The organism is Kitasatospora sp. NPDC001159, assembly GCF_053598235.1.
Map to the genome: position 1 here is coordinate 1 of NZ_JBSFJV010000043.1, position 57,671 is coordinate 57,671.

A 57,671-nucleotide genomic window follows, 5' to 3' on the forward strand; every position below is an offset into this window, starting at 1 on the left:
CGCTGGTCATACTGGCGACGGCGCAGCCAGACCCGCGCCCGCCGCAGCCACTACAAACGCCGAGGCCACACCCCATAACTGCGGTTGCAGTACTAGGCGGTCGTGAACATCACCACCAGCCAGGCCGTCGCGGTCAACACCGCCGCCGGGCCTACCCCGGCCGCACCCGCGTCGCTGGAGGCCACTCAAGTCCCCGCCGTGCTGCACCTGTTCCACCCGCTGTGGCACGCCGCGACCGGGGGAGCCGTGTCGCTCCCGGCCCTGCGACGGCCCCGTGCTCGGCGCGTATATGAGATGTAGATGGAGCCCTGCGATAGTCGGTCGCAGAACAACTCGCAAGCCAGGTGTCACCCACGGGCTCCTGGACGAACAGACAGGGGTCTCCCGTGCAGCGCATCCAGAAGTCCGTCACGCGCCGTCTGGCCTTCCTCGTTCCCGCCGCCCTGGCCGCGGTCCTGGCCGTGCTGGGAACCGTGGCCGGCACGGCCGCCCACCCCGGTGACGCGCGGCTGGCGTCCGCGGCCGACCACCAGGGCAAGCCCGGCCAAGGGACCTCGGAGTTCAACACCAAGGCCTGACGGCGCCCGGGCGCGGGCGGACGGTGGGGCCGGGGCGTTACTTCCGGTGGCACCGCCTCGCCGACTGGAGCCACGACCCGGCCTCCGTCCCGCAGGAGCGCCGACGTGATCCTCGAAGGGCGCCGCCCGCTGCGATCTCCGGCTCAGGCCGCCGGAAGCGGGGCAGCGGCGGTGTCCACGATCAGGCGCGCCTGCGCGGCCTCGGGCAGTCCGGCCCGGGTGAAGACCTCCAGCGCCTCGCGGGAATGTGCCAGCGCGTCGTCACGGTGGCCGGCGTCGAGCGAGATGCGGGCGTGGACCAGCAGGGCGTAGCCCTGGTCCCGGTAGCGGTCGGGCACGGTGCGGAGGTGGGCCACCGCTTTGGCCGCCGCGTCCAGCGCGGGCTCGGTGCGGCCGAGACCGTTCAGGGTGTCCGCGTACCGGTAGCGTGCCTGTGCCTGCTGGCCCGGTATCCGTACGGTTTCGCAGAGGTCGAGGCACTCCTCGTAGCTGGCCAGCGCCTCGTGCAGGCGGCCCAGTTCGTGCAGGGCCTGGCCGCGGACGCACAGCGCGTGTGCGACACCGTGGTAGTCCGCCAGCGCGCGCAGCGCGTCCAGCGCCTCCTCGCAGGCGGGCAGCGCCTCGTCGGCGCGACCGCCGCGGATCCTGGCCAGTGCGGCGTTGAGCGTGATGGTCAGCGCGCCCGAGCGGTGCCCCTGCTCCCGGGCCAGGGCGAGCGCCCGGTCGAAGCACTCGGCCGCGTCGTCGTAGCGCTGCTCGAACTGGGCGATGACGCCCAGGTCGTTGTACGCCTGCTGGAGGATGGCGCGGTCGCCGGCCTGGAGGCACGCCTCCACCGCCATGTGGGAGTCGGCGCGCGCCCGGGTCAACTGGGTGGCCTGGAGGGCCGCGTTGCCGCAGATGAAACGGGCGCGTCCGGCCGCGCGGTGGTTCCCGCTCAGCTCCGCGGCCCGGGCGAGCGCCTCGGCGGTGACGGCTATGCGTGCGTACGGGATGTCCTGGCCGAACGAGCTGAGGGCCACCAGGAGGTCGGCGGCCACCGTCAGCAGCTCCGTTTCGGCGCCGTCCTGCCGTCGGAGCGCGAGCTGGACGGCGTGGAGCGCGAAGTCGAACTCCGCGACGACCCAGGCCCGGGCCTCGGCCAGGTCCCCGAGCCGTGCGTCGCCCGGCTCCGCGGTCGTGGCGGTGATCGTGCTGTGCACCGGGTCCCCGGGCACGATCCGCTGGAAAGCCTCGGCGGCCATTCCCATCAGGTGGTGGAGCAGGCGACGCTGCACCGCGGCGTCCGCCTCGTCCGAGGCATCGGTGTGCGGTCCGGTCAGGTTCAGCGCGAAGTCCCGGCCGAGTTCGTGATGCCGGTACCGGCCCGGTTCCGGCGATTCGAGCAGCGCGGCGTCGACCAGCGCTTCCAGAAGCGTCTCCGCGTCCGCCTCCGCCAGGTCCAGCGCCGCGGCCGCGGTGGCCAGGCCGATGCTCGGCCGGGCCACGGGGGCCAACCGGCGGAACACCGCCGCCTGCTGGTCCGTCAGTTGGCGGTAGCCGAGTTCGAAGACGGCGGCGACTGCCAGGTCGTCGGCCCGCAGCTCGGCCAGCCGTCGCCGTTGGTCGGCCAGCCGGACCACGAGGTGTGCCACCGTCCAGCCCGGCCGGGCCGCCAGCCGTGCGGCCACGATGCGCACCGCGAGCGGCAGCTGGGCGCACGCGCCGACGAGTGCGGCCGCGGCGGACTCCTCCCGGTCGACCCGCTCCGGGCCCACGATCTGCCTCAGCAGGCCCAGGGCTTCCGCCGGGCTGAACTCCGTCAGCTGGACGTGGCTGCCCGACAGCAGGCCGGCGAGGCGGGCCCGGCTGGTCACCACCACCGCGCAACGGGCGGAGCCCGGAAGCAGGGGCTTGACCTGGGCGGTGTCGCGCGCGTCGTCGAGCAGGAGGAGCACCCGGCGTCCGTCGAGGACTGTCCGGAACAGCCGGGCCCGGTCCTCCAACGAGCCGGGTATCTCCCGCCGGGGCACCCCCAGGGCGGACAGGAGACTGGCCAGGACCGTTCCCGGATCGGCCGGGTCCGTGCCGGTGCCGCGCAGGTCGGCGTAGAGCTGGCCGTCGGGGAACGCCTCCTTGACGTGATGCGCCACCCGCAGGGCCAGCGCGCTCTTGCCGATTCCGCCCATCCCGCTGACGGTGGCGACGGCCAGGGCGGTGCGGTCCCGGTCGGCGAGGGCGTCCGACAGGACGGCGAGTTCGGCGGTCCGGCCAGTGAAGTCGGCGATGCCGGCGGGGAGTTGGGCCGGGCGGACGAAGGGGGCCGGACCCGGCTGCCCGGCGTCGCCGGCCTCCGCCCGCGCCGGCACCGCGCCGGTGCCGGCGGGTGCCGGTACCGGGGCGACCAGTTCGGGGTCGCAGGCCAGGATCCGGCCGTGCAGCGCGCGGAGTTCGGGGCCCGGGTCCAGCCCGAGTTGGTCCGCGATCACCTCGCGTGCTTTGGCGAACACGGCCAGGGCGTCGCCCTGACGCCCGGCAGCGTACAGCGCGCGCATCAGGAGTCCGTACGGCCGCTCGCGCAGTGGTTCCTCGTGGATGAAGCCGGTCAGTTCGGGGACCACCTGGGCGTGCCGCCCCAGCAGGACGTCGAGGTCGAAGCGCTCCTCCAGCAGGTGGAGGCGCAGCTCGGACAGGCGGGAGCGCTGGTTCTGCGCGAACGGCCCCGCAACCCCCGCCAGCGGCTCGCCCCGCCACAGCGAAACGGCCTCGGCCAGCGACTCGGCGGACGCGTCGTAGCGGCCCGCCTCGCGGGCGCGCGCCGCGTCGGCGGCCAGCTGTTCGGCCTGGAAGGCGTCGACCGACGCCGGCGGCGCCGCGAGCCGGTAGCCGTCGTTCGCGGACGCCAGCACCTGCGGATCGCGGCCACCGGCCTCCAGGAGCTTGCGCAGCCGCCACACGTACGTCCGCAGGATCATCACCGCGGATTCTGGTGCCGCCTCGCCCCACACGGCGGTGATCAGCTCGTGCAGGGGAACCACGTGGCCGGAGCGGAGCGCCAGCGCGGCCAGGGCCGCCTGCTGCTGCGGCGGACCACCGGACACGACGGACCCGCCGTTGCGAATGCCCACAGGTCCGAGCACGAAGAATTCCACAGTCCCCCCGGGCGCACGGCTCTCACCGGTGGCTGGTCTCCAGTCTCCTGGTGCACGCCGGTGTACGGGACGTCATCCTAAGGGGCAAGATCATGACATCGGCACGTCACCCGTCCAGCGGGTCAGACCCAGCCGAGCCGGGCCGCACGCAGGCCCGCCTCGAAGCGGCTGCGGGCGCCGAGCCGCTCGATGAGCGAGGCCATGATCCGCCGGGCGGTGCGGGCCGAGATGTGCAGTTGGCCCGCGGCGGACTCGTCGGTGTGGCCCTGCGCGAGCAGGGCCAGCAGACAACGCTCCTGCTCGTTCGGCACGTACGAGGCGTCGGACGGGTCGCTGCCGAGTGGTACGGCCGCTCCCCACTCCCGCTCGAACAGGGCGAGCAGCGGGGCGATCATGCCCGGTGCGGAGAGGAAGAGCGCGCCCCTGCGGCTGTCCGCAGGATCGATCGGCACCAGGGCGTACGCCCGGTCGACCACCACCATGCGGGTCGGCAGCGCGGCGGCCGTACGGAACTCACCGCCCCGCCCGACCAGCGCGCGGGTGTAACGCAGGGTCGCGGCGTCGTCGCGGACGGCGTCCAGGCCGATGGTGCGGATCGCCACACCGCGCTGCAGGACGAGGGCGTCGTTGCGCAGGGCGGCCTCCAGCGAGGCGGGGGACTGGGGCCCGCCGGGCATGAAGGTCAGGATCTCGTTCCCGGCCTCCAGGGCCAGACGCTCCAGCCGCCGCTGCACCGCGTCGAGCCCGGCCAGCCGCTCGACACCGTCCGCCTGCTGGGCGCCGCCGCCCGCGCCGGCCAGGATCCTGATCAGGGCCTGCTGGCTGCCTGCCGCCTGGCGGTGGCTCCGGACCAGTTCCTCGTGCTGCTGCTCCAGTAGCCGCTTCATTCCGAGGACCGGGTCCACGACGGTGAACCTGCTGGGGGTCTCGAAGGACGCCTGGACCAACTGCAGCGCGAACAGCCTGTCGAGGCAGTCGCGGATGCGGTCGGGCCCGACGTCCAGCTTGGCCGCGAGCTCGTCCACGCCCAGCGCCGTGTGGCTGAGCATCTCTTCGTACACCGTCTGGTCCAGCGTCTCCAGGCAGAGCGTCACGGACACCGCCTTCCCTCCTGTGGTCACCCGGTGGATCTGCGTCCAGCCTGCACGCCGGGCATCTACGGGCGATACACGCCCGGGTCTACGCAGCTGAGCGGGTGTCACAAAGCGGCCTGGACGGTTTTGCCGGTCCTGAACCCGTTCCCCCGGAGGAATCCGGGCGGCGAGGATGGACACGTCGCTCCGGCCGTGCCGGGCGCCCGCCGGGGGCTCACCCGGCCACCTCTCTCCCACTTCCGATGAGGGCACCGCCATGACTTCTCGCATCCACGTCGTCCGTGCGGCCTGCGCCGCTGCCATCGTCCTGGCGACCGCCGTCGCCGGGCAGTCCGGCGGGCAGTCCGGTGGGCAGGAGCACCCGCAGGTGCGCGCCACGGGGGCGCTCCACGCGGCAGGACCGGCCGTGGCCGCCGACGGCCTCATCTGGGACTGACGCAGCCCGGCGTGGAGCTGACCCTCATCGCCCTCACCCCCGCCGACCCGGTCGCGGTCCGCCCGCCGGACCGCCGCCAGATCATCGACCTGCTCTGGGCCGCGGCAGCCCCCGGGGAACGCCTGGAGCACGTCAGCGTGCAGGTTCGCCCGCACGGCATCCGCCTCGGGATGTTCACCGTGGCGACACCCGGACTGACCGCCAGAGCCGCCGCGCTGGCCATCTGCCGCCGCGCGCTCGCGATCTCACCTCCGCTCAGCGGCTGGCTCATCGCCGGCGAACCATCCCTTCGACAAGACGTCATCCGTCACAAGACGCAACAGGAGCATCCGTGACCAACCCCTTCGAGGACGAGGACGCCACCTACCTCGTCCTGGTCAACGAGGAGAACCAGCACTCCCTGTGGCCCGCCTCCCTCGCGGTTCCCCCGGGCTGGACGGCCACCCACGGCCCGGCCGGACGGCAGGACTGCCTGGACCACATCGAGAACACCTGGACCGACCTGCGCCCGGCGAGCCTGATCGCCGCCCTCAAGGAGGCGTGATCCGATGCCGATCCAGCGCACCGCCCGCCCCCGGCACTACCTGATGTGCCGCCCCTCCCACTTCACCGTCGACTACCGCATCAACCCGTGGATGGATCCAGCCAAGCCGACCGACACGGCGCTGGCCGTCCTGCAGTGGGAGCGGCTGTACGCCCTCCACCAGGAGCTCGGTCACACCGTCGAACTGGTGGAACCCGTACCCGGCCTGCCCGACATGGTCTACTCCGCCAATGGCGCCACGGTCCTGAACGGCCGTGTCCTGGTGGCCAGGTTCCGGCACGCCGAACGCGCCGCCGAGGCGCCCGCCTACCAGGCGTGGTTCGAGCGGCACGGCTACACCGAGGTGCACACCGCCCGCCACGTCAACGAGGGCGAGGGCGACTACCTGGTCGTCGGCGACCGGATCCTGGCCGGCACCGGCTTCCGCACCGACCCGGCCGCGCACGCCGAGGCCGCGCAGGTGCTGGGCGTCCCGGTGGTGAGCCTGACCCTGGTGGACCCGCGCTTCTACCACCTGGACACCGCGCTCGCCGTGCTCGACGACGACGAGATCATGTACTTCCCGGGCGCCTTCTCGCCGGAGTCCCGCGAGATCCTGCGCGAGCTGTACCCCGACGCGCTCCTCGCCACCGAGGCCGACGCCGAGGCCTTCGGGCTGAACGCGATCTCCGACGGGCGCCACGTGCTGCTGTCCCAGACCGCGCGCGACCTCATGGACCGGCTGGCCGAGCGCGGGTTCGAGCCGATCGGCGTCGACCTCTCGGAGCTGTTCAAGGGCGGCGGCAGCGTCAAGTGCTGCACCCTGGAGCTGCGCCACGCCGCACCGGCCCCGGGCGGTGTGCAGTGACCGGCGTACCGACGGACAGCTCACCGGTGAGCGGCGCCCCCCGGGGCAGTGCCCTCGACTGGCGCACGGAACCGGGTGCCCCCGCCACCATCCAGGCACCCGAGCTGGCCGACGCGGCCGAAGCCCGCGCCTGGCTCGCGGACCACCACGACGACCTGCGGGCCGGACTGCACCGTTACGGGGCGGTGTACCTGCGCGGGCTGCCGGTCCGCAGCGTGGAGGACTTCGCGCTGGTCCGCGACGAGCTGATCCCGCGGGCGACCCCGTACCGGGAGAAGGCCACTCCGCGCAGCGACTTCGGCGGCGGGGTCTTCTCCTCCACGGACCTGCCCGCCGGGCAGGCGATCAGGCCGCACAACGAGAACAGCTACACCCTGACCTTCCCGGGGCTGCTGCTCTTCGGCTGCCTGACCGCGCCCGAGGAGGGCGGCGCCACCCCGGTCGCCGACTGCCGCGAGGTGCTGCGCGCCCTTCCGGCCGAGCTGGTCGAGCGGATGCGCGCGTCCGGCTGGATCCTGACCCGCACCTACTCGGAAAGCCTCTCGGTCGCCTGGCAGTCCGCGTTCGGGACGCAGTCCCCCGAGCAGGTCGAGAAGTACTGCGCCGAGAACCACATCTCCTGCGCCTGGGATGCGGACGGCCGTCTGCGCACCAGCCAGGTGCGGCCCGGGATCGTCCGGCACCCGCACACCGGAGAGGACGTGTGGTTCAACCACCTGGCGTTCTGGAGCCAGTTCTCCCTGGATGACGAGATCCGCGAAGTCCTGCTGGACGAACTCGGGCCGGACGGGCTTCCGTTCAACACCGGGCTCGGCGACGGCATCCCGCTCACGGCGGCGGACCTGGAGAGCATCAACACCGCGTACGAGAACGCCACCGTGCGCCGCGCCTGGCAGCCGGGCGACCTCCTGCTGGTCGACAACGTCCTGACCGCGCACGCCCGCGACCCCTTCCGGGGCGAGCGCCGGATCGTGGTCGCCATGGGCGAGCCGGTCTCGGTGTACGACTGCGCACCGACCGTCGCCCCGCGCGCGACCGCCGCCACGGCGGTGTCCCATGGCTGACCCGCAGGCCCTGGTGCGCCGGTTCGTGCAGAGCGCCCGGTCGTTCCCGGACCGGGCCGCGGTGCACGGCGCCGACGGGACCCTCACCTTCGCCGAACTGGGCGCGCGCACGGCCCGGCTGGCGGGGGCGCTGCGCGCGCTCGGTATCGGCCGTGGCGACCGGGTGGGGGTGAGCGTGCCCAGGGGAACGGACTGGGTCGTGGCCCCCCTGGCCGTCTGGCGGGCGGGCGCCGCCTACGTGCCGCTCGATCCTGCGTACCCCGACGACCGGCTCGCCTTCGTCGCCGCCGACGCCGGACTTCGCGCGGTGATCTCGGACACCGGCCGGCCCCCGTGGGCGGACGGCCTGCCGGTGCTGAGCACCCGCCAGCCGGGCCGGCCGGACGAGGAACCGGACGACGTCGGGGGCGACTCGCCCGCCCCGGCGTACGTCATCTACACCTCGGGGTCGACCGGACGCCCCAAGGGGGTGGAGGTCGCGCACGCGAGCGTCGCCGCACTGGTGGCGGGCCTGGAGGAACGCGGCGTCTACCCGGCCGGGCACCGGGTGGTCGGATGGAACGCCAGCCTGTCCTTCGACGCGTCCGTGCAGCAGTGGGTCAGGGTCTGCCGGGGCGACACCCTGGTCGTCCTGACCGACGAGGACCGCACCGACCCCGGCCGGCTGGACGCGCTGCTCGACGAGCACGCCGTGACGGACCTCGACTCCACCCCGTCCCACTGGCAGCTGATCGGTCCGCGGCTGCGGCCCGGCCGGGCCCTGCGGCTGCTGCTCGGCGGCGAGCCGGTGCCCGAGCAGCTGTGGCGGTCGCTGGCCCAGGCGCAGTCGCTGGAGGCGTGGAACCTCTACGGTCCGACCGAATGCACCGTCGACGCCACCGCGACCCGCATCACCGGGGACGCCCCACGCCTCGGCGACGGCCTGGCCCACGTGCGCGCCCATGTGCTCGACAGCGCGCTCAGGCCCGCCACCAGGGGAGAGCTGTACCTGGCGGGTCCGGCCGTGGCCGTCGGGTACGTGGGGCGGCCGGGACTGACCGCCGAGCGGTTCGTCGCGGATCCGTTCGCCGCCGACGGCACCCGGATGTACCGCACCGGGGACGAGGTCCGGCGCCGGCCGGACGGCGCACTGGAGTTCCTCGGCCGCACCGACCGCCAGATCAAGATTCGTGGGTTCCGGGTGGAGCCCGGCGAGCTGGAGGACCGGCTGCGCGCACACCCCCACGTCACCGCCGCCGTTGCCGCGCTGCGCTCGGGCCCGGACGGGGACACCTTCCTCGCGGCCTACTACGTCCCGGTACCGGGAGGGACGGTGAGCGGCGACGAGCTGCGTGCCCACTGTGCCGCCACACTGCCCGGGCACCTCGTACCGTCCGTCCTCGTGCAGATGGACGCGCTGCCCCTGACCCCCAACGGCAAGGTGGACACCGCCGCGCTGCCCGCCGTCACGTCGGTGCCGAACACCGCCGCACAGCCTCTCCGGACCGAGCTCGAACGGCTGATCGCCGACGTCTGGGCCGATGTGCTCGGCCGCGAAACCGTCCACGCGGACGAGAACTTCTTCGCCCTCGGCGGCCACTCGCTGGTGGCGCTGCGGGTGGTCTCCCGCCTCAAGCGGGACGCCGGGATCGTGCTGCGGACCAAGGACGTCTACCGGTTCCCCCGGCTGAGGGACCTGGCCCGCCACGCGGAGTCGGTCCGTGCGGGAGCGGCTTCGTGAGCGCCCCGGACACCACCGTGGTGCGCCTGAAGCACAGCCGTGACCCGGCCCGCACCCTGGTGTGCCTCGGCTTCTGCGGCGGCGGCACCGCGACCTACCACTCCTGGATCCCGGCGCTGCCGCACGACGTCGACCTGGTGGCGATCTGCTACCCGGGGCGTGAAGGGCGCTTCGCCGAGGAGTACGCGCAGACCTGGACCGAGCTCGCTGCGGACGCCGCGCGGGGCGTCGCCTCGGTCGCGGCGCAGGGACCGTACGTCCTGTTCGGCCACAGCATGGGCGGCTGGATGGCCTTCGACGTCACCGCCCGGCTCGCGGCGGCGGGCGTCCCCGCGCCACAGGCGCTGGTCGTCTCCGCCTGCAACGCCCCGGACCGGGGGGTGACCGACCGGGACCGCTTCCTGGCCCAGGGGCAGCGCGACGACGAACTGCTCGACTGGATGCGCACCCACGGCCTGCTGCCCGATCACGTCCTCGGCGAACCCGAACTCACCGAGATGGCAGTGGAGTTGATGCGTGCCGACCTGTGCGCCCGGGACACCTTCCGCTACACCCCGGGGACCCGGATCGACGTTCCGCTCCAGGTGTTCTCCGGCGACCGGGACCCGGTGATCGGGGACGACGTCGCCTCCCGCTGGGCGGGCCTGACCAGCGGCGCGTTCCGCCACGACGTCCTGCCGGGAGGTCACTTCTACACGCCCGAGACCTGGCGCGACCTCCCGGCGCGGATCGCCTCGCTCACGTCTCCCGCCACCGCCGCCCTCTGACGAACGGCCCAACCATGACCTTCTCTCCCGCATTCGGCATCAGCCATGTCGAGTTCCACGTCGCCGACGTCGACTCGGCCGCGGCCGAACTGACCGACCGCTACGGCTTCCGCCCGGTGGCCCGCGCCTCCTCCGCGCAGGCGCAGTCCCTCGCACTGCGCCAGGGCCGCATCGTCCTCGTCCTCACCCAGGCCCGCTCGCCGCACCACCCGGGCGCCGGCTACGTCCTGGCCCACGGCGACGGCGTGGCCGACATCGCGCTGACCGTGGCCGACGTACCCGCCGTCTTCGACGAGGCGGTCTCCCGCGGGGCGGTGCCGCTCGCCGTGCCGCGCCGCCACCCCGACGGCCGGACCACGGCGGTGCTGGCCGGCTTCGGCGACGTGGTGCACACGCTCGTCGATCCCGGGCCCACCGCACTCCCGCCGGGCTTCACCGCGCTGCCGGACGCCGCGCAGGACCGCGGCGACGACCTCCTGGAGGGAATCGACCACTTCGCAGTCTGCCTGCCGTCCGGGGAACTGGAGCGCACGGTGGACTTCTACACGCGGGTGCTCGGCTTCCGCATGATCTTCCAGGAGCTGATCAGGGTCGGTGCCCAGGCCATGGACTCCAAGGTGGTGCAGAGCGCCTCCGGCGAGGTCACCCTGACCCTGATAGAGCCCGACACGAGCGCCGAGCCCGGCCAGATCGACCGCTTCCTGGCCGAACACGGCGGCGCCGGCGTCCAGCACGTGGCCTTCGCCTCCCGCGACATCGTCCGGGCCGTCGGCACGCTGCGCGAGCGCGGCGTCGAGTTCCTGAGCGTCCCCGACGCCTACTACACGATGCTCGCCGACCGCCTCGAACTGACCCGGCACAGCACCTCCGAGCTGCACGGGATCAGCGTGCTGGTCGACGAGGACCACGACGGCCAGCTGTTCCAGATCTTCACCCGCTCCACTCATCCGAGGCGCACGCTGTTCCACGAGGTGATCGAGCGCTTCGGCGCCCGCACCTTCGGCAACGGCAACATCAAGGCGCTGTACGAAGCCGTCGAGGCGGAGCGCCTGAGCGCCGGGGCGGTGCAGCGGTGAGCGCTCACGACACGGGCCGCGATCCCGTACGGCTGGAGGAGTTCGCCGAACTCGCCCGCCGGACACTGCCCCGGGAGGTCTGGGACTTCATCGAGGGCGGCAGCGGCGAGGAACTGACGCTGGCCGCCAACCGCGCCGCACTGGACCGGATCGGGATCGTACCCCGGGTCCTCGTCGGCGGGACGGGGGGCGACACCACGACCGAACTCCTCGGCGCGCGCGCGGCCCTGCCGGTCGCCGTCGCACCGATGGCCTACCAGCGGCTGGTCCACCCCGAGGGCGAACTCGCCACCGCCCGCGCGGCCGCGGCCGCGGGCGTGCCGTTCACCGTGAGCACGCTGAGCAGCCAGCCCGTCGAGGCCGTCACCGCGCTGGGCGGCACCACCTGGTTCCAGCTCTACTGCCAGCAGGACCCGGCGGCCACGACGGAACTGGTCCGGCGCGCCGAGGAGGCCGGCTGCGCGGCGCTGATGGTCACCGTGGACGTGCCCTCGATGGGCCGCCGGCTGCGCGACCTGCGCAACGGCTTCGCGCTGCCCGCCGACGTGGCCGCCGTCCACCTCGACCCGGCCGGCACCGGCCGGGCCCGCGAGCGCCAGCCCGGTGTCTCGGCCGTGGCGCAGCACACGGCCGAGACCTTCGCCCGCTCCCTGGGCTGGGACGACCTCGCCCGGCTCCGCGGCGAGACGCGGCTGCCCCTGATCGTCAAGGGGATCCTCGATCCGGGCGACGCCGCCACCGCCGCCTCCGTCGGCGCCGACGCCATCGTCGTCTCCAACCACGGCGGCCGCCAACTGGACGGCGCGGTGGCCAGCGTGGACATGCTGCCCGCCGTACGCGAAGCCGTCCCCACCCGCTGCCACGTGCTGCTGGACAGCGGGATCCGCAGCGGCACCGACGTCCTCAAGGCCCTGGCACTCGGCGCGAGCGGCGTCCTGCTCGGCCGGCCCGTCCTGTGGGGCCTGGCCGCCGACGGCGAGCAGGGGGTGAACCGGGTCCTGCGCCTGCTGCGCGCCGAGCTGCGATCCGCCCTGGAACTGTCCGGCTGCACCGGCCCGGCCGACGCGCCGTGGCTCTCGGTCCTGGGGGCGGCCCGATGACCGCACCCGTGGTACTGGACCGCGCGGATCTGCACGCCTCGCTCGCCGACCCCGCCCTGCTGTCGATGAACTTCCTCAACGAGGTGGCGGGGCGCTTCCCCGAGGCGGTCTCCTTCGCCCCGGGCCGGCCCACCGAGGACCTCTTCGACCCGGCCGATCTGCACCGCTACCTCGACACCTACCGCCGCCACCTGGCCGAGCAGAAGGGCTACGACGAGGCCCGGGTACGGCGGGAGCTGTTCCAGTACGGCCGCACCAAGGGAATCGTCCACGAACTCATCGCCCGGCAGCTCGAACGGGACGAGGGCATCACCGTGGACCCGGAGGCCATCGTGGTCACCGTGGGCGCCCAGGAGGCACTGTGGCTGGTGCTGCGCGCCCTGCGGGCGACCGAACGTGACGTCGTGCTCGCGGTGGACCCCACCTACGTCGGCCTGACCGGCGCCGCCCGCCTGGTGGACCTGCCCGTGCGGCCGGTCCAGGAAGGCCCCCGGGGTGTCCGCCCCGAGGACGTGCTGGAGCGGATCCGGGAGGTCCGCGCGGCGGGGGAGCGGCCCCGGGCGCTGTACCTGGTGCCCGACTTCTCCAACCCCAGCGGCCACTCCATGGACGTGCGGACCCGTCACCGGCTGCTGGAGATCGCCGCCCAGGAGGACATCCTCCTCCTGGAGGACAACCCCTACGGCTACTTCCAGGCAGCCGAGAGCGGCAGGCCCCCGACGCTGAAGGCGCTCGACACCGGGCAGCGCGTGGTCTACCTCGGGTCGCTGGCGAAGACCTGCTTCCCCGGCGCCCGGGTGGGATTCGCCGTGGCGGACCAGCGCGTCGTGGGCCCGGAGGAGACCCTGCTCGCCGACGAGCTGTCGCGGGCCAAGAGCATGGTCACCGTCAACACCTCACCGGTGAGCCAGGCCCTGGTGGGAGGCATGCTGCTGGAACACGGCGGCAGCCTGCTGCACGCCAACCGGCGCCAGATCGGCATCTACCGGCGCAACCTCGGCTGTCTCCTCCAGGGCCTGCACCGACGCTTCGCCGAACTGCCCGGGGTGCGCTGGAACACCCCCGCGGGCGGCTTCTTCGTGGTGCTCACCGTGCCGTTCCCCGTCACCGACGAACTGCTCGAACACGCCGCCGTACGGCACGGCGTGCTCTTCACCCCGATGCGCCACTTCAGTGACAACGACCGCGCCGGCCGCCAACTACGCCTCTCCTGCAGCTCCTTGACCGCTGACCAGATCGAGACGGGGCTGGACCGGCTGGCCGCCCTGATCGCCGAGTGCGCCTCGACGCCGGGTGTCTGACCCCGCGACGGACACGACCCGAGAAGGGACTTCCATGTACACCGAAGCGAGCGGTTCACGGCGGTCGCTCATCCACCCCCTGCTCGCCGCCGTCCGCCGCCACCACGCCTCGGTGGCGGTCGTCGACCGTGGCGTCCAGCACACCTACGCCGAACTCGACCGGCTGTCCGCCGAGATCGCCGGCGGCCTCGCCGCCCGCGGCCTGGGACCGGGCAACGTCGTCGCCGTCCACGGCCACCGGTCCTGGACACGCTGCGCCGCCGTGCTCGGCGCCTGGCGGGCCGGGGCCGGCGTGGTCTGCGTCGACCCCGGCATGCCCGCGCCCCGGGCCGCGAAGATCACCCGGTTCAGCGACCTCGTGCTGCGCGCCGACGACGCCGGGCCGACCGGCCCGGACGGCAGCGAGCACACCGTCGACCAGGTACGCGGCAACCCGCTGGAGGTACCCCGCGAAGGACCGGTCGGCTACGTCATCCCCACCTCGGGATCCACCGGCGAGCCCAAGTCGGTGGCCGTGCCGCCGGGAGTCCTGGCCGCCCTCGGCGACTGGCACGTCCGGCACTGGTCCTACGACCGTCCGCCGCACACCCTGCAGGCGGCGTCCATCGGCTTCGACGTGGGCTACGAGGAACTCGTCGCCACCTGGCTCGCCGGAGCCCGGCTGGTCGTCGTGGACGACCACCAGCGCCAGGACCCCTTCACGCTGATGGACGTGATCCGCGAGCACCGGGTGGCCCGGCTCTTCCTGCCGGTGGTCGGCCTGCACGCGCTGGCCACGGCCGCCGCGTTCGAACCGGACGCGATGCCCGACCTGCGGGAGATCGCCGTGGCGGGCGAGCGCCTGGTCGTCAACGCCGAGGTGCGCAGCTTCTGCGCGGCGGGCGGCATCACCCTGGTCAACGAGTACGGGCCCAGCGAGACCCACGTCGTCACCCAGCACCGGCTGACGCCCCACCAGGCCGCCGACTGGCCCGACCACCCGCCCATCGGACGCGCCGTCGCCGGAGCGGAACTGCTCCGCCACGCGGACGGCGCGCTGCGGCCCTTCGCCCCGGGCGAGGAGGCCGAACTGATGGTCGCCGGCGACAGCGTCGGCCTCGGCTACCTCGGCGACCAGGAGCTCACCGACGCCAGGTTCCGCACCCTGCCGCACGACGACGGCACGGCGCGCCGCTGCTACGCCACCGGCGACCTGGTCCGCTTCGACGGCACCGACTTCCACTTCGTGGCACGGGCCGACGACCAGCTCAAGGTGAACGGCTACCGCGTCGAGCCCGGCGAGGTCGAAGCGGTCCTCAACGCGCTGCCGGGCGTGCGCCGGGCCGTGGTGGTGGCCGTGGAGGTCGCCGGCTCCCGCCGGCTCGCCGCCGCCTACACCCCGACGGCAACCGACGGCACGCAGCCCGAACTGCTCGCCGCGCACTGCGCCGCGCACCTGCCCGCGTACATGGTGCCCAAACACTTCCACGCGCTGGAGGAACTGCCGGTGACCGCGAACGGAAAGGTCGACCGGGCACGGCTGCGCACGCTGTTCGGCACGGTCCGCACCGCCTGAGAAGCCCGCGACAGAACGAGAACGAGCGAGGACAAGGCAGACAACGATGGAGAACGACGTGACAACGCCGGAGCAGATCCTGTGCGGCGTACTGGCGGACCTGTTCGCGATACCGCAGGTCCGACCGCAGGACGGCTTCGTCCGGCTGGGCGGCGACAGCATCATCGCCGTCCAGGTCGTCGGTGCCGCCCGCCGGGCCGGACTGGCCGTCACCGTCCGCGACGTGCTGACCCAGCCGGACGTGGCGGCCCTGGCCGCCACCGCCCGACCGCTGGCGCCCGCCCGCCGGGCCGGCGAGGACGACGGCATCGGGCCGATCCGGCCGACGCCGATCATGCACTGGCTGCGCGAGCGCGGCGGACCGGCCGACAGCTACTACCAGTTCCTGGTGGTGCGCACCCCGGCGGAACTGACCGAGGAGGCCGCGCACACGGTGCTGCAGGCCGTCCTCGACCGGCACGACATGCTCCGGCTGCACACGGTCGACGGAGTGCCGCACACCCGGGCGGCCGGCACCGTCAGGGCCGAGGACTGTCTCCTCCGGGTCCGAACGGACGGCGCGGAAACCGCCCGCGAGGTGGAACGGGAGGTGCACGCGGCCCGGGACCGCCTGTCGATCGAGGACGGCGTGCTCGTTTGGGCCGTCTGGTTCGACGCGGGCCCGGACCGGCCCGGCCGCCTCGCCCTCGTCGTCAACCACCTGGTCGTCGACGGCATCTCCTGGCGTGTGCTGACCGGCGACCTGGCGCAGGCATGGGCAGCGGTCACGGCCGGCCGCGCGCCACGCCTCGATCCCGTGCCCACCTCCTTCCGCCGCTGGTCCGAACTGCTCACGGCGGAAGCCGCCGACGACCGGAGCGCCGCCGAACTCCCGTACTGGAGCGACGTGCTGAGGCCGGGATCCGACCCCGTCGGCAGCCGTCCGCTCGACCCGGCCCGCGATCACGAGGACCTGGCCGCGCACCTCGCCCTGAGCCTTCCCGCCGCCACGGTCGGACCGCTGCTGACGTCGGTGCCCGACCGGCTGGGCGCGGACACCAACGAGCTGCTGCTGACCGGCCTGGCACTCGCCCTGGCCCGCTGGCCCGCCTGCGGGCCGAGCCTCCTGGTGGACCTGGAGGGGCACGGCCGCGAGGAGATCCCCGCCGAGGCCGATCTCTCCCGCACGGTCGGCTGGTTCACCACCCTCTTCCCCACCCGCTTCGCGCTGGACGGGCTGGACGCACCCGACGCCGCGCACGGCGGCCCCACCGTCGCCCTCGCCCTGCGGCGGGTGAAGGAACAGCTGCGCGCGATCCCCCGCAAGGGGCTCGGCTACGGCCTGCTGCGCCATCTCGACCCGCACGCCCGCCAGGTGCTGGCCACCACGGACCCGGCGCAGCTCGGCTTCAACTACCTCGGCCGTTTCGGCGGGGCAGACGCCGACTGGCAGCTGCTGCCCGAGTACGGTGCCCGGCTGGACGCCCCCGGCCCCGGCATGCCCATGGCGCACCCCGTCGAGGTCAACGCGTTCGTCCTCGACTCGGCGGACGGGCCCGTCCTGCACGCCGACTGGGCCTGGGCGCCGGGCGTCCTCGACGAACCGCAGGTGCGCGCACTCGCCGAAACCTGGTTCCGGATGCTCACCGCCCTCGTCGCGTACGCCGTCCGTCCGGACGCCGGCGCCGCGGTCGCCGCCGACCTCACGCTCTCCACGATCGACCAGGACGAGCTGGACGACCTCGCAGCCGCCCTCGACGTCCTCTGACGCACTCCAGAAAGCGAACCCAGCCCATGAACACCAGCCAGCCGGCGATCGAGGACGTCCTGCCGCTCTCCCCGCTGCAGGAGGGCATGCTCTTCCACTCCGGATACGACCCGGAGTCGAAGCACCTCTACATCGCGCAGTTCACGGTCGACCTGGACGGCGCGCTCGACCCGGCCCGGCTCAAGGAGGCCGCCGACGCCCTGCTGCGCCGCCACGCCAACCTCCGGGTCGCCTTCACGCACCGCAGGAACGGCGACCCCGTCCAGGTGGTCCGCCGGGACATGCCGCTGGCCTGGCAGGAGCACGACCTCGGCGGCCTCGACGCGCCCACCGCCGAGGCCCGCGCCGCCGAACTGACCGAGCAGGACTGGGCCCTGGGCGTGGACAGCAGCCGCCCGCCGCTGCTGCGCTTCACCCTCGTCAGGCTCGGCGCAACCCGGCACCGGCTCCTGGTGACCGCCCATCACCTGCTCCTGGACGGCTGGTCGTTCGGACTGCTCTTCCGCGAACTGTTCGCCCTCTACTGGAACGGCGAACTGCCGCCCGTCCGGCCGTACCGCACCTACCTGACCCACCTGGCGCAGCGCGACCGCCCGGCGGCCGAGCAGGCCTGGCGCACCGTACTGGCCGGTCTCGACCAGCCCACCCGGCTCGCTCCGGGCGGCCAGGTGTCGCCCGGGGCCACACCCGAGGACGTGGTCCTGCACCTGGACGAGCAGCAGACGGCGGCCCTGACCGCCCGGGCCCGGGAGTGCGGCCTGCTGCTCACCAGCGTGATCCAGGGCGCCTGGGCCGTCCTGCTCGCGCGCAGCACCGGCCACGACGACGTCGTGTTCGGCTGCACGGTCAGCGGCCGGCCCGCGGAACTGGCCGGCTCCGACCAGATGATCGGCATGCTCATCAACACCGTGCCGGTCCGCGCCCGGATCGACGGATCCGCCCCGCTGCGCGAGACGTGCCGGGCGCTGCAGCACCAGCGCGCCGACCTGGCCGACCACGACCACCTCGGACTGACCGAGCTCCAGCGCCTGGCCGGCTCCCCGGCCGCCCTCTTCGACACGAACCTGGTCTTCGAGAACTTCCCGATGAGCGACTACGCGCTCGACCTGCCGGGCGTCGACCTGGACGCGCGGATCCGGTTCCGGGACACCACGCACTTCCCGCTCACCCTGGTGGTCGAGCCGGGGGCCTGCCTCGGGCTCAGGCTCAGCCACCACCCCGAACTGCTCGACCGGGAGCGGACGGCGGAACTCGGCGCCCGGCTGGTGCGGCTGCTGGAGCGGTGGGCGGCCGACCCCGACGCCCCGGTCAGTGCCCTCGACGCCCTCACCGCCCAGGAGCGGGGCCGCGTCCTCGTGGACTGGAACGACACCGCCGCCGACTTCCCCGCCCAAGCCCTGCCCGAACTGATCGAGGCCCAGGTCGCCCGCACCCCCGAGGCCACCGCCGTCGTCTTCGAGGGGCAGCACCTGAGCTACCGCGCGCTGGACGAGCGCGCCGGCCGCCTGGCGTCCGTGCTGACCGCCCGCGGCATCGGGCCCGAGAGCCTGGTCGCGGTCGCGCTGCCGCGCTCCCTGGACCTGATCGTCGCCCTGTGCGCCGTGCTCAAGGCCGGCGCCGCGTACCTGCCCGTCGACCCAGGCCAGCCCGATGCCCGCAACCTCGGCATCATGGCGGACGCCGCCCCGGCGCTGCTGATCAGTGCCGGCTGGCAGGCCCCGGGGACGCCGACCCTGCGCCTGGACGCCCCGCTGCCCGCGGCGACTCCCGCGCCCCGGCCCGCCCTCGACCCCCGCCACCCCGCCTACGCCATCTTCACCTCGGGCTCCACCGGCCGCCCCAAGGGCGCCCTCGTCTCCCACGAGGCCATCGTCAACCGGCTGGAGTGGATGCAGCGCACCTACCGGCTCGGCCCCGACGACCGCGTGCTGCAGAAGACGCCGTGCGGCTTCGACGTGTCGGTGTGGGAGTTCTTCTGGCCGCTGCTGACCGGCGCCACCCTGGTGGTGGCCCGGCCCGGCGGCCACCAGGACCCGTCCTACCTGGCCGGGCTGATCGAACGCGAGTCCGTCACCACCGCGCACTTCGTGCCGTCCATGCTGGACGCGTTCCTGAGCGACCCCCACGCGTCGCGGGCCCGCTCGCTGCGCCGGGTCATCAGCAGCGGCGAAGCGCTCTCCCCCCACACCCAGGAGACGTTCTTCCGCACCCTCCCGGACACCGAGCTGCACAACCTCTACGGCCCGACCGAGGCCGCCGTCGACGTCACCCTCTGGGCCTGCCGGCCCGGCCCCGGCCCCGTCCCGATCGGACGCCCCGCCGCCAACACCCGCGCGTACGTGCTCGACGACCGGCTCGAACCGACCGCGCCCGGCACGGCCGGTGAGCTCTACCTGGCCGGCGTCCAGCTGGCACGCGGCTACCTCGGCCGGCCCGGCCTGACCGCCGAGCGGTTCGTGGCCTGCCCCTTCGCGCCGGGCGAGCGCATGTACCGCACCGGCGACCTGGTGCGCTGGAACGCGGACGGCGTCCTGGAATACCTGGGACGCACCGACGACCAGGTGAAGATCCGCGGCTTCCGGATCGAGCTCGGCGAGGTCCAGAACGCCGCCGCGGGCTGCGACGGCGTCGCCCACGCGGCCGTCGTCGTCCGCGAGGACCGGCCGGGCGATCCGCGGCTGGTCGCCTACGTGGTGCCGGCCACGGGCGCCGACCCGACGCCCGCCGCGCTGCGCCGCGCCCTGGCCGCCGTGCTGCCCGAGCACATGGTGCCGGCGGTGGTCGTCCTCGACGCCCTGCCGGTGACGCCGAACGGGAAGCTCGACCGGCGGGCCCTGCCCGCACCCGGCCACCGCGCGGGCGGCCGCACCGGGCGCACCGCCCACGAGGAGGTCCTGGCGGGCCTGTTCGCCGCGGTGCTGGGCCTGCCCGAAGTCGGCGTGGACGACGACTTCTTCGACCTGGGCGGCCACTCCCTGCTGGCCATGCGCCTGGTGACCCAGGTGCGCGGCGCCCTCGGCGTGGAACTGGGGGTCCGCGAGGTCTTCAACACCCCCACGGTCGCGGGCCTCGCCGCCCGCCTCGACGGCGCGGGCGGCGCCCGCCCGGCGCTGCGGCCCGCGCAGCGCCCCGCCCGGCTGCCGCTGTCCGCCGCCCAGCGGCGGCTGTGGTTCCTCGACCGCCTCGACGGGCCGAATCCCGCCTACCACAGCGCGGTGGCCGCCCGGCTCAGCGGCCCGGTCGACGTGAGCGCGCTGCGCGCGGCGCTGGCCGACCTCTCCGAGCGGCACGAGATCCTGCGCACCGTCTACCCGGAGGTGGACGGCGAGCCGTGCCAGCGCGTGCTGCCCGCGGCCCCGTTGGAGCTGGAGATCCTCGACACGGCCCGGGGCGACGTCGCCGAGGTGGCGCGCCGCGCCTTCGACCTGGCCACGGCCGCTCCGGTGCGCGCCGCCCTGCTGGCGGCCGGGCCCGACGAGCACACCCTGGTCCTGGCGATCCACCACATCGCCACCGACGGCGAGTCCTGGGGGCCGCTGCTCGGCGACCTCGCGGCGGCGTACGCGGCCCGGCGCCAGGGCCGGGAGCCGGACCGCGCACCGCTGCCGGTGCAGTACGCCGACTACACGCTCTGGCAGCGGGACCTGCTGGAGGGCGTGGGGGAGGAGCAGCTCGCCCACTGGCGCGAGGCGCTGTCCGGGCTGTCCGAGGAGCTGGCCCTGCCCACCGACCGGCCCCGCCCGGCGGTGGCGAGCCCGGCGGGCGACGCGGTCGCCTTCGACCTGGACGCCGCGCTCACCGGCGAGCTGGAGGCGCTGGCCCGCCGGCACGGCTGCACCCTGTTCATGGTGCTGCAGGCCGGCCTCGCGGTGCTGCTGTCGCGCCTGGGCGCGGGCACCGACATCCCCATCGGCACCGTGGCCGCCGGCCGCTCGGACGAGGCGCTGGACGACCTGGTCGGCTTCTTCGTCAACACCCTGGTCCTGCGCACCGACCTCTCGGGCGACCCCGCCTTCGGCGAGCTGCTGCACCGGGTGCGGGAGACCGACCTGGCCGCGTTCGCCCACCAGGACGTGCCCTTCGAACAGGTCGTCGAGGCGGTCAACCCGCGCCGCTCGCTGGCCCGTCACCCCCTCTTCCAGGTGGCGCTGACCCTGCGGCGCGCGGCGTCCACGGCCGCCGTGGAGCTGGCCGGGCTCACCGCCGACACCACGGAAGTCGACGTCACCGAGGCCGAGTTCGACCTCGCGTTCCAGTTCACCGAGCAGACCGGCCCGGCGGGCGGACTGCGCGCCGTGGCCAAGTACCGCACCGAGCTCTTCGACCGCGACACCGTCCGCACACTCGGCGCACGGCTGCGCACGGTCCTGGAGTCGGTGGTCTCCCGGCCGCGCGCACGGGTGTCGGAGCTGGAGCTGCTGCTGCCCGGGGAGCACACCCGGCTGGTCGGGGAGCGGCCGGCCGCCGCGCCGTCGCGCCCGGATACCCCCGGGGGAGTCCACCTGGCGTTCACCCGCCAGGCGGCCCGCACCCCTGACGACGTCGCGCTCAAGGCCGGACCGGTCGAGCTGACGTACCGCGAGCTCGACGAGCGCGCGAACCGGCTCGCACACCGGCTGACCCGGATCGGTGTCGGCACCGAGACCCCGGTCGGCGTGCTGATGGGGCGTTCCCCCGACGTGGTCGTGGCGATGCTGGCCGTGCTCAAGGCCGGCGGCGCCTACGTACCGCTGCACACCGGCCACCCCGCCGCGCGCATCCAGCGGATCCTCGACGACGCCGGCTGCCCGGTCCTGCTGGTGGACGAGCGGTTCCACGGGCTGGGACTCGGATGCGGGCAGACCGTCCTCGTGAGCGGCGCCGAAGCCGACCACCCGGCGGAAGGCGGCGACAGCGACGCCGCCGCCCCGCCGGCGCGGTGCCGCCCCGACCAGCTGGCCTACCTCATGCACACCTCGGGCTCCACCGGCGAACCCAAGGGCGTCGCCGTCACCCACCGGGACGTCCTGGACCTGGTGGCGGACCGCAGCTGGCACACCGGCGGACCCCAGCGCGTGCTGTTCCACGCCCCGCACGCCTTCGACATCGCCAACTACGAGCTGTGGGTGGCCCTCCTGTCCGGCTGGCAGGTGGTCGTCGCCCCCGAGGGCGAACTCACCGTCGCCGCACTCGCTGCACTCATCCGCGACGAGCGGGTCACGGCCGTCCACCTCACCGCCGGACTGTTCCGGGTGGTCGCCGAGGAGCACCCCGGCATCCTGGCCACCGTGCGCGAGGTGCTGACCGGCGGCGACGTGGTCAGCCCCGCCGCGGTACGGGCGGTGCAGGCCGCCTGCCCGGCCACGGCCGTCCGCCACCTGTACGGCCCGACCGAGGTGACCCTCTGCGCGACCTCCCACCTCGTCACCAGCCACGTCGACGGCCCGGTGCCGATCGGCCGGCCGCTGGACGACACCCGGGTCCACGTGCTCGACGACCGGCTGCGCCCAGTGCCGCCCGGCACCCCCGGCGAGCTGTACGTCGCCGGTGCCGGAGTGGCGCGCGGCTACCACCGGCGGCCGGCGACGACCGCACAGCGCTTCGTCGCCGACCCCTTCGGCGCACCCGGGACCCGGATGTACCGCACCGGCGACCTGGCCCGCCTGCGCACGGACGGCCTGCTGGAATTCCTCGGCCGGGCCGACGAACAGGTGAAGGTCCGCGGCTTCCGGGTCGAGCCGGGCGAGGTCGAGGCCGCGCTCGCCGCCTGCCCGGGCGTGCGCCAGGCCGTGGTCACCGCCAGGGCGGCCGGGGACGGCGAGAAGCGGCTGGTCGGCTACGTGGTCGGCGCACTCTCCCGATCCGACGTGCGCGCCCGGCTCGCCGGCCTGCTGCCGGACTACATGGTCCCCGCGCACATCGTCGTCCTGGACGACCTGCCGCTGACCGCCAACGGCAAGGTGGACTACCGGGCCCTGCCCGAACCCGCGCCGTCCACCGCAGACGGCCGCCCGCCGCGCACCCCCCGGGAGGAGATCCTGGCGGGTCTGTTCGCCGAGCTCCTGGACCTCGACACCGTCGCCGCCGACGCCGGCTTCTTCGACCTGGGCGGCCACTCCCTGCTCGCGACCAGGCTGGTCAGCCGCGTCCGCACGGCCCTGGGCGTCGAACTGTCGCTGCGGGACGTCTTCCGGGCGCAGACCGTCGCCGCGCTGGCCGAGCTGGCGGGCCGCGCCGGGCACGCCCGGCCGCCACTGTGCCGGACACCGTGCGCGCAGGAGCCCCCGCTGTCCTTCGCCCAGCACCGGTTGTGGTTCGCCCAGCAGGCGCAGGAGCAGTCCGCGGACCACAACGTCCCCTTCGCCTACCGGCTGCACGGCCCGCTGGACGTGGCCGCCCTGAACGCGGCACTCGGCGATCTCACCGCCCGCCACGACGTGCTGCGGACCCTGTTCGACGAGATCGACGGGGAACCCCGGATCCGGCTGCGCACCGCGGCACAGGCGCCGGTGACGCTGCAGTGCGAGCGCCTCACCGAGGCGGACCTGCCCGGGGCCGTACGCGAGGCGGCGGGTCACCACTTCGACCTCGCGCAGGACCTGCCCCTGCACGCCCGGCTGTTCGAACTGGGCGGCGACGCATGGGTGCTGGTGCTGGTGGTGCACCACATCGCCACCGACGGCTGGTCCTGGGCGCCCCTGCTGGGCGACCTGGCGACCGCCTACGCGGCCCGGCGGGAAGGCCGCGCGCCCGAGTTCGAGCCGCTCCCGGCGCAGTACACCGACTACACCCTGTGGCAACGCGAGCTGCTCGGGGACGAGCACGACCCGAACAGCCTGATCCGTCGCCAACTGGACTTCTGGAGGAAGGAACTGGCCGACGCCCCGGCCGAGCTGGCCCTGCCCCACGACCGGCCCCGGCCGGCCGTGGCGAGCTTCGCGGGCGGCTCCGTCCCGGTGGAACTCGACGCGGAACTCCACGCCCGCCTGCTGGAACTGGCCCGGCAGCACGGCTGCACCCTGTTCATGGTGCTGCAGGCCGGCCTCGCGGTGCTGCTGTCGCGCCTGGGCGCGGGCACCGACATCCCCGTCGGCACCGTGGTCGCGGGCCGCTCGGACGAAGCACTCGACGACCTCGTCGGCTTCTTCGTCAACACCCTCGTGCTGCGCACCGACGTCTCCGGCGATCCCACCTTCACCGACCTCCTGCACCGGGTGCGCGAGACCGACCTCGCCGCGTACGAGCATCAGGACGTGCCCTTCGAACGGGTCGTGGTCGACCTCAACCCCGAACGCTCCCTGGCCCGCCACCCCCTCTTCCAGGTGCTGCTCCAGGTGCAGAACGAGCCCCCGGCCCTGCCCCGCCTGACAGGCCTCGACGCACAGGCGCACCCGTTCGAGTGGCAGGTGTCGAAGTTCGACCTGGGCGTCGACCTCGGCGAACAGCGCGCGGCGGACGGCAGCCCGCTCGGCCTCGTGGGCGAACTCACCTACGCCACCGAACTGTTCGACCACCGGACCGCCGAGCGGCTGGCGCAGGACCTGGCCACCGTCCTGCGGAACCTCGCGGCCGACCCCGGGCAGCCGGTGGGCACGCTCGCGCGACCGCCGCACCGCGCCCAGGACCGGCCGTCCGAGAACGCGGCCGCTCCGGACACCGGCGACGGGACCGAACAGCGGGTCCGCGAACTGTACGCGCAGGTGCTCGGCAAGGAGTCGGTCGGCCCCGACGACAACTTCTTCGCCCTCGGCGGCCACTCGCTGCTGGTGACCCGTCTCATCAGCCGGATACGGGCGGAGCTGGGCCGCGAGCTGAAGATCCGCGACCTGTTCCAGAACCCCACGCCCGCCATGACCGCCGTCCGGCTGCGCGACGCGCCCCAGGCACGCCCCACGCTCGGCCGCGCCACGCTCTGAACCCGCCCGTCGCAACCCCCGCACGACCAGGAGGTCCCGTGTTTCCCGTTTCGTTCGCCCAGCGGCGGCTGTGGTTCCTCAACCAGATGGGCGAGACCGGCTCGGCGTACAACTGCCCGCTGGCCACCCGCCTGCACGGCCCGCTCGACGTGGCCGCCCTCGGCGCGGCCCTCGGCGATCTCGCCGCCCGGCACGACACGCTGCGCACCGTGTTCCCCGAGGTGGAGGGAGAGCCGGTACAGCAGGTCTCCGACCGCCTCCCGCACCTCACGGTCACCCGGACCACGGAGGCCGGCCTCGCGCCCGCCCTCGCCCGGGAGGCCGGGCACGTTTTCGACCTCACCACCGAACTCCCGCTTCGAGCGGAGCTGTTCGAGCTGGGCGGGGACCAGTGGGTGCTGCTGCTGGTGGTGCACCACATCGCCACGGACGGCTGGTCGTGGGGGCCGCTGCTGGGCGACCTGACGGCCGCTTACGCGGCCCGGCGCGAGGGCCGGGCGCCCGACTTCGAACCGCTGCCGGTGCAGTACACCGACTACACGCTGTGGCAGCGGCAGGTCCTGGGGGAGGAGGACGCCCCCGACAGCCTGATCGCCGGCCAACTTGACTTCTGGAAGCAGGAGTTGGCCGGATCCCCGGAAGAGCTCGCGCTGCCCCACGACCGCCCCCGCCCGGCCGTGGCGAGCTTCACCGGCGGCTCGGTCCCCGTCACCCTGCCCGCCGACCTCCACGCCCGGCTGCTCGACCTGGCCCGGGAAAGCGGCTGCACCCTGTTCATGGTGCTCCAGGCGGGCCTGGCCGTCCTCCTGTCCCGCCTCGGCGCGGGCACCGACATCCCCGTCGGCACCGTGGTCGCGGGCCGCTCGGACGAGGCACTCGACGACCTCGTCGGCTTCTTCGTCAACACCCTCGTGCTGCGCACCGACATATCCGGCGACCCCACCTTCACCGAACTCCTCCACCGCGTACGCGAGGCCGACCTCGCCGCCTACGAGAACCAGGACGTCCCCTTCGAGCGGGTCGTCGGTGCCGTCAACCCCGAACGCTCCCTCGCCCGCCACCCGCTCTTCCAGGTGATGATGACGCTGGAGAGCGGACACGGCCCGGCGTTCACCCTGCCCGGCACGCGCTGCGCCGAGCAACCGGTCGGCTGGGACATCGCCAAGTTCGACCTGACGGTGGACTTCCACGAGCGGACGGGCAGCGACGGCACCCCGGCCGGGGCCACCGGAGCACTGGAGTACGCGACGGACCTCTTCGACCGCGAGACGGCCACGGACCTGGCGGCCGGCATCGCCCGCGCACTGGAGCGCCTGGCCGCCGACCCCGGCGTGCCGCTCTCCCACGTCGACCCCCTCTCCGCCGAACAGCGCGAGAAGGTCCTGATCCACTGGAACGACACCGCGGTCCCCGTCCCGCCGCAGACCCTCCCGGAGCTGTTCGAGGCGCAGGCCGCCCGCACCCCCGACGCAACCGCCCTGGTCTTCCAGGACACGGCCCTGAGCTTCGCCGAACTCGACGCACGCGCCAACACCCTGGCGCACCGCCTCGCCGACCACGGGGTCGGCCCCGAGCACCTCGTCGCCCTGGCCCTGCCCCGCTCCGCCGTCTCGGTGATCGCACTCCTCGCCGTGCTCAAGGCCGGCGCCGCTTTCGTCCCGGTCGACACCGACTACCCGCCCGAGCGCATCGCCCGCCTGCTGCGCACCACGACCACCGTCGTCACGGACCTCGCCACCACGGCGACCCTCCCCGACACCGGCGCCGCCCACGTCCTCGCCGACGCCCCCGGCCACTTCCCGGACACACCCCTCGGTCGCGAGTTCCACCCCCACAGCGCCGCCTACGTCATCCACACCTCCGGATCCACCGGCGAACCCAAGGGCGTGGTGATCGACCACGCCGGACTGCGCAACCTGTACGCCTTCCACCGAGCCGGCGTCATCTCCCGCGCGCAGGAGATCGGCAACGGCCGCAGGATGCGCATGGCACTCACCGCCGCGCTCTCCTTCGACACCTCCTGGGAGGGCCTGCTCTGGATGGTCGCGGGCCACGAACTCCACCTGATCGACGACGACACCCGCCGCGACGCCGCCGCCCTGGTCCGGCACATCGCCCGCTCAGGCATCGACGCCCTCGACGTCACCCCGACCTACGCCGAGCAACTGGTCGAGGAGGGACTGCTGGACGACCCCGCGCACCGACCCCAGGTGCTGCTGCTGGGCGGCGAAGCGGCGGGCGCAGCCCTGTGGACCCGGGTCCGCGAGGCCGACGGGATGCTGTGCCACAACCTCTACGGCCCCACCGAGTGCAGCGTCGACACCCTGTGGTGGGATGCGGCCCACAGCGAGCAGCCGCTGGTGGGACGCCCGATCGCCAACACCCGCGCCTACGTGCTCGACGACCGGCTGCGCCCCGTCGCCCCCGGCGTACCCGGCGAGCTGTACCTGGCCGGCCCGAGCCTGGCCCGCGGCTACCTCAACCGCCCCTCGCTCACCGCGGGGCGCTTCGTCGCCTGCCCCTTCGAGGCCGGCGGCCGCATGTACCGTACGGGTGACCTGGTCCGCTGGGACCGCGAGGGCCGCCTCGAATACCTGGGACGCGCGGACGACCAGGTCAAGATCCGGGGCTTCCGGATCGAACCCGGCGAGGTGGAGGCCGCGCTGCGCGGCTGCCCCGAGGTGGCCCAGGCCGCGGTGATCGCCCGGGACACGGGCCCCGGCGGCAAGCGCCTGGTGGCGTACGTGACCGCGGCCGCGGGCCGCACCGTGGAGGCCGGCGCCCTGCGCAAGCGGCTCGCCGCCGGCCTGCCCGACCACCTGGTCCCCTCGGCCGTCGTGGCCCTGGAGACGCTCCCGATGAACCGCAACGGGAAGCTGGACCGCGCCGCGCTGCCCGCACCGGACTTCACCGCGCAGACCTCCTCCCGGGCGCCGCGCGGCCCCCGCGAGGAGATCCTCGCGGAACTCTTCGCGCAGGTGCTCGGCCTGTCCGCCATCGGCGCCGACGACGGCTTCTTCGACCTCGGCGGACACTCCCTGCTGGCCACCCGCCTGCTCTCCCGCATCCGTGCGACCCTCGGCGGCGACCTCGGTATCCGGGACCTCTTCCAGCACCCCACCGTGGCCGGGCTCGCCGCCCGCCTCGGTGACCTCGACGGCCCGGGCCACGCCCGCCCGGCCCTGACCCCGGCCCCGGACCGCCCGGACACCCTGCCCCTGTCGCCCGCCCAGCGCCGCCTGTGGTTCCTGAGCCGCGCGGGCCAGGGCACCGGCTACCACTGCCCGTTCGCCCTGCGGCTGCGCGGCCGGCTGGACACCGACGCGCTGTCCTGGGCCCTCGCCGACGTCATCGCCCGCCACGAAGGACTGCGGACGGTGTTCCCGGAACAGGACGGCGAGCCCTACCAGCAGGTGCTGCCGGCCGACGTCGCGGTGCCCCTCGACGTCGTGCCGTGCGGCCCCGAGGGCACCGCCGAGGCCCTCGACGCCCTGGTGGCCCGTCCCTTCGACCTGGCCGCGCGCCCGCCCGTGCGCGCGGCGCTCCTGGCCGTCGGCGCGGACGAGTGGGTGCTGGTGCTGGTGGTCCACCACATCGCACTCGACGGCTGGTCCTGGGGGCCGCTCTTCCGCGACGTGGCCGACGCCTACCGGGCCCGGACCGAGGGACACGGCCCCGACTGGGCGCCGCTTCCGGTGCAGTACGCGGACTACACCCTGTGGCAGCGGCAGGTTCTGGGCGAGGAGGACGACCGGGAAAGCCTGATCTCACGCCAGCTCGCCTTCTGGCGCGAGGAGCTGACCGCATCACCGGCGGAACTCGCCCTGCCCTACGACCGGCCCCGTCCGGCGACGGCGACCTTCGCGGGGGGCTCGGTGCCGGTGGAACTGGACGCCGACCTCCACGCCCGCCTGCTGGGCCTGGCCCGGGAACACGGCTGCACCCTGTTCATGGTGTTCCAGGCGGGCCTGGCCGTCCTCCTGTCCCGCCTCGGTGCGGGCACCGACATTCCGATCGGCACTCCGGTCGCCGGCCGCCCGGACGAGGCACTGGACGACCTGGTCGGCTTCTTCGTCAACACCCTGGTCCTGCGCACCGACGTCTCCGGCGATCCCACGTTCGGCGAACTCCTCCACCGCGTACGCGAGGCCGATCTCGCCGCGTACGAGAACCAGGACGTCCCCTTCGAGCGGGTCGTCGAGGCGCTCAACCCCGAACGCTCCCTCGCCCGCCACCCCCTCTTCCAGATCCTGCTCCAGGTGCAGGACGGTGCCGACGCCGCGCTCGAACTCGCCGGACTCGACGTCCGCAGCGAACCCTTCCGCTTCGACGTCGCGCAGTTCGACCTGACCGTCGACGTCCAGGAACGCCGCGCCGCCGACGGCGCCCCCGCCGGGATCGGCGGCTTCCTGGAGTACGCGGCCGAACTGTTCGACCACGCCACGGCCCAGGACATCGCCGCCGCCCTGGAGCGGGTGCTCCGCCTGCTCGCGGCGCAACCCGACCGGCCCGTCGGCGCGGCCGACCCCCTGACGCGGGCCGGCCTGCAGCGCCTGCTGACGGAGTGGAACGACACCGCGCTGCCGGTGCCGCCCGCCACCCTCCCCGAACTGTTCGAGGCCCAGTGCGCCCGCACCCCGCGGGCCACCGCCCTCGTGCACGGCGCCACGAAGATCACCTTCGCCGACCTCGACGCCCGGTCGAACCGCCTGGCCCACCGCCTCGCACGGGCCGGCGCGGGCCCCGAGCAGGTGGTCGCGCTCGCCCTGCCCCGCTCGCCCGCAGCCGTGTGCGCCCTGCTGGCCGTCCTCAGGGCGGGCGCGGCGTTCGTGTTCGTCGACACGGACCACCCCGCCGAGCGGATCGCCCACATCCTGACGGACTGCGCCCCGGCGCTCCTCGTCACCGACCGCGAAACCACCCACCGGCTCCCGCTGGACGCGGTCCCGCACATCCCCCTCCTCCTCACCGACGACCAGAACGCGACCGCGGCCGAGCCCTGCGAGAGCCCCGCCCGCGCGCCCCGTCCCGCCGACGCCGCGTACCTGGTGTACACCTCCGGTTCCACCGGCCGCCCCAAGGGCGTCGTCGTCGACCACGCGGCCCTGCGCAACCTCCATGCCTTCCATCGCACCCACACCATCCCAGTCGCCGAACGAGCCGACGACACAGGGAAGTTGCGCGTGGCACTCACCGCCTCTCTGTCGTTCGACGCCTCCTGGGACGCCCTGATGTGGATGGTCGCCGGGCACGAACTGCACCTCATCGGCGACGACGTCCGACGCGACGCCGCAGCCTTCGTCCGGCACATCGGCGACGCAGCACTCGACGTCGTCGACGTGACCCCCACCCACGCCGCCCAACTGGTGGCGGAAGGCCTGCTCGACGCCCCGCCCCGCATGCTGCTCATCGGCGGCGAAGCAGCCGACGAACAGCTCTGGAGCCGCCTGCGCGCCACGCCGGGAATGCTCTGCCACAACCTCTACGGCCCCACCGAGTGCACGGTCGACGCCCTGTGGTGGGACACCGCCCGCAGCGAACACCCCCTGGTGGGCGGCCCCGTCGCCAACACCCGCGCGTACGTCCTCGACGCGGCGCTTCGCCCGGTGGCGCCGGGCGTGCGGGGCGAGCTGTACCTCGCGGGGGCCGGGCTGGCGCGGGGCTACCACCGCAGGCCGGGGCTGACGGCCCAGCGGTTCGTGGCGTGCCCGTTCGAGGAGGGCGCCCGGATGTACCGCACGGGCGACCTGGTGCGCTGGGACCGTGAAGGGCGGCTGGAGTACCTCGGCCGCACCGACGACCAGGTGAAGATCCGTGGTTTCCGCGTCGAACTCGGTGAGGTCGAGGCGGTGCTCGCAGCAGCCCCGGGCATCGCCCAGGCCGCCGTGACCCTACGGTCCGACGGTCCGGGCGGCGGCAAGCGGCTGGTCGGGTACGTGGTCCCGGGCCAGGACGGTGCCGCGGTGGAGCCCTCCGCGCTGCGCGCCCACGTGGCCGGGGCCCTGCCGGCCCACATGGTCCCGTCCGCGGTCGTCGTGCTCGACGCGTTCCCGCGCACGCCCAACGACAAGCTCGACCGGACGGCGCTGCCCGCACCGGATCCGGCCCACACGGCGGGAGTGGTGCGACGGGCACCCCTGACCCGGCGGGAGGAGGTCCTCGCGGGCCTGTTCGCCGAAGCGCTGGGCCTGCCCCACGACTCCGTCGGCGCCGACGACGGCTTCTTCGACCTCGGCGGCCATTCCCTGCTGGCCGCTCGGCTGATGTCCCGTGTCCGAGAGGCCCTCGGCGAGGACCTGGGTGTCCAGGACCTCTTCGCGGCCCCCACCGTCGCGGGCCTCGCCGCCCGCGTACCGAGCACGGAGCCCGGCGGTACGGACGACGCGCTCGCCCCCCTGGTCACCCTGCGGTCCGGCGCCGACGGCGAGCCCGCCCTGTTCTGCGTCCACCCGGGCGCCGGCACCGGCTGGGTGTACCGGGCCCTCCTCGACCACCTCGACCCGGACCGGCCCGTGCACGCGCTGCAGGCCCGTGGTCTCGGCGAGCCGGGGGCGCGGCCCGCGAGCGTCGCGGAGATGGCCGACGACTACACCACCCTGATCCGCACGGTCCAGCCGAGCGGCCCCTACCACCTCCTGGGCTGGTCGTTCGGCGCGCTGGTCGCCCACGCGGTGGCGGTGCGGCTCCAGGCGGACGGCGAGGACGTGGCGCACCTCGTGCTCCTGGACGGCTACCCGGCCACCGAGACGCAGCCACAGACCGGGACGGCCGCGGCGGACCCCCTGCGGGACCTGCTGGACTCGCTCGGCTACCCGGCACAGGAGCCGTCCTGCGCAACGAGGTTCGCCCCGATGACCCTCGCCGACCTCGTCCGCGCGGCCCGGACGGCGGACGGCCCGCTGGCGGCCTTCGACGAGGGGACCATCGCCGCGCTGGGGGAGGCGTACGTCCATCACGACACGCTGGCCACGGCCCACCGTCCGGGCGTCTTCCGGGGCGACCTCACGCTCGTCGGCGCCGCGCACGAGGCCGACGCACCGGGGCCCGGGACCTGGCAGCCCTACATCTCGGGCCGCGTCGACCACCACGAGGCACCGTGCACGCACGGCGAGATGATGGCCGCGAAACCGGCCTCGCAGATCGCCGCGCTCCTGTGCGAGGGCGTGGTCCGCCGATGAGCACGATGTCCGGCGCCCTGCGCCGGCGCGACTTCCGCCTCCTGTGGGCCGGCGAGTCCGTCAGCCAGTTCGGCAGTGCGACCACCCGCGTGCTCCTGCCGTTGATCGCGGTGAACACACTGGACGCCGGCTCCTTCACCATGGGCCTGCTGGGCGCCGCGGCCTGGGTGCCGTGGCTTCTGCTCGGCCTGCCCGTAGGAGCCTGGACCGACCGGACGAGACGCCGACCGGTGATGATCGTGTGCAACACGGTGTCGGCGGTGCTGATGCTCTCCCTGACGGCGGCGGACTGGCTGGGCCTCCTCACGACCGGTCAACTCCTTCTCGTCGCCCTCCTGTCCGGCACCGCCGACGTGTTCTTCCGTGCGGCCTACAGTGCGTACATCCCCGCCCTCCTGCCGCAGGAGGAACTGGCGGACGGCAACGCCAAGCTGCAGACCAGCGAGTCCGCCGCCGAGGTCGCGGCCCCGGGGGCGGGCGGCGTGCTGGCCCAGACGGCGGACGCGGCCCTGGGTTTCCTCGCCGACGGCCTGAGCTTCCTGATCTCGGCCGTGCTCCTCACCCGGATCCGCGCCCGCGAGAGCCCGCCCGGCCGCGCGGAGCGGGCGGGAGCCGACCGGTCCCTGGCCGCCGAGATCCGGGAGGGCATCGTGTTCCTCGCCCGGGACCCGTTCCTGCGGACGATCCTGGCGTGCGACGCGGCGATGAACCTGTTCCTGGCCGGTGCCCAGTGCCTGGCGATCGTCTTCCTCAGCCGAACGGTCGGCGCCGGCGGCGGCGTCATCGGCGTCCTGATCGCCCTGACCGGCCTCGGCGGCGTCCTGGGCGCAGTGATCTCGCCCCGCCTGGCCCGCCGGTTCGGCACCGCCCGAGCGGTCATCCTCTGCGCCTTCTGCAGCGGCCCGTTCGGACTGCTGATCCCGCTCACCACGGACGGCACGGGCCTGCTGGCCTTCCTGGTCGGAGACTTCTGCCTGATGACCGGGGTCGTCGCCGGAAACGTGATCATCGTGAGCTTCCGCCAGGCCTACTGCCCCCCGGACATGCTCGGCAGGGTCAGCTCCAGCATCCGCTTCGTGATGTACGGGACGATTCCGATCGGCAGCCTCCTCGGTGGAACCCTGGGCACCGTCCTCGGCGACCGGGGCGCCCTGTGGCTCCTGTACACGGGCAACGCGCTCTGCGCCCTGCTCCTTCTCACGGGCCCCCTGCGCACCCGACGGGAGCTGCCGGTGCCGTGAGGTGGAGCGAGGCGCCCTCCGGCCCACGGACCAGGGTCCGACCGGCCCAACAGCCTGAGCCACACGTCAAGCAGGAGAGCCGGATTTCGCCTGTCGGTCCGTTTCCGGATGCTTGACCAGTCCATCACAGCCGCCACCTCGAAGAATGTGCATTCGGCAAACCTGAATGAACTTTGTCACCTCGGGCGCAGAACGACGCCCCCGGTCATCGGATTCGATCACCGGGGGCGCCTCGGCAATCAGCCGACGAACATTTGGGCTTTTCGGGCCGATTCGGCCGCTCAGGCCTTCCTGGCCGCCTTCCGCCGGGCGGCCACCACGATCCCGCCACCGGCCGCGAGCACCACGGCGCCGCCGATCGCCAACGGCATCACCGGGCCGGAACCGGTGTGTGCCAGGCTGCCGTCCGTGCTCGACTGCGCCGACGGGCTGGCCGAGGCGGACGGCGCGGCCGTCGCGGCGGAGGAAGAGGACGACGACGGACTCGGCGACGCACTCGCACTCGCACTCGTGCTCGGCTTGCCGGTGGCCGGAACACTCGGGGTACCGGACGGACTGGTCGGGGAACTCGTCGTCACCGGACCCGTCGGGGTGCCGGTCGGCACCACCGGCGGCACGGTCGACGTACCGGTCGGCGTCGGGACGACAGTGTCCGGCAGGCAGCCGGTGAACGGGTAGTGGTGCGTCTCCGCGCTGCCCTTGCCGGTCAGCGAGGCCGCGATCACCGAGCCGTTGACCGGGCCGCCGCTGCCGAGGTCGAAAGCGGCGTTCGGCGCGAGCACGGTGCCGGCCCAAGCGGCCTGGCTGTTCTTGACCACCTTGGTCGCGGTCGGGAAGTTCCAGAGCAGCTTGGCCCGGATCGCCCCGCCCGCCGCGCTCTGGAGCTTGTCGTCCAGGACGAAGGCCGACTTGCCCTCGTCCCACAGGTGGAAGCTGGTGGTGCCGGCCGCCGCCATGTCGTACGAGCCCCCGGTCACGTTGACCACGGTCACCGCGCCGGCCGGCACCCTGAGGAAGACGTCCTTGGCGCCCTGGAGCGTGGCCGCGTCGATGGTGAAGCTGTTGAACTTCGCGTCGGTGCCGGCCAGCGTCAGCTTGCCGGTGTCGGCCACGACGCTGGTGCCGGCGGTGCGCGGCGCGGCGGCCAGCACGGTCGAGGCGGCGCGCAGCTTGGCGAACTCGGCCTTGAAGTCGATCGGCGAGGCGCCCTGGGTGATGGTGCCGGCGTGGGCCTGGACGACGGCGCCGTCGGCCTTGGAGCCGTAGACGCCGTTGCCCTTCGTCACCTGGGTGTTCTGTCCGGTGATCCGGCCGGCCACCACCAGCGCGTTCCTGCCGGGCAGCGACTCGACCTCGGCGGCAGCAAGCTCCTGGCCGACGGAGAAGCCGCCGGTGAAGTCGGCGTTGCCGCCGACCGCGACGGCACCCTCGGCGTCGGGGGTGTGGGTGTCGTCGCCCTCGATGAACTCGCCGTAGAGGTTGGCGACCCCGAGGCCGTGGCACTCCTGATCGGCACCGACGGCCTGGGCGGCCGGCGCGAGGAGGCCGGCCAGTACGAGCGAGCCGCCGACCGCGAGCGCGGCGGCGGAAGTGAATATGCGCATGTGCAGGATCTCCGCTTATGTGCGGTTGAGGAGTGGGAGCAGCCCGAAAAAGTATGGGGCCAATCTGCACTCTTCCGACCGAACTGGTGAATAGTCAAGACCCAGCCAGGAGGGGCGGCGAACAATAACCGTTCCTTAGTCCTTCCTTAATCCCGGTCGTTTTCCTCCGAATAGGCATCTGGCTGGAGTCGTGTCAGCCGGTGTGCGCGATCCCCGCTTTCCCGGAAGTCACGCCCGGCCCACCGCCCGGAACGCCAGTCGGGCTGCATCCCCGAGGTGCTGCTTCGCCGCGACACAGCCAGGCAAAGTGGGGGAACGTCCCCGGTTTGGTAGGGTCGGACCATCTCCGGGGAGTACTCCCCGTTTTTCAAGGGGGAAAAGCGCATGCCCGCTCCGACGCTTCAGGAACTGTCTCCCTCGGGTCTTGACGTCACCGTCGACCCGTACCCCGTCTACGCAGCGCTCCGCGAGAAAGGGCCGGTTCACCGGGTACTCGTCCCGGGATCCGGCGAGGCGTGGCTGGTCGTCGCCCGTGACGAGGCCCGCGCTGCTCTCACCGATCCCCGGCTGAGCAACGACATCCGGTACTCCTCCTCATGGGCCGACGACGGCGGCCACGCCCTCGGGGTCAACATGCTTCAGAGTGACGCACCTCAGCACACCCGGCTGCGCGGGCTGGTCGCGGGGGAGTTCACGGCCGGCCGGATCCGGGCGCTTCGCCCCCGCATACAGGAGATCGCCGACAGACTGCTCGACGCGCTGTCCGGCGCAGGTTCCGTCGACCTTGTCGCCTCTTATGCGCTGCCGCTGCCGATGACCGTCATCTGCGAACTGCTCGGCGTACCGGCGGCGGACCGCGGCAGCTTCCACGCCTGGTCCACCGAGCTGGTCGCGCCCAGCTCCCCGGAGGCCGCCGGCGCGGCGGTCGGCGCCATGACCGGCCACCTCACAGCTCTCATCGAGGAACGCCGGGCCAGCCCGCGCCGGGACCTGCTCAGCGCGCTCGTCACCCCGCCTGCCGACGGGCTCTCTGCCGAGGAACTGCTCGGGATGGCCTTCCTCCTTCTCGTCGCGGGCCACGAGACCACCGTGAACCTCATCTCGGGTACGGTCCTCTCCCTGCTCGCCCACCCCGAGCAGCTCACCGCCCTGCGCGCCGATCCCGCCCTCATCGACAGCGCGATCGAGGAGACTCTCCGTTACGACGGTCCGGTGGAGTCCGCGGCCTTCCGCTTCGCCACCGAACCGGTACAGATCGGTGACACCACCATCCCGGCAGGTGACAGCGTCCTCGTCTCCCTGGCCGCAGCCTCGCGCGACCCGCGCCACTTCCCCGACCCGGACCGGTTCGACATCTACCGCAAGCCAGGCAGCCACCTCGCGTTCGGCCACGGCATCCACCACTGCCTCGGAGCCCCCCTCGCCCGGGTCGAAGCCGCCATCGCTCTCCGCGTCCTGATGGAGCGTCGCCCCCATCTCGCTCTCGACGCCGACCCGGCAGACCTCGTGTGGCGGCCGAGCACCATGCTGAGGGGGCTGACGAGCCTGCCGGTGCGGTTCCAGGTGTGACAGGCACGCCACTGGTGGAGCAGGAACCAACCAAGGCCTGTCCGGCAAACGATCACCTGGTCGGCAGATGGCATGTTCGCGGCCGAAAGATTGCAGGTCAAATCCCTGGCCATTGACCGATCAGCGGGTCTAGCATTCCCGCCACGGCGGCCCCACCACAGCACCACCGGGCCGCCGAGCAGAGCAGCCGCGCCGCGGCTCGGCGCTGCTGGCCTCCCACCGGCCGGGTCCCGCGGAACACCCCCCTCTTCCCCGGGACCCGGCCGCCTGCGCTCCGTTCCTGGACGCTCGGACACGAGGCGCGGGTCTACGGGGCGGTGTGCCCGCGGCGGCGGGAGCGGGCGGCAGGCCGGCCGCGCCTCGCTGCCGGGGTGCTCGGCCGCCAGCGCCGCCACCTTGCCGACGTCCCGGCCGACCAGTACCGGGTGGAAGCCCCGCTCCCGCAGCTCCGCCACCACGAACCGCCCGGTGTGCCCGTACGCCCCGAACACCGCGACCGTCCGTCCCATGGCCCTGCCTCTTCGGTCCGCCTCGACCACGGTGCCGCGGTCGCCAACACCGTGGCACGCCGCCTGGTGGTGGCGCCGCACCGGGACGGTGGCCAGTCCCAGTTCGTCACCACTCCGGTGCCCGCCCCGGAGAACCACCCGCTCGCCGAACTCTTCCCGTGGGTGCTGGAGCGGCTCGACCAGCCGCTGACGGTGGAGGACCTCGCCCGGCAAGCCCGCATGAGCTCGCGCCACCTGGGCCGGCACTTCCGGGCGGTCACCGGCACCACGCCGCTGCAGTGGCTGCTCATTCAAAGGATCCGCCACGCGCAGGAGTTGCTGGAAACCACGAGCGACGGGATCGAGCGGATCGCCAGCGCGACCTGGATGGGCACCGCCACCACGCTGCGCCGCCACTTCCACCGCACGGTCGGCGTTCCCCCGGACACCTACCGCCGCACGTTCCGCTCCTAGAGGCCCAACGGTCCGCCGATGTCCGCCGCGGCGGGTCGATGTTCGCGATCGAGCCGGGGCAGCGGCAGCTGGGCGCCCTCCTGGAGAAGGGCGCGACCCTGCACACCTACGTGATGCTGTCCCGGCCCCAGGAGTGGTTCGCTGGCACCGACTTCACCGACCCGGCCGCAGCCACCGCCCGGATCGTGCAGGAGTTCGACGGCTGGGCCCCGGAACTCACCGCACTGATCACCGACAGCGACACCACACCGCGGCTGCGCCCCCTCCACGCCCTGCCGACCGGGCCTCGGTGGGACCCAGTGCCCGGCGTCACCCTGGTCGGCCGTTGGCCCGGGACCACGTCGACCTGGTTGTGCCTCTGCTGCCCTCCGGGCCGCTGACCGCTGACGGGACCCGGTGGTGAGCTCCGATCCTCCCCAAGCGCCAATCAGCCCCGCGGGTCACTACTCGAAGAAGTGCTGTACCACCCGCTCGGCCGCCTCGTCCGCGGCCGCGTCAGGCGACAGCTCATCGAGCGTGTCCAGATCGGTGTCCTCGCTGAGTTCGGTCTCCCAGGCCGCGGCCAGTTGCTCCTGCCGCTCGCGGGGCTGCGCCTGCACCTTTTCGCGGCTGGCGGGGCTGAGGGCGGCGAGGAAACGGTGAAGTTCGTCGTCAGCGGGCATGGGGGGCCTTCCCAGGAGCGGGGCTCGTGTTCACATGACACATGTTCACCGGTAGGTATTCCAGGGGATAAGCGCAATGCGCGCAGCGGAGGCGGGAGTCACCCGGGCGCACCCACGTCGCCACCGGGCTTGGCGTCCGGGCCTGCCAGGCCGGCCACCGGGGCGCGTTCGCCACCACCGCTCAGTGGGTCGACCTTCGTATGGTGTGACCGGCCAGGGAGTGTCCCGGGCCGGTGGTTGGGCGTTGGCCGGGGTGTGTCGCTGACTTCCCGGTCCCCACGCCCACGGTTCCAGCGCCAGCGTCTTGAGCGCGTGGTGACGTCCGTGGTGGAGAAGTGTCTGGGCGCTCTGCCTGTCGCTGCCGGGTTTTTGCGTCGGTTGGATGGGGCCGGGGTCGTTGATGAGGTGTCCGGGCGGTACGAGTGCCCACCTGACGCACGGACAGGTCGTCGAGGCGCCCGAGGCCAAGGCCGCACCCCCTCCGGCTACGCGGCCCGTTTCTCCGCCCCCTTCGCGGTGGCCGTCGCCCCGCGGGGCGGGGGCGGACCGGGCGTCGCCCTGGAGGAGTTCACCGACGAGGCCGTGCACGACCCCGCCCTGCTGTCCCTGGCCGCCCGCGTCCACTGCCGCCCCGGCACCCGCGAAACCGCCGCGCCCCCTGGCGGCACACCCTATCCGGCGGCCCCGACACCGCCGGCCCGCCGTGCCCCGGGGCTTCGGCCGCCGGGCCCCGGGAGGCCGGTGAAGTCGGCCTCCCGGGGGCGGTTCTCAGCCCGCGTACGTGCAGAGGTAGAGCTGTTGGCCGATGACGCCGCCGTCATCGGCCCGCCCGCCGCCGGCGGCCGGCGCCGCGGCTGGCGCCGTGCCGAGCACGTCGGTGGTCGGCACCCGGGTGCAGGCGCTCCGCACCCAGGACTGGATCTGCGCCGTCGTCGTCACGCCCGCCGACTCGCCGCCACCGCCGCGCCGATCGGTGCCGAGCAGGACGTAGCGCAACTCGCCCTTCCCGACGAGCTGTTGGAACTCCTCCAGGGTCGGCGAGGGCGCCGATCCGCTGAAGCCGCCCATCGGCAGGACCTCCTCGCTCGTCGCCAGGATGAACGGCGAGGCGGCGCTCCAGCTGGAGGCGGCGAACAGGTAGCGGGTGCCGCCCCGGTGGGCCTGCAGGTAGTCGAACAGGGCCTGCTCGGGCGCCGTCAGGTGCTCCGAGGAGCCGCCGAACCCGCCACCGCCGAACCCGCCACCGCCCCCGCCGTACTGCGCGCGCGGCGCGGCCATGGCGGCAGTGGACCCCTTCGGCGACGCGTGCCGCCCGCCCCCGCCGTGCCCGCCCCCGGAGGGGCCGACGGTGCCCATGCCCGAGTTGCCGTACGCCGAGCTCAGCACCGACGACGCCCAGGCGCCCGGCGCGACCAGCATCGCCGCGACGCCCGCCAGCAGCCCCGCCAGCGCGAACCCCCGCCCGGTGACGCGCTTGAGCGCGACCGCCGCGAGCAGCGCCAGCGCCACGACGCCCAGGCCGATCACGGTCGGCGCCAGCCACGGCAGGAAGGTCGGGAACTCCCGGGCCAGGTAGGCCGACCAGGTGACCGTCCCGGCGGTCGCGGTGGGAAGCGCCCACGCCCGGGCGCCGCCCTCGCGGAAGCCCCGCCACAGCAGGACCGTCCCCGCGCCGCCCAGGACCGCCAGGGGAGCGGCGATCACACCCATGTAGTAGCTGTGGCCGCCGACGCTGCCCGCGCTGAAGACCAGGAAGAACACGCCCAGCCAGGCGCCCCACAGGACGTAGCCGGCCCGCAGCACGTCGGTGCGCGGCTCGCGCCGCCGCCAGGCCAGCCCGCACACCAGCGCGACGGCGGCGAGCGGGTAGAGCCAGCCGGTCTGCGGAGCGAACTGCGAGCCGAACATCTTCGTCCAGCCGCCGTCGTTCCCGCCGCCGCCCTGACCACCCCAGCCACCGGGGCCCTGGCCCTGGGACGAGGCCTGCGCCGGCGAACCCTGAGAGCCCTGAGAGCCCTGCGTGCCCTGACCGCCGTGCGAGCCCTTACCGGCACCCGCACCGCCATCCGCACCGGCCCCGCCGGCGTGGCCCCCGCCCCCGCCGCCGCCCCGGACCGCCTGCACGCTGCCCGTCTGCGCCGCGCTCATCCCCAGCGAGGAGAACCGGTTCAGGAAGTTGTAGCCGACCACCATGCTGAACGCCGAGTTGTCCGTCGTGCCGTCCACGTACGGACGGTCCTGCGCCGGGGTCACCGTGACCGCCAGCATCCACGAGGCCGATACCACCACCGTCACCAGCCCGGCCAGCGCGACGTGCCCGACCCGCCGCCGAAGACTGGTCGGCGCCGCGAGCAGGTACACCGCCGCGAGCGCGGGCAATACCGCCCACGCCTCCAGCATCTTGGTCTGGAACGCCAGCCCCACCCACACCCCGGCCAGCAGCAGTGGACGCAGCCGCGCCGTGTGGGCGGCCCGCTGCGCCGCGTCCGCCGCGAGCAGGAGCAGCAGCGTGAAGGCGGCGTCCTCGACCGCGGTGCGGAACAGCCCCGCGGCCACCGGCGTCAGCGTGAAGGCCGCAGCCGCGAGCAGCCCCGCGTTGGCCCCCGCCCACCGCCGCACCACCCGGTACAGCACCAGGACGGACAGCACGCCCTCGACCACCTGTGGCAGGGTCAGCGCCCACGGATGGAACCCGAAGACGCGCGCCGACAGCGCCTGCGGCCACAGGAAACCGGGCAGCTTGTCCAGCGTGATCGTGCCTGCCGGATCGAACGACCCGAACACGAACGCCTTCCAGCTCTCCGTCATGCTGCGCACGGCGTCGGCGTAGAAGCTGTGGTACTGGCTGTGGTTGATGTTCCACGCGTACAGCACGGCGGCGACGGCCGCGATCCCGAGCAGCACGGGCCGGGCGTAGCCCGGCTGGCCGGCGGGTGACGTCCACGGGGCTCGGCGGCCACGCGGCGGGGGAGAGGGAGTCTCCCCGGGGGCGGTGAGGACATTGATAGCCATGGTCGGCACCTTCGGATGCGTCCATGAGAGATCCCTTGGAAAGCGCCCCGGTTTGGTCATTTTTATACCTATGGCGCACCGATCGGGTGCTCGGCGAGCCGGAGCGCGAGCTGCCCGCCCTGACCGCGACGATGGACGCCGCCGTGGCGGCCGATGTCCTTACGATCTTGACCGCAGGTCCGAGTTCATTCGGTCGAGGCGTCTGCTTCGCCGCGCTCAGTCACTCGGCCTTCGGTCTCACCGAACCTTGTCGGTGCGGTGAACGTCGGGTCGTTGCCGGTCAAGTCGCAGCTGGCCGCCCAGAGACGTGCCGCGGCCGTGGTGTCGGCGAGGTGGTTCCAGAGGGGTTCGATCCTGGGCGTACCGCGCAGCCCGAACGCTCGGGGACTCAACATCTGGCCGCCGCGCACGCTCGGGTCGAGCACGGCCCGGACAGCGGGCCATGCGGCAGCGTCCTTGCCCTGGACGACAAGGCCGAGCGGTAGGCGGCTCAGCCGCTGGCCGGTGGTCCGGACATGGAATGGCGGCCGCGAAGGGGTGAGGGAGTCGAGTGCGCCGCCGGGGTGAACGAGCACGCTCAGCGTCGTGCTGCCGGCGGCACGCAGGCGGCGGTCGAGTTCGAGAGCGAAGAGCATCTGGGCCAGCTTGGAGCGCGCATAGGCGCGCTTGGACTGGTAGTCGTGCGTGCTCTGGAGATCGTCGAGGTCCAGGCGTTCGGACTTGGCGGCGAAGCTGCCGGTGGTGACGATCCGGCTCCCCGGGGTCGCCGTGAGCAGGGGGGACAGGTGGTGGGTCAGCGCGAAGTGCCCCAGGTGGTTGGTCGCGAACATCAGCTCGTGGCCGTCCGGGGTTTCGCGGCGCGGTGGATGGTCGAGCGCCACGCCGGCGTTGTGGACGACCGCGTCGAGGCGGTCCAGCCCGAGCGCGTCCACGGATGCCTTGAGCGAAGCGAGACCGGCCAGGTCCAGAGGAACGTGCTTCACCTTGGCACCGGGCACGCGCGAGCCGATGGAAGCGATCGCGGCTTCGGCCTTCGCCCTGTCTCGGCTACCGAGAACGACCGTGGCCCCGGTGCCGGCCAGCTGCTCGGCGACGAAATACCCGATGCCCGCGTTGCCGCCGGTGACCAGGAAGCTCTTTCCCCGAGCATGAGGCAGCCGGTGAACGTCCCACTGCGGGACCTGGGGTACGGAGGGCATGGCGGGCTCCCGGAAGCTCGGAGTGGTCTCAAGAAGAGCGGGCCCGGACATTCACAGCCGGCCACGCCCAGTCCTTACGGTCCCGGGGGCCACTCACATCCCACCGACAGGTCGCTGTCCCCGCTGACAGCCGACCGACATCGCGCGGGCCCAGCTCGGCAACAGCCGTGGCTTCCCCCCGCCGATCAAGAACAAGCGACAGAAACCCACTGGCCGTCGAGATCATTTGGCAAATGGTCGAGATCGCTTGTCACGGGACAGCCGGCCGGGCTGGGCGCGCAGATCGGCAGCAGCGCCGAGGAGCTGCTCGCGTGCCACCGCTTCGCGCTGACCGGCGACATCCGGGCCATCGAGCGGTTGTGACGGACCGCAGGTCAGCGCAATGGCTTGTCTGGTGAGGCCACGTTTTTGACATAGCTGGTTCCGCCTGCCCAACTACTCTGCGTGCATAGGCGTCGTAGTGGCTTTCCGGTGCCGGGGCGAAGAGCCGCGGACACCCGGTCAGGGCAGCGGCACGGCGTGAAGGCACGTGTGGTGGCCGGGCCCCGGTAGCGCGGTGAGCGGCCTCGCCGCCTCTCCTTCGATCGCCACGCGGAAGGCGCCCGCCTCATCCGCGTACACCGGCACCCCGGCAGCGGCGAACTCGCCGGTGGGGTGGACGACGACGACCTCGGGCGGCCCGTGCCGGCCGGGGGTTCCGGGCAGGGTGACCGCGTAGCGCCGGGGTCCGTCCATCGGTCGCCTCACCTCATCCGATGCGCGGTGCCGGCCAGGGCGGCGCGGACGCTGTCGTGGATGGTCAGCACCTCGTCGGCGCCGGTGACCTTCAGCAGTCGGCGGGTCTGGGAGGTGGGTGCGGCCAGCACGAGCGGCATGCCGGCGGCGCGGGCGGCGATCCGGGTCTTGAGGAGCGCGTTGAGGCAGGTGGAGTCGCAGAAGCTCAGGCCGGCGAGGTCGACGACCAGCCGGGGCGGGCGCTCGGCCACGGCACGCTCGAGCGCGCTCTCCAGCCGCTGGCGCTGGTCGTGGTCGACTTCGCCGTGCAGCTGGAGGACCCGGGCAGTGCCTCGGATTGTCGTGGTGGTGATCCGCAGCAGCGGCGCGGGGACACCGGTGTTCTCGAAGCGTGTGCCGTACCGGGGGGACATGGGGGGCTCCCTTCCGGCCGGGGAAAGGTGTCCGTACACGAGCCTGTCCCAGGCCGGTGACCTCGTCCAATGGGCCGCGTCGTCGGCAGCGAAGGCCCGGCCCGGCGTTGATCCCGTGCTCGCGGGCCGGACTACCGCTTCAGGCGGCGGCGGCCAGGTCGGCGCGGCCGAACAGCAGAGCGTAGCCGCGGGGAAGGTGGGCGAGGAGGCGGTCGGTGAGGTGGTCGCCGGTGAGGGTGGCGAGGGCGGCCAGGACTGAGGAGGCGTCCCAGCGGGCGGTGGTGAGGCTGGTGCCCAGGGTGTGGGCGAGGGTTTCGACGAAGGCGGGGGCGGTGACGGGGTGGGGCAGGGGGATCTGGGCGGTGAGGACGGCGCGGGCGCGCTCGGGCAGGGCGGCGGCGAGGTCGCAGCGTTCGTCGCCGGTGAGCTGGGAGCCGAGGAGGGCCAGGACGGCGGTAAGGACGCGTTCGGCTTCCTCGTCGCTGGGGTAGCGGCCGCTGGTGCGGACCTGCTGGAGGAGGCGGCGGTAGCGGGTCATGGCGGGCGGCCTTCCGGGGTGGGGCCGCGCGGTCGGCGCGGCGACGCGAAGCGGGTGGAGGGGATCAGGGGCGGTGGCCGGCCCGTGGGCGGCCGAAGAGAAGGTCGTAGCCGGGCGGGAGCTGGAACAGGACGCGGTCCATGAGGTCGTCGCCGGCGGCGTCGGCGACGGTGGACAGGACGGCGCCGATGTCCCACAGGGCGGTGGTCTCGGTAGCGCCCTCGATCCAGGCCGCGGTGGCGCGCACGAACCGCTCGGGATTGAGCGGTTCGGCGGCCTCAAGGGGATTGAGCAGGATCAGGGCCATGGCCTCGGGCAGGCGGGCGGCCAGGTCCGCGCGGACCTGGCCCACAAGGTGGGCGCCGAGCAGGGCCAGCACGACGCGGGCCGCGCGTTCGGCCTCCTCGGGTGTGTCGTATTCGCCGCGTTCTTGGACCTGGTCCAAGAACGCCTCCCATCGAAGCGTCACCGCGGGTCCTCCTTCCAGACGAGGAACGGACCGGCCCCGGGTTGTCGCCTGAGCGGTGCGGTCAGAGGGCCGTGGCCAGGCGGACGGTAGGGCCGGTGAGGCGGAGCAGCCTGGCGACGGGGTGGGCGACCCCGTGCAGGACCAAGCGCGCGCCGGTACGGTCGGCCAGGTCGCGGGCCTGGACGAGGGCGTCCAGGCCCGCGCAGTCCATGAACGTCACCTCCGACAGGTCGAGCACCACCTCATGGCGCTCGGCCAGCGCGCGGGCCGGCTTCCGGCGCAGGCGCGGGGCGGTGGCGAGGTCGATCTCGCCACGCGCCCGCACTGAACGGAACCGGGCCCTGGTCCTGCACAGGGCTGCTCGCTGTCCGGCCGGCCCGCGCGCGGCGGGTGGGCTCGGGGAGTGACGGTGGCGGGGGTGTCCCGCGCCGCCCCATCGGGGGGATTTTCGGGGCGGTACGGGACGGCATCGGGGGCGGGTCAGGACTGGATCTGCTTGCGGCCTCCGCTGTGGCCGACGGCGACCTTGCGGGGCTTGGCCTTCTCCGCCACCGGGATCTTGAGGGTCAACACGCCCGCGTCGTAGTCGGCGGTGATGCCCTCGGGGTCGAGGGTGTCGGAGAGCATGACCTGGCGCGAGAAGACGCCGAGCGGGCGCTCGGACAGCTCCCACTTCACGTCCTCGCCCTGGTGGCGCGGCCGGCGCTCGGCCTTGACGGTCACCATGTTCCGCTCGACGTCGATGTCGATCGCCTCCGGGTCCACCCCGGGCAGGTCGAAGCAGATCACGTACTCCTCGCCCGCGCGGTACGCGTCCAGCGGCATCGGCGTGGGACGGGACCACGTGCCGCTCGTACCGAGGAACTGCTGGGTCAGACGGTCCAGCTCGCGGAACGGGTCGGTGCGCAACAGCATCGCGAAACACCTCCAAGTGGGATCAAAGGGTGCCAGTGCGCTTTCACCTGACACCGTTCTAACACGTCATCCATTCGATGACAAACCCACCAGTCATTATTAGAGTGACAACATGCGTGAGAAGCTCCCGAAGCCCGCCACCAAGCCCGAGACACCCGTCGAACCGGCCTCCTTCCTCGCCGCCGCCGCGGCCCTGGCCGCCATCGACGACGCCGTCCGCACCGCCCAGGCCCCCGACAACACCCCGCCCGGCGCGAGCGCCGCGCCCCACCGGCCCGAGGAAGCCGGCCCCGGACAGGCGCTGGCCGCCCTGGTGCTACTGCGCGAACTGCGCACCCAGCTCGCCGGCTGGGAAGCCGGCCTGGTGGAGAACGCCCGCAACGCCGGCGCCACCTGGGCCGACCTCGCCCACCCCATGGGCGTCGCCAGCCGCCAGGCCGCCGAGAACCGCTACCTGCGCCTGCGCCCCGCCAACGCCACCGCCTCTGCCGCCGGGACCGGCGCGGAACGCGTCAAGGCCGTCCGCGACCGCCGCGCCGCCGAACGCACCGTGGCCGCCTGGGCCCGCGACAACGCCGCCGAGCTGCGCGTCCTCGCCGCCCGGCTCACCACGACCGCACTCGCCCCCAGCGCCCGCTCCGCCCAGGCCGCCCTCACCGCCGCCCTCGGCACCACCGACCCCGCCGACCTCATAGAACCCCTCGCCGCCATCCGCCCCCACCTCGGCACCGGCCAGGGCGACCTCGCCACCCGCCTCGACGCCCTCACCCACCACACCACCCAGCTCCGCGATGACAGCAACCGACGCCGCGCCTGACCCCCTCGCCGCCACCGAAAAGCGCTGGCAGGACCTTCTGGACCGGATCCACGGCCTCGAAGCACGAGTCGCCGCCACGACGAGCACCGTCAACGCCGCCCTCGACACCCACCTCGCCCGGCTCGACGCCCTACGCCAGCACCTCGCCCAACCCACCTGGCCGCTGCCTGCCCCCGATCCGGGCAGCCCCCAGGCCACGCCGCCGAACAACCGGCCGGCCTGACAGGACCGGGAGCCACCCGCGGTCCGCAACCGCCCGCTACCACCAGCCCACCCCATACACCCAGGGCGGTCTCTCGACGGGTGGCTGCTACTACTTCAACGACGGCAACGGTGGCGTCAACAAGTTCCTGATCACCACCCACCCCGGCAGCACGAGAACTCCGACGTGGAGTCAGGGCGCACGGGGCCTCCAGGACCTCTACCTCCTTCGCTCCCGGGGCCAGCTGTGGGCCGTCACCGAGTACCCCGGCGAGGGCGAGCGGGTTCTGTACGGTGTCAAACGGCCCACCTCCTGCCCGTGAACGCGCGCTCCGGATCCGTTCGTCCACCGTTGCCAGGTCACGCCCGCCCCCTGCGCCGGCGGAATCCCGCTCCCGTCGCGGTCGGCGACGCCACGGCCGAACCGCCGTCACTCTGACGCAACCACAGCCTGGACGCCGGCCCGCTCCGCGGGCGGCCGTCGTGGCAGGAGAGATGACTGTGCTTTCACCGCGCGGCGGCCGAGGCCGGCTCCGGCCCGGCCGCAGCGCTCGCCCTCGGCGCCGCTGACCGTCCGCGATGATCTGCCTGATCACAGTATGTGCCCGTCGTCCTCTACCTACTCGCGGCCGGTGAAGACGACGCAGCCGGCCCAGCGGCCTGGACATCAAAGACCGGTGCGCCGGTGTCCGGGGCGACGAGCACCTCCGAGAAGGGGATCGGCACCCACGCGGACTCAGATGAGGACCCGATCGCGGTGGCAACATGTGGGTTCATCTGTACCCTCAGGGATGTGCAGGCGCCGGCCCGACGACAGGCGGCCGCCACGTCGAGGTTGCAGAACCGGCTGTGCACCCGCGCCCTCTACCGCAGGAAGCTCCACCACGCCGTCCACCGCTGCCGGCTCCTGGACCGGCGCCGGGTAGAGAACAGACCAGGCATCGGGGCTGACGCCTGGTCTGTTCGATCAGCTCTCGGCCCTCCGGCGAGACCTCTTCAGGATGGGGAATCGGGTGACTGTCGGTCCGCTGCAGGGCCGCTGTCGGCGGCAGGCGGCTCCTGTGGGGGCTGGCGGCGGGCCTCGGCGAGGGCCCGCTCGAACTGCTCGCGGGCCCGCCGCTGAATGCCGTCGCCGTCGTGCAGGAGCGTGTCCATCTCCTCGGGTGTGGCCGCGACGGGGGACGGTCCCTCGTCGGTCAGGCGGTCGTAGAGCCACCGGCACGCTCCGTCCTCGTCCGCGAACCGTTCGAACACCTCTCGTCTGCCGCGCTCATGGACCCCCACGACCCACACCCCGGCGCGCTCTTCAACGAAGTAGCGGTCGGCCAGGTGAGGGCCGTGAGGACAGTCGGGGATCTCGTAGTACGCCTGAGGGACCCCGGCCGACCGGAGGGCCCGGCACAGCTGGAACCGGTCCATGAAGCCAGTCTCCCACCAGGAACAAGGTCGGGGCCCGGCCCTGGGAGGCCGTGCCCCGGCGTCACGAGGTCACCGGGATGTGGCCTTCACCCCCACCGGCGCGGCCGTCTCCTCCGTCTGCGCGGCCTTGTCCTTCACCGGCGTGGTCTTCACCCGTACCAGGGTGCCGTTGTTCACCAGCGTGGCCACAGTGGTGAAGGGGATGTTCGGGCAGAACGTGCTCGACGTCACGTACTGGATCGCCCCGCCCGGTTGCTCGAACGCAGGGGCGGCCGGTCCCGCGCACACGGTGACGTCCTTCGCCACCCGGTACAGGTTGTAGTCGAACGGGTAGCGGGGGTCGATGGTGTTGAGGCTCGATGGCGGGATCGCCCGCTGCCCGTACTTCGTGCCCGCCGGGGAGAGGAACCGGCCCGACTCGTTGCCGAACCGGTCGACCATCAGGTTCTGGCCCGCCTGGAGCAGCAACGGCGCTGCGAGCACGCCGCCCTGAGCATCGTGTGCGAAGCCGTCGTCGGACGGATACTTCCAGTCGCCCTCGCCTGAATCGAGGGTAGGGTTCCACCACGTGTTCAGGAACTCCACCGCGGTGAGCCCGCCGAGCCGGTCATAGCCTTCGAGGATGTTCCCCAGCAGCCCGCGGGTCGGCAGCCGTTTGGGGCCGAGCCGCCAGTCACCGCAGAAGTAGTACGAGCGGTACCGCTCGGGAATGGGGTACGGCACCAGGCCCTTGCACACACGCGGCTGACCGGGCCTGTCATGTCCGCCCTTCGGTTGCGCGAACAATCCCACTGGCCCAGGTACCAGCGCGCTCGACTGGGCCTGCCCGAGGGCATCACCTGCCCGAGGGCCGTCCTCGAGCGCGGGCGCAGCCGACGAGACGGAAGGACCCATGGCCAGGGAACCGGCCAGGCCGACCGCAGCCACGAAGCCGGCACGCCTTCTTGACGATCTCACTGAACCTCCCACGAAACTCGCGTCCGGCACAGGCCGCCCGGCCCACCGGGAAGCGACCGTAGAACAGCCGGAATGACGAGATCACTGAATCCAAACGGATCGACGAGTGCGAGCAGGCGTGCCGGAACCGCGTCCGAATGATTTCGGCCGGATTGCAACATCGGGGTGGCTGCCCGGCCGGCGGATGACGGGCTTCGGGTCGGTCCTCTTGAGGTCGTCGGCGTGCTCGTTGGGGGGTGCGGTGACGTCGGACGGGCGAGGACGCAGAGCGCGTCGGCGATCGCGTCGAAGCCGGGCGGCGTGCCGACCACGTCCTCGGACTCTCCGGTCGGCCAGGCCTGCGGCCTGTCGGGAGTGCGCGGGACCGGAACGGCGATCACGGCGGGATCAGAGCGGCTGGTGCCCGCGGCTCGTTGAGTGGGTGTGGCTGACGAAACGGACAACGGTGGATCCCGGGCTCCAATGGTGTGGGCGCTGGCGGTGCACGAGGCGGCGCAGGGGCCGCCGTTCGCGGAACTGATCATGGAGGTCGGCGCGGACCTATACACGGATCTGGTGGAAGCCGCGGTCGACAGCGGCTTCACGCTCGCAGCCGGTGAGCCTCCGGACACGAGCGGAGCCGTCGAGGTCGGCGACGGCCGCCTGAAGCGCCTGGTGCTGGTCGGCGGGCGTCAGACATGGGAGCCGGACACGCGCGTCGAAGCCTCGCCCGGCTGGCTGGCAGCAGCCGAAGGCCGGGGCGCCGTCGTGGTGATCCTCGTCCCGCCGGACACCTGGCCACCCGGACTGATCGAGCTGGAGCCCACGGTACGCCTGGACGTGTTCACCCGACGGTTCGAAGAGGAACTGACGGCGGGTCGAGTCCTGCACGGAACGGTCTCGGTACGGCTGGGAGGCCTCCCGGACACCGGAGCGGACTACTAGGTGTCTGAGCTTCCAGGTCCCTGCTGCCGCCGCCATGCTCATCGTGCTCCTCCATCTGTCGGTCCGTCAGGTTCTGGAGTATGGGGCGGTGCAGGGGTGCTGCGACAGGTCGATGGGCTGGGCGAAACGTCACATCCGTATCGGGAACGAACTGTTACCGCCCGGCCGTTGGACCTGCCGAGAGACGTTCGGTCAGGACTTCGTTCGGGCGAGCCCCCGACGGCCGGCCGAGTCGCTGACCGGAGGGCCCACCAGGCCATGCGCGTCCGCTCGGTCAGGGGTTGGTGCATCGCCGGCTCGACCTCGGGTTCGAATCATCGCACCGCGAGGCGGCCCTCGTCCTCAGGCAGCAGCCACGTATCGGTCGTCTTCGTACGGGAGCCGGGAAGAGCCACCGGGGCAGCGTGACAGCTCACACCTCCAGAACCGGCCGGCGCACCCTGGCAGAGGCCACCTCATCGCCGCTCGGCCGTGATGCTCGACAACACCGGTGAGGCCGCGGGAAATATCTCTCGCGGGCGTTCAACGCGGCAGGCAGTCGCCGCGTATACCTCTGTGAAAATGCAAGGCCGGGGCCGAGGAGTGACATGGCTGGACGCTGCGGTTCGGACACGGATGAGCGTTGCGGTGGCTAGTGCACCGTGGCGGGCACGCCGCCGATCCGTGCCGTCCGTGCACCAGGAGCCGCATTCCCTGTGCACGGAGGCCGACGTCCAGCGGGCTTATGACCAGTACGGCGGGGAGCTGTTCGGATTCGTCTTCCGGGCGCTGGGGGACCGCCAACTCGCCGAGGACGTGGTCCAGGAGGTCTTCGTCCGGGGCTGGTGGTCATCCGGGGCGTTCGATCCGGGCAAGGGCAGCCTGCGGACCTGGCTGTTCGCCATCGCACGCAATGCCGTGGTGGACGCCCTGCGGCGGCGAGGAGGCCGGGAGACGGTGGCACTGAAGGTCGGGGATGCCGCGGGCGAAGGCACGGTACCGCACGACCCCATGGACCAACTGCTGGAGAGGATCCAACTGGAGGAGGCGCTGGGACGGTTGAGCCCGGAGCACCGGCAGGTTCTTGTGAGGGTCTACTTCGGCGGCCAGACCTGCGCTGAACTGGGTGAGGAACTCGGTATCCCGGCCGCGACGATGCGCAGCCGGCTGTATTACGGCGTGCGCAGCCTGCGACTGGTACTGGAGGAGAACGGATGGCTGGCACCATGAACGTCGACTGTCTGGCTGTCCGTCACGAGCTGGCCGAGCGGCTGCTGCTCCAACTGCCGTTGCGCGGGGCTGCTGTTCAGCATCTGGATTCCTGTCCGGAGTGCTCCCGCCAGGCAGCGGAAATCCGCGATGTGGTCCGCACCCTGCATCGGGCGGCCTCGGCCGCCGGGGTCGCCGTGCTCGGGCACGGTAACGGCCGGGAGCGCCTTGCACCGGTGTGCGACCTCGGGCACCGGATCCGCCAGGATGTCTCCCGAGCAGCCAGAACGCGTGTGACCCGGCGTCGCATCGCGATGAGCGGAGCTGCCCTGATGCTGGCTGCTGCGGCGGCGATCCTCGTCCCGGGGGCGGTCCTCGACCACGCGCCGGCCCGGCCCCTCGCAGCGGTCGCCCTGACCCGTGAGGGGCAGATGGTCACCCAGCCGTGGGGGACCGAGGTACCGGTGGCCCTGGTCGGGCTGCATCCCGGGCAGACCTACCGCCTGATGACCGAGGACTCGTCCGGTCGTCGCATGCCGGGCGGGAGCGTGCGCGCCGCGATCGGCGCCACGTTGCACACCCAGATCATGACCGCGATGCCACGCGAGTCCATCGCCGCTCTGCTCGTGGAGGACGAGAGCGGCCGTGTGGTCGGCAGCATGCCGGTGACCCCGCTGCCCTCCCCGCCGTCCTCCTCGGTGCCCTCCCCGCCGTCCATCTGACCAACCCGCAAGTCCTGTTCCCCGGCTGCACTTCCACGCCGGCCGGGTGAGCCCACATGCCCAAAATCAAGCAATTCGTGGAGAAAATCATGACATCTGCATCTCGTGCCGCTTTCTTCCTGGCGGCTTCCCTGGGGGCCGGTGCCGCGGCGCTGGCCGTCACCTCCGGCGTGCAGGCACGGGCCAGTGACGTGGCGCCGCCCTCCGCCGTCGCCGCCACGTCGGTGTCGATCCCCGTCTCCGGGCATGACCGCGTCTACACCGCGGACCAGACCTCCAACACCGTCACGGTGATCGACCCCTCCACCAACACCACGCTGGGCACGATCGCGCTGGGCGACCAGCGACTGAGCAGCACGCTCAGCCCCCAGTACCTCGGCGACGTCGACGTGCACGGCCTGGCGATCTCGCCCGACCACCACCGCCTCGCCGTGGTCAGTGTCACCAGTGCCACCGTCGACATCATCGACACGGCCACCAACAAGGTGGTCAGCCGCACCGATGCCGGCCGCGCCGCCCACGAGGGCAGCTTCACCGCCGACGGCAAGCAGTTCTGGGTGGCTGACCGCGGACGGGACACCGTCACTGTGGTGGACGCCGTGCACGGCGGGGTAATCACCGACCTGCACGTCGGCCAGGGCCCGTCGAAGGTGGTGATGAGCCCTGACGGCAACCGGGCCCCCACCGGCGGGGCCGCGACGCAGCCCGCCCCGGCCGCCCCGGTCAACACAGCGGCCGCCCTCCCCCGCGTGTCGGCCCAGCCGCCCGCCCCCGGCGCGCCGCACCGTGGATCCGACATCGGCCGGGCGCTCCTAGGCGTCTCGGGAGCCCTGGCGGCCGCCACCGTCCTCGCCGTCGCAGGACTGCGCAGACGCGGCAAGGGCGGCACGGCACCTGCAGCTGGCACAGCCTCGGCGATTCACCCGCCGACCGGGTGATCGGCGATGAGTTCGCCGCTGCCCGGGTCGTAGACCTCGATGCTGCGGCGGTGGCCGACCTGCCGGCGGTAGTGCGAAATTGACCCATCGCGCAGGTCAATTCCGTGCGAGCCGAGTGGGCCACCTTCGGGCCGGGCCACCTGGCGAGCCGAGCAGCTCCATGGTCCGTTGTCCCGTGTCAGATGTTCTTGACCGATTCTCAAACGATCTTGACCGAGGTCCTTGAACGCCCACCTGGCCGCCGGCATGAAGGAGTTCATCGCCGCCCAGGACTGGCTCGCCGTCTACCAGATGCTCCTGTACGGGCCCGCCCTCAAGGGGTGTTGACGAGTAGGGCTGACATGGCTCGAACTGAGCGGTTCGTAGACCGCTTCCCGAGACGCGCGTGATCGTTTCCCGTCCGACAGGCAGTGGCTCTCCGTGACTTCGGATCTTGACAGCGTTGGGTGGCGGACTGAGATCGTTGCCGGATGTTCACGACACCTGCCCGGCCGGTCGACATCCTCACTGTCCTGCCTGAGCTCGCGGTCTATGCGACGAATGCGACCCGCCTGCACCCGCGGCGTGGGGTACCGGAGTCGGCTGCGAGTTCCGTGGCCGGGCCGATGCTGTGGCCTGCGGGTGAGCCGTGGCCGACCTGCCAGCTGCCCCATATGGTGCAGATCGAGCGAGAGGCCACCGCTGAGGAACTGGCGATGTTCCGGCACTCCGACGAGGTCCGCGAACAGCAGTTCGCACAGATGATCTCCCAGTTCCCCGATCAGGTTGCCGACCCCGACTCGCCCCTGGGGAGGATGCTGGCCAAGCGGCAGGAGTTCCTGGACGAGGCCGGGGCCAGGGCCCCTCGTGGGACAACCGTGAAGACGTGGGCATCGGCCACACCTAACGAACCGGTCGTCATGGTTCCCGTCGTTCAGCTTCACGCTGCCGACATACCCGAGGCCCGTTTCCCGGCGGGAACGGACCTGGTTCAGATCTTGTGGTGCCCGTATCGGCATCCTGACGTTCCAGGGATGCACGAGCATTACAGCGGGCCGGCTCCGAAGGTCATCTGGCGGGCCGCCGGGTCGCTCACGGACACGACTTTCCCGGCACGCGGTGCCCTGGCGGACGGCGGCTACGTCTTGGAGCCGTGCGTTCTGCATCCCGAGCGCATCACCGAGTACCCCGACATCGAGGATCTCCCCGAGTCGTTGCAGTCGCGTATTTACGCCTGGCAGGAAAGCCTCGGGGAGGGGCCCGGCTACGACTACCGCAACGATCTTTCCGTGGCACCTGGGCTCAAGACCGGTGGATGGCCGTACTGGCCACACTGCCCTCGGCCGGTCCAGTGCAGTTGCGGCTCGGAGATGAGCCTGCTTCTGACCATGCCCCACGGAGAACGCGGCGCACAGAGCTGGACCCCGCTGGAGGACCAATTCCGAGCCGCCAAGCGCGGCTACGATGCGGAGTTCCACGATCCGACGGGCTTCAGCGGTGCCCGCGACGAACTGCTCATCTTCGTCTGCAGGCAGGACCCTCTCCACGATGTCTGGGTCTCCATCGAGTAAGCGCCTTCGCTCGGCAACTACTGTCGGTCAGTCCCACCAGAAGTCCCAGCTGTGGTTGTGGACGAGTCGTTCGGCGTATGCGGCCAGTGTGTACGGGTGGCAGCCCTGGGGACTTTGAAACCGCCCTGGTCCCGGAGGGCGCCGCGCCCTTCGAGGAGGACCGAGTCGGGCGGGGCGCTCCGTCAGGCGGGAACGTTCTTGATGACAGCGTCGGTCAGCGGCGAGAGCTGATCGGACAGCTTGTCGAGGTCTGTGGTCCGGCCGTCGGACCACTGGGCCGAACCGACGAGCACACCGCGCCCGTAGGCTGCGAAGCCCTGCACGCGGCCGCTGTCGGCAGGCAACCGGCGCAGACCCGAATCCGTGGGCGGGACATGGACGGCGACCTCGAAGGAGTCGGCGTGGGAGCTGAGAAAGCTCACCAGGTGCACGCCGTCGCCCTGGTCCGCCATGGTGAACAGCGCCACGTTGTACTGGTTGCCTTCGGCGTCCTTGTACAGCGCCAGGTTGACTCCGAGACAGCCGTGGCCCTGCGTGATCAACCCGGCGAGGGTCGGCGCCACGGTGTCCGGGCCGGTGCAGTTCGAGCGCGCCACGCTCGCCACCAGCGTGTACCCCTGGACCTGCGTCGGAAGGACGGACAGCGGCATCGCCGAGATCGGAGCGCCGGATGCCGTCGGCGAAGCACTGATCAATGGCGTCGCCACGTGCGGCGAGCGATCGGGCGTTGCCGGCGCAGCCAGCGCGGGCGGTGCGGCCGGTGCAGGGTTCGACGGCCGGAGCAGGTACGCCCCCGTGCCCGCTGCCACCAGCAGCGCAGCGGCCACCGGAAGCAGCAGCCGACGTCGCGCGTTTCGTCGCGCGGGCGGGCGCGCCTGTTCGGCGGCACTCGGTTCCCGTACTGCGTTGTTCTTCTCAAACTCCTTGACGAAGTCTTCCCACAGGTCGTCACCGGATCCACGCATGCTCACAGCTTCCACACCTTAATGATCACCGCCACCGCTGGGAAGCCGCGCCCCGTGCCGTCGCTGGTGCTGGTCCTGCCGGAACCGGATGGTGCAGCCGTGTCGCCGACCCGCGCGGGATTCGAATCGGAGTGATGCCTCCATCGGGCCGTTGATGCTCAGCAAGCACCCCTTGAATGGCGACAGAGCCAACTTCTGTGACCGGTAACGGTGAGTTATCCAGTTCACGTACGGCTGCCGGCGGTATGGCCTCCTGGCTCGGCCGTCGGGCTCCTGCCTGTGCATGCCGCTGCGATCAGGGGTCTGACCAGGGTGTTTGGTCGAGCTGGACCTGATCGCCCGCCAGTTCGCTCAGCGGCGGGCGGTGGTGGATCTCCGGGTGCGCTGGAGGAAGGCGTTGATCGCGTTGTAGGTGAGCGGCGTGTCGTGGTCGTCCATCATCCGGGCCCAGATCTGCGCGGTCGACAGGCCGGTGCCGGCCAGGGCGCGGATGCGGCGGCGCTGGGTGTCGTTGGCGGGCACGGCCCGGGCCAGCCGTCGGACTGGTTGCTGCTGGAGGGATCGGCGCAGGTCCTTGCGACGTAGTCCGTGGCGCAGGGCGACCAGTCGCCAGGGGACGCCGTTGCGCGGCTGTGCCGACGCGAGACTCGATCCCGCGGAAGAGCTCACTCTGCCCGGCCTCGCTCAGGCCGGCGGGCTTGTGCTGCTCGGGCTGCGGCCTGCCGGGGGCATCGGAGAGGGCGCGCCGCAGGTCGGCCGGCCGGCGTCCGGCGAGCTGGGCGAGGAGGGTGATGTCGGGCTTGCCGATGTTGGACCTCGGACTGGTCAGGGCGTTGAGGTAGCTGGGCTTGAGGTGGTTGGCCCGCGCGAGGCGGCGGAGGTAGCTGTCGGTGCCCTCGCCGAGCCGGGGAGGGACACGGACCGGCAGGGGCCGCAGCGGCGGCCGGGCGCTCGGTTCGGTCATCGGCGGTGCCCGGAGGACGCGGTGCGGGCGCTGGTCTGGGCGGCGTGGTCGAGCGGGACGGCGTCCAGACCGTTCTTGGTGATCTTCTCGGCGCCGGTGAGGATCGCGTCGACGGCCGCGCCGCGGATCTGGTGGGACAGGGCGCCGATCATGCCGCCGGTGCGGTGGTGGAGGTGGCGGGCGAGGCCGACGAGCGTGCCGGGGCGGTGGTCGTGGAGCAGGAGGTGCTGCTCCAGGGTGGCGACCAGGCCGGTCCATTCCGCGCCGTAGGGGAAGGGGCGGGTGGGCAGCAGGGTGAAGCGGCCGGCGATCTGGGCGCCGCGGGTGCCGGACAGCAGGTTGCTGCGTTCGATGTCGATGCCCGCGTAGACGAACGTGGCGGGGATGCGTTCGGAGAAGTACTTGAGGGTGTCGGCGACCTCGGCGCCGGAGCGGCTGGTCAGGGAGATGTTGTGGAGCTCGTCGACTAGGACGAGGCCGGTTCGGGTGTCGGTGCAGACGCCGACGACGGCCTCGGTGATGTCGGTGATGTTCGCGCTCCGGGTGACCGGCAGGCCGAGGAAGCGGGCGAATTCGGCGGCGATCATGCGGGGTGTGGCGGCGGGCGGGACGGTGATGTAGACGACCGGGATCCGGTCGGTGCGGCCCGGGTGGCGGGCCCGGTCGAGGAGTTCGTGAGCGCGTCCGAGCTGGGTGATGGCGATGGTCTTGCCGGTGCCGGCCGGGCCGGAGAGGATCAGCCCGCGCCGGGCGCTGACGGCGTGCCGGTTCAGCAGGACCAGGCGCCGCCCGCAGGTGACCGCATGCCGGACCGTGGAGGTGGCGACGACCCGCAGGCGGGCGTGGTGGTCGAGGCGGGCTTCGTCGTAGAGCATCCGGTCCAGGTCGCCGAGCTTCTCGTGGCGTTGACGAGGCAGCAGCTCCGGTGGCGGGGGCGGGTCGGCGGTGAACTGCCGCCAGCCCTCCAGCGTGGTCAGGTGCCGCCCGGCCGCTTCGTCGCCGTTCAGGTCGGCGGGGTCGGTGATGGTGGGGCGGGCGGTCACGTGCGTCTCCAGGGGTCTTCCAGGGGGTCGAACAGGCCGAGCGGGATGACCTTGGCCAGCGGTTGGTCGTCGTCGGTGGGCTCCGGCGCCGGGGTCGTAGCGGGCGGCGTGGGGGAGCCCTTCGGCGGCACGGCGGCCGCGGTGGCGGTCGCGCGGGTGCGGGCGGCGACCCGTCGGTCGCGGCGGCCGGGCTTGTTCGCGGCGGGCCGATCGGGTCCGGCGTGGGCGCGGGTGAGCAGGGCGGCGACCGCGTCCGCGATCTCGGTCTCGGTGGCGCCGGGCAGCTGGTGACTGACGTGGTCCCAGGCCAGTTCCCCGAAAGGGACCGGCGCGCGGTGCAGGTGCTTCCAGGTCGCCTGGATCCAGGGCCGGCCCTCGCTTCGGTGGTCGCGCACCCAGATACGGGAGACGTCGTAGGGGTCGCGGTGGATCTCCCACAGGCCGCGCTTGGCGGCGATGCCGGAGTCCTGGCGGCGGAGCGGGTCGAGCTCGGGGCTGTCGTAGACGCGGTGCTTGAACTTGATGCCGTAGTCGTTGACCGCGCGCCACTCGGTGGGCAACAGCTCGATGTAGTCGTCGCCGGCGAGCGCGACGGGGACGTAGCCGCAGGCCTCGACGAGGGTCGCGTACT

43 protein-coding genes and 3 pseudogenes (1 of these 46 running past the window's edge) are annotated in these 57,671 nt (G+C 72.9%); 27 read left to right on the plus strand and 19 right to left on the minus strand.

Annotation, left to right across the window (positions count from 1 at the left end):
* Positions 1–102: 102 nt before the first annotated feature.
* Positions 103–300: a hypothetical protein gene (locus tag ACWC9T_RS22180; RefSeq protein WP_449822771.1), complete on the plus strand. Its 198-nt coding sequence runs from the start codon at positions 103–105 to the stop codon at positions 298–300.
* Positions 301–386: 86 nt separating this feature from the next.
* Entirely contained in the window at positions 387–578 is a 192-nt protein-coding gene (locus tag ACWC9T_RS22185; RefSeq protein ID WP_449822772.1) for a hypothetical protein, read from the plus strand.
* A gap of 143 nt (positions 579–721) precedes the next feature.
* Here the strand turns inward: ACWC9T_RS22185 and ACWC9T_RS22190 are convergent, their stop codons facing one another.
* Positions 722–3,697, minus strand: coding sequence for an AfsR/SARP family transcriptional regulator (locus tag ACWC9T_RS22190; protein ID WP_449822773.1), 2,976 nt, complete (start codon positions 3,695–3,697; stop codon positions 722–724).
* Positions 3,698–3,831: 134 nt separating this feature from the next.
* Positions 3,832–4,809 carry a LuxR C-terminal-related transcriptional regulator gene (locus ACWC9T_RS22195; protein ID WP_449822774.1) on the minus strand — a complete coding sequence of 326 codons (978 nt, stop codon included), beginning with the start codon at positions 4,807–4,809 and terminating at the stop codon, positions 3,832–3,834.
* A 250-nt stretch (positions 4,810–5,059) separates the two neighbouring features.
* Here ACWC9T_RS22195 and ACWC9T_RS22200 point away from each other — a divergent pair, with 250 nt between their 5' ends.
* From ACWC9T_RS22200 to ACWC9T_RS22270, 15 genes are read left to right on the plus strand one after another with little or no spacing between them, the layout of a single operon-like run.
* Positions 5,060–5,239, plus strand: a complete 180-nt coding sequence (locus ACWC9T_RS22200; RefSeq protein ID WP_449822775.1) for a hypothetical protein — start codon at positions 5,060–5,062, stop codon at positions 5,237–5,239.
* 11 nt (positions 5,240–5,250) lie between these two features.
* A complete protein-coding gene (locus tag ACWC9T_RS22205; protein ID WP_449822776.1) occupies positions 5,251–5,574 on the plus strand; it encodes a hypothetical protein in 324 nt (107 codons plus the stop codon).
* Positions 5,571–5,783: an MbtH family protein gene (locus tag ACWC9T_RS22210; protein WP_097239155.1), complete on the plus strand. Its 213-nt coding sequence runs from the start codon at positions 5,571–5,573 to the stop codon at positions 5,781–5,783. Before ACWC9T_RS22205 ends, ACWC9T_RS22210 begins: the two co-directional genes overlap by 4 nt.
* Positions 5,784–5,787: 4 nt before the next feature.
* Complete coding sequence (gene ddaH, locus ACWC9T_RS22215; protein WP_449822777.1) at positions 5,788–6,630, plus strand: dimethylargininase; 843 nt, start codon at positions 5,788–5,790, stop codon at positions 6,628–6,630.
* Positions 6,631–6,656: 26 nt separating this feature from the next.
* The gene (locus ACWC9T_RS22220) at positions 6,657–7,694 is read left to right on the plus strand and encodes a TauD/TfdA family dioxygenase (protein WP_449822778.1); all 1,038 of its coding nucleotides are present in this window, start codon (positions 6,657–6,659) and stop codon (positions 7,692–7,694) included.
* Positions 7,687–9,414: a non-ribosomal peptide synthetase gene (locus ACWC9T_RS22225; protein WP_449822779.1), complete on the plus strand. Its 1,728-nt coding sequence runs from the start codon at positions 7,687–7,689 to the stop codon at positions 9,412–9,414. The genes ACWC9T_RS22220 and ACWC9T_RS22225 overlap by 8 nt, the downstream gene beginning before the upstream one ends.
* The gene (locus ACWC9T_RS22230; protein WP_449822780.1) at positions 9,411–10,181 is read left to right on the plus strand and encodes a thioesterase II family protein; all 771 of its coding nucleotides are present in this window, start codon (positions 9,411–9,413) and stop codon (positions 10,179–10,181) included. The genes ACWC9T_RS22225 and ACWC9T_RS22230 overlap by 4 nt, the downstream gene beginning before the upstream one ends.
* 14 nt (positions 10,182–10,195) lie before the next feature.
* Complete coding sequence (hppD, locus tag ACWC9T_RS22235) at positions 10,196–11,257, plus strand: 4-hydroxyphenylpyruvate dioxygenase (RefSeq protein WP_449822781.1); 1,062 nt, start codon at positions 10,196–10,198, stop codon at positions 11,255–11,257.
* Positions 11,254–12,357, plus strand: a complete 1,104-nt coding sequence (locus ACWC9T_RS22240; RefSeq protein WP_449822782.1) for an alpha-hydroxy acid oxidase — start codon at positions 11,254–11,256, stop codon at positions 12,355–12,357. Before hppD ends, ACWC9T_RS22240 begins: the two co-directional genes overlap by 4 nt.
* Positions 12,354–13,658, plus strand: a complete 1,305-nt coding sequence (locus ACWC9T_RS22245; RefSeq protein ID WP_449822783.1) for an aminotransferase-like domain-containing protein — start codon at positions 12,354–12,356, stop codon at positions 13,656–13,658. The genes ACWC9T_RS22240 and ACWC9T_RS22245 overlap by 4 nt, the downstream gene beginning before the upstream one ends.
* A 34-nt stretch (positions 13,659–13,692) precedes the next feature.
* Entirely contained in the window at positions 13,693–15,213 is a 1,521-nt protein-coding gene (locus ACWC9T_RS22250) for an AMP-binding protein (protein WP_449822784.1), read from the plus strand.
* Between the two features lie 58 nt (positions 15,214–15,271).
* Positions 15,272–16,960, plus strand: coding sequence for a condensation domain-containing protein (locus tag ACWC9T_RS22255; protein WP_449822785.1), 1,689 nt, complete (start codon positions 15,272–15,274; stop codon positions 16,958–16,960).
* A gap of 26 nt (positions 16,961–16,986) precedes the next feature.
* Entirely contained in the window at positions 16,987–24,855 is a 7,869-nt protein-coding gene (locus ACWC9T_RS22260; RefSeq protein WP_449822786.1) for an amino acid adenylation domain-containing protein, read from the plus strand.
* A gap of 38 nt (positions 24,856–24,893) precedes the next feature.
* Positions 24,894–32,033, plus strand: coding sequence for an amino acid adenylation domain-containing protein (locus ACWC9T_RS22265; protein WP_449822787.1), 7,140 nt, complete (start codon positions 24,894–24,896; stop codon positions 32,031–32,033).
* Positions 32,030–33,274 carry an MFS transporter gene (locus ACWC9T_RS22270; RefSeq protein WP_449822788.1) on the plus strand — a complete coding sequence of 415 codons (1,245 nt, stop codon included), beginning with the start codon at positions 32,030–32,032 and terminating at the stop codon, positions 33,272–33,274. The genes ACWC9T_RS22265 and ACWC9T_RS22270 overlap by 4 nt, the downstream gene beginning before the upstream one ends.
* Positions 33,275–33,555: 281 nt before the next feature.
* On the opposite strand, the gene ACWC9T_RS22275 is transcribed toward ACWC9T_RS22270, so the two are convergent.
* Positions 33,556–34,878: a choice-of-anchor A family protein gene (locus ACWC9T_RS22275; RefSeq protein ID WP_449822789.1), complete on the minus strand. Its 1,323-nt coding sequence runs from the start codon at positions 34,876–34,878 to the stop codon at positions 33,556–33,558.
* Between the two features lie 384 nt (positions 34,879–35,262).
* Between ACWC9T_RS22275 and ACWC9T_RS22280 the strand changes: the two genes are divergently transcribed.
* Positions 35,263–36,447 carry a cytochrome P450 family protein gene (locus ACWC9T_RS22280; protein WP_449822790.1) on the plus strand — a complete coding sequence of 395 codons (1,185 nt, stop codon included), beginning with the start codon at positions 35,263–35,265 and terminating at the stop codon, positions 36,445–36,447.
* A 347-nt stretch (positions 36,448–36,794) separates the two neighbouring features.
* Here the strand turns inward: ACWC9T_RS22280 and ACWC9T_RS22285 are convergent.
* A pseudogene (locus ACWC9T_RS22285) lies at positions 36,795–36,956 on the minus strand (saccharopine dehydrogenase); the annotation flags it as partial.
* A 15-nt stretch (positions 36,957–36,971) separates the two neighbouring features.
* On the opposite strand from ACWC9T_RS22285, the pseudogene ACWC9T_RS22290 reads away from it, so the two are divergent.
* Together ACWC9T_RS22290 and ACWC9T_RS22295 are read left to right on the plus strand one after the other, a co-directional pair.
* A pseudogene (locus ACWC9T_RS22290) lies at positions 36,972–37,409 on the plus strand (helix-turn-helix domain-containing protein); the annotation flags it as partial.
* Positions 37,410–37,438: 29 nt separating this feature from the next.
* A pseudogene (locus tag ACWC9T_RS22295) lies at positions 37,439–37,732 on the plus strand (FAD-dependent monooxygenase); the annotation flags it as partial.
* A 120-nt stretch (positions 37,733–37,852) separates the two neighbouring features.
* Here the strand turns inward: ACWC9T_RS22295 and ACWC9T_RS22300 are convergent.
* The 9 genes from ACWC9T_RS22300 to ACWC9T_RS22340 form a co-directional block, all read right to left on the minus strand.
* Positions 37,853–38,071, minus strand: a complete 219-nt coding sequence (locus ACWC9T_RS22300) for a hypothetical protein (RefSeq protein WP_449822791.1) — start codon at positions 38,069–38,071, stop codon at positions 37,853–37,855.
* A gap of 768 nt (positions 38,072–38,839) precedes the next feature.
* Positions 38,840–41,083 (minus strand): ArnT family glycosyltransferase, encoded by a 2,244-nt coding sequence (locus tag ACWC9T_RS22305; protein WP_449822792.1) that lies wholly within the window; start codon positions 41,081–41,083, stop codon positions 38,840–38,842.
* 185 nt (positions 41,084–41,268) lie between these two features.
* Positions 41,269–42,282: an SDR family NAD(P)-dependent oxidoreductase gene (locus tag ACWC9T_RS22310; protein ID WP_449822793.1), complete on the minus strand. Its 1,014-nt coding sequence runs from the start codon at positions 42,280–42,282 to the stop codon at positions 41,269–41,271.
* A 501-nt stretch (positions 42,283–42,783) separates the two neighbouring features.
* The gene (locus ACWC9T_RS22315; RefSeq protein ID WP_449822794.1) at positions 42,784–43,017 is read right to left on the minus strand and encodes a DUF6296 family protein; all 234 of its coding nucleotides are present in this window, start codon (positions 43,015–43,017) and stop codon (positions 42,784–42,786) included.
* Between the two features lie 8 nt (positions 43,018–43,025).
* Positions 43,026–43,430 carry an STAS domain-containing protein gene (locus ACWC9T_RS22320; RefSeq protein ID WP_449822795.1) on the minus strand — a complete coding sequence of 135 codons (405 nt, stop codon included), beginning with the start codon at positions 43,428–43,430 and terminating at the stop codon, positions 43,026–43,028.
* 139 nt (positions 43,431–43,569) lie between these two features.
* On the minus strand, positions 43,570–43,968 hold the full coding sequence (locus ACWC9T_RS22325; RefSeq protein WP_449822796.1) for a DUF2267 domain-containing protein: 399 nt from the start codon (positions 43,966–43,968) through the stop codon (positions 43,570–43,572).
* A 64-nt stretch (positions 43,969–44,032) separates the two neighbouring features.
* A complete protein-coding gene (locus ACWC9T_RS22330; protein ID WP_449822797.1) occupies positions 44,033–44,437 on the minus strand; it encodes a DUF2267 domain-containing protein in 405 nt (134 codons plus the stop codon).
* A 61-nt stretch (positions 44,438–44,498) separates the two neighbouring features.
* Entirely contained in the window at positions 44,499–44,762 is a 264-nt protein-coding gene (locus tag ACWC9T_RS22335; protein ID WP_449822798.1) for an STAS domain-containing protein, read from the minus strand.
* Between the two features lie 155 nt (positions 44,763–44,917).
* Positions 44,918–45,352, minus strand: coding sequence for an Hsp20/alpha crystallin family protein (locus ACWC9T_RS22340; RefSeq protein ID WP_449822799.1), 435 nt, complete (start codon positions 45,350–45,352; stop codon positions 44,918–44,920).
* Positions 45,353–45,464: 112 nt separating this feature from the next.
* Here ACWC9T_RS22340 and ACWC9T_RS22345 point away from each other — a divergent pair, with 112 nt between their 5' ends.
* Both ACWC9T_RS22345 and ACWC9T_RS22350 read left to right on the plus strand, forming a co-directional pair.
* Positions 45,465–46,169, plus strand: a complete 705-nt coding sequence (locus ACWC9T_RS22345; protein WP_449822800.1) for a hypothetical protein — start codon at positions 45,465–45,467, stop codon at positions 46,167–46,169.
* Positions 46,144–46,392 (plus strand): hypothetical protein, encoded by a 249-nt coding sequence (locus ACWC9T_RS22350; RefSeq protein WP_449822801.1) that lies wholly within the window; start codon positions 46,144–46,146, stop codon positions 46,390–46,392. The genes ACWC9T_RS22345 and ACWC9T_RS22350 overlap by 26 nt, the downstream gene beginning before the upstream one ends.
* A gap of 974 nt (positions 46,393–47,366) precedes the next feature.
* Here ACWC9T_RS22350 and ACWC9T_RS22355 read toward each other — a convergent pair.
* Together ACWC9T_RS22355 and ACWC9T_RS22360 are read right to left on the minus strand one after the other, a co-directional pair.
* Positions 47,367–47,789 (minus strand): hypothetical protein, encoded by a 423-nt coding sequence (locus ACWC9T_RS22355; protein WP_449822802.1) that lies wholly within the window; start codon positions 47,787–47,789, stop codon positions 47,367–47,369.
* 69 nt (positions 47,790–47,858) lie between these two features.
* On the minus strand, positions 47,859–48,581 hold the full coding sequence (locus ACWC9T_RS22360) for a TNT domain-containing protein (protein WP_449822803.1): 723 nt from the start codon (positions 48,579–48,581) through the stop codon (positions 47,859–47,861).
* Positions 48,582–49,208: 627 nt separating this feature from the next.
* Here ACWC9T_RS22360 and ACWC9T_RS22365 point away from each other — a divergent pair.
* The 5 genes from ACWC9T_RS22365 (at position 49,209) to ACWC9T_RS22385 (ending at position 54,068) form a co-directional block, all read left to right on the plus strand.
* Entirely contained in the window at positions 49,209–49,670 is a 462-nt protein-coding gene (locus ACWC9T_RS22365) for a hypothetical protein (RefSeq protein ID WP_449822804.1), read from the plus strand.
* Positions 49,671–50,333: 663 nt separating this feature from the next.
* Positions 50,334–50,879, plus strand: a complete 546-nt coding sequence (locus ACWC9T_RS22370) for a sigma-70 family RNA polymerase sigma factor (protein WP_449822805.1) — start codon at positions 50,334–50,336, stop codon at positions 50,877–50,879.
* Entirely contained in the window at positions 50,864–51,580 is a 717-nt protein-coding gene (locus tag ACWC9T_RS22375; RefSeq protein WP_449822806.1) for a hypothetical protein, read from the plus strand. Before ACWC9T_RS22370 ends, ACWC9T_RS22375 begins: the two co-directional genes overlap by 16 nt.
* Before the next feature lie 89 nt (positions 51,581–51,669).
* Positions 51,670–52,518, plus strand: a complete 849-nt coding sequence (locus tag ACWC9T_RS22380) for a YncE family protein (RefSeq protein ID WP_449822807.1) — start codon at positions 51,670–51,672, stop codon at positions 52,516–52,518.
* 470 nt (positions 52,519–52,988) lie between these two features.
* Complete coding sequence (locus tag ACWC9T_RS22385; protein ID WP_449822808.1) at positions 52,989–54,068, plus strand: hypothetical protein; 1,080 nt, start codon at positions 52,989–52,991, stop codon at positions 54,066–54,068.
* Positions 54,069–54,250: 182 nt separating this feature from the next.
* Here ACWC9T_RS22385 and ACWC9T_RS22390 read toward each other — a convergent pair whose 3' ends face one another.
* From ACWC9T_RS22390 to ACWC9T_RS22405, 4 genes are all read right to left on the minus strand, one after another.
* Positions 54,251–55,048, minus strand: coding sequence for a hypothetical protein (locus ACWC9T_RS22390; protein WP_449822809.1), 798 nt, complete (start codon positions 55,046–55,048; stop codon positions 54,251–54,253).
* Between the two features lie 336 nt (positions 55,049–55,384).
* Positions 55,385–55,702 carry a hypothetical protein gene (locus tag ACWC9T_RS22395; protein WP_449822810.1) on the minus strand — a complete coding sequence of 106 codons (318 nt, stop codon included), beginning with the start codon at positions 55,700–55,702 and terminating at the stop codon, positions 55,385–55,387.
* A gap of 291 nt (positions 55,703–55,993) precedes the next feature.
* On the minus strand, positions 55,994–56,872 hold the full coding sequence (locus ACWC9T_RS22400; RefSeq protein WP_449822818.1) for a TniB family NTP-binding protein: 879 nt from the start codon (positions 56,870–56,872) through the stop codon (positions 55,994–55,996).
* Positions 56,873–57,036: 164 nt separating this feature from the next.
* A protein-coding gene (locus ACWC9T_RS22405) for a Mu transposase C-terminal domain-containing protein (protein ID WP_449822819.1) crosses the window boundary here: on the minus strand, positions 57,037–57,671 show its 3' end. It continues 1,432 nt past the right edge of the window; 635 of the gene's 2,067 nt are visible here — the last part of the coding sequence; its start codon lies beyond the right edge, outside the window; the stop codon is at positions 57,037–57,039.

What these genes read in the sequence shown, in the direction of transcription:
- ACWC9T_RS22200 (WP_449822775.1), top strand. Translation starts at nt 5,060, where the DNA reads ATGACTTCTCGCATCCACGTCGTCCGTGCGGCCTGCGCCGCTGCCATC.
- ddaH (WP_449822777.1), top strand. Translation starts at nt 5,788, where the DNA reads ATGCCGATCCAGCGCACCGCCCGCCCCCGGCACTACCTGATGTGCCGC.
- ACWC9T_RS22225 (WP_449822779.1), top strand. Translation starts at nt 7,687, where the DNA reads ATGGCTGACCCGCAGGCCCTGGTGCGCCGGTTCGTGCAGAGCGCCCGG.
- hppD (WP_449822781.1), top strand. Translation starts at nt 10,196, where the DNA reads ATGACCTTCTCTCCCGCATTCGGCATCAGCCATGTCGAGTTCCACGTC.
- ACWC9T_RS22245 (WP_449822783.1), top strand. Translation starts at nt 12,354, where the DNA reads ATGACCGCACCCGTGGTACTGGACCGCGCGGATCTGCACGCCTCGCTC.
- ACWC9T_RS22250 (WP_449822784.1), top strand. Translation starts at nt 13,693, where the DNA reads ATGTACACCGAAGCGAGCGGTTCACGGCGGTCGCTCATCCACCCCCTG.
- ACWC9T_RS22260 (WP_449822786.1), top strand. Translation starts at nt 16,987, where the DNA reads ATGAACACCAGCCAGCCGGCGATCGAGGACGTCCTGCCGCTCTCCCCG.
- ACWC9T_RS22270 (WP_449822788.1), top strand. Translation starts at nt 32,030, where the DNA reads ATGAGCACGATGTCCGGCGCCCTGCGCCGGCGCGACTTCCGCCTCCTG.
- ACWC9T_RS22275 (WP_449822789.1), bottom strand. Translation starts at nt 34,878, where the DNA reads ATGCGCATATTCACTTCCGCCGCCGCGCTCGCGGTCGGCGGCTCGCTC.
- ACWC9T_RS22280 (WP_449822790.1), top strand. Translation starts at nt 35,263, where the DNA reads ATGCCCGCTCCGACGCTTCAGGAACTGTCTCCCTCGGGTCTTGACGTC.
- ACWC9T_RS22300 (WP_449822791.1), bottom strand. Translation starts at nt 38,071, where the DNA reads ATGCCCGCTGACGACGAACTTCACCGTTTCCTCGCCGCCCTCAGCCCC.
- ACWC9T_RS22305 (WP_449822792.1), bottom strand. Translation starts at nt 41,083, where the DNA reads ATGGCTATCAATGTCCTCACCGCCCCCGGGGAGACTCCCTCTCCCCCG.
- ACWC9T_RS22310 (WP_449822793.1), bottom strand. Translation starts at nt 42,282, where the DNA reads ATGCCCTCCGTACCCCAGGTCCCGCAGTGGGACGTTCACCGGCTGCCT.
- ACWC9T_RS22315 (WP_449822794.1), bottom strand. Translation starts at nt 43,017, where the DNA reads ATGGACGGACCCCGGCGCTACGCGGTCACCCTGCCCGGAACCCCCGGC.
- ACWC9T_RS22320 (WP_449822795.1), bottom strand. Translation starts at nt 43,430, where the DNA reads ATGTCCCCCCGGTACGGCACACGCTTCGAGAACACCGGTGTCCCCGCG.
- ACWC9T_RS22325 (WP_449822796.1), bottom strand. Translation starts at nt 43,968, where the DNA reads ATGACCCGCTACCGCCGCCTCCTCCAGCAGGTCCGCACCAGCGGCCGC.
- ACWC9T_RS22340 (WP_449822799.1), bottom strand. Translation starts at nt 45,352, where the DNA reads ATGCTGTTGCGCACCGACCCGTTCCGCGAGCTGGACCGTCTGACCCAG.
- ACWC9T_RS22345 (WP_449822800.1), top strand. Translation starts at nt 45,465, where the DNA reads ATGCGTGAGAAGCTCCCGAAGCCCGCCACCAAGCCCGAGACACCCGTC.
- ACWC9T_RS22350 (WP_449822801.1), top strand. Translation starts at nt 46,144, where the DNA reads ATGACAGCAACCGACGCCGCGCCTGACCCCCTCGCCGCCACCGAAAAG.
- ACWC9T_RS22355 (WP_449822802.1), bottom strand. Translation starts at nt 47,789, where the DNA reads ATGGACCGGTTCCAGCTGTGCCGGGCCCTCCGGTCGGCCGGGGTCCCT.
- ACWC9T_RS22365 (WP_449822804.1), top strand. Translation starts at nt 49,209, where the DNA reads ATGGTGTGGGCGCTGGCGGTGCACGAGGCGGCGCAGGGGCCGCCGTTC.
- ACWC9T_RS22375 (WP_449822806.1), top strand. Translation starts at nt 50,864, where the DNA reads ATGGCTGGCACCATGAACGTCGACTGTCTGGCTGTCCGTCACGAGCTG.
- ACWC9T_RS22380 (WP_449822807.1), top strand. Translation starts at nt 51,670, where the DNA reads ATGACATCTGCATCTCGTGCCGCTTTCTTCCTGGCGGCTTCCCTGGGG.
- ACWC9T_RS22385 (WP_449822808.1), top strand. Translation starts at nt 52,989, where the DNA reads ATGTTCACGACACCTGCCCGGCCGGTCGACATCCTCACTGTCCTGCCT.
- ACWC9T_RS22400 (WP_449822818.1), bottom strand. Translation starts at nt 56,872, where the DNA reads ATGCTCTACGACGAAGCCCGCCTCGACCACCACGCCCGCCTGCGGGTC.